Origin of the sequence: uncultured Chloroflexus sp. (assembly GCF_938091255.1) — a bacterium.
In the GTDB taxonomy this organism is placed as follows: Bacteria; Chloroflexota; Chloroflexia; order Chloroflexales; family Chloroflexaceae; genus Chloroflexus.
Genome location: NZ_CALLJH010000041.1, coordinates 1 through 44,564, shown reverse-complemented (window position 1 = coordinate 44,564; position 44,564 = coordinate 1). Strand labels below are relative to the sequence as shown.

Genomic DNA, 44,564 nt, shown 5'->3' with positions numbered 1-44,564 from the left:
ATGCGGCCCGCCAACTGAATGTCACGAACGAAGGCGGTGTGTATGGTACGATCCGCTTGCTCAAGAATGTGAGCGGGTTGTGGCTGTTACAAGAGTGCCAACGGCGCTGGCAGGAAGAGGGGTTGCTCCTGACGTGGGATGCGATTGTCGCGCAAGCCGCCGTTGCATCGCCGCGCCGCTCGCTAATCGATCCCGACGCACCCGAATTTCTCGCCGTCGGTGATATGCCGGCCCGCATTCGCGACTATTGCCGGCGTACCGGTCAACCGGTGCCGGAAACAGTTGGCGAGATTGTGCGCTGCTGTCTCGATAGTCTTGCCCTGCGCTACCAGCAGGTGATTGATGCACTGGCCGATCTGACTGGCCAGACCATCACTACCGTGCGGATCGTTGGCGGCGGTAGCCAAAATGCGCTGCTCTGCCAATTAACCGCCAATGCTTGCCGGCGTCCGGTGGTGGCCGGCCCTACCGAAGGTACGGCATTGGGCAATATTCTGGTGCAAGCGATTGCGATGGGCTATCTGCCCGATCTGGCGACCGCACGGCAAGTGGCCGCCGCTTCGGTCACGCAGCAACGCTACGAACCGCAGGCGGCAAATCTGTCGCCCTAGTCTCCATTGTGTGCTATCGGGTGTATGACGGACTGCGGCGGTTAAACAACTGCACACTAAGCAGCATTATCGCTTCCCAGTCTCTGTTCACCAGTAGGATGGGTTGCTAAGGTAAGGCGTGTGAACGTGCTTAACTAGCGATTGAGGCAGTTTGACTTCCGCACGCTAGGTATGGATGTTGCTGCCGAATTTCCCGACTACAACTCCGCCATCCGTTCCAATAGCTCGTGTGCCTGCGCCACAATCGCCTCGCGCTCGGTAACGCTGAGCCGGCTGAGACCTAACACTGCCGGGCCAAGCCGTGGATTAGCGCGCAGGCGCGCTTCGTGCGTGATGAGAAAGTTCCAGTAGAGCGTGTTGAACGGGCAGGCGCGCGGCCCGACCCGCGCTTTGCGGTCGTAGAAACATCCCTTGCAGTAGTCGCTCATCTTGTCGATGTAAGTGGCGCTGGCAATATACGGCTTCGTCGCCGTGCGTCCGCCGTCGGCGTTCAACCCCATCCCAATCACATTCGGTGTTACGACCCACTCATAAGCGTCAACATAACATTCGAGAAACCAGTTGTTGACCGCTTGCGGGCGAATACCGGCTAGCAGCGCAAAATTGCAGAGTACCATTAATCGTTCGATATGATGGCAGTACCCGCTGCGCAATACGCGACCGATCACGCAGTTCAGGCAACGCATGCGGGTTTGGCCCGTCCAGTACCATTCCGGCAATGGTCGCTCTGCCTCCCACGCATTGGCCTGCAATAGGTCGGGCATCAGTTCCCAATAACGGTAGTAGATATATTCGCGCCAGCCAATAATTTGGCGTACAAAGCCTTCAACGGAAGCAAGCGGTGCGTGGCCGCGTTGATAGGCGTCAACCGCTGCTTGCGCCGTTTCTAGCGGATCAAGCAGGCCAATGTTGAGCAAGGGCGAGAGGTGGGAATGGAAGAGCAGCTCGTGCTCGCTACTCATCGCATCTTCAAACGGGCCGAAGTCTGGTAACCGATGGGTTATGAAATCGTCGAGCGCGGCTAATGCCTGTGCCCGCGTTACCGGTAGATCAAACTCGTCAGCCGAGCCAATTGCGTTCGGGCAAGCAATCGCGAGATCAGCGATGGTTTGGCGCGTGATTGCATCGGGAGCGAAGCGCGCTGCTGGTGGCACTGGCCGACCGTCGTAGCGGCGGCGGTTTTCATGGTCGAGGTTCCATACGCCGCCGGTTGGTTCGCCGTCCGGTTCGATCAATAAGCCGGTCTGCCGGCGCATTGCCCGGTAAAACGGCTCCATCAGCCCCGGTGGGCGAGCGGGTGGATAGCGTTCGACCAAAAAGAGGGTGTTGGGCAAGATGGTGACGGCAATGCCGAGTTCGGCTGCCAGACTCTGTTGGAACTGGCGAGTGGTGTATTCAGCAGCAGCAACGCAGATGAGGTGGCGAATGCCAAACGTGGCGACGTGCTCGCGTAGACCACTGAGAAAATCCGATGCGGTGCGCAGATCGACCTCGTAGCCGGCGGCGCGCAATTCGGCGGCATAGTGGCGCATGGCGCTGATAATCAGCACGAGTTTGCGGCGGTGGTAAGGGCGTTGGTTAAGGCGGGCTAACGACTCGATCAGTACGACCCGGCGGCCTGTAGCTAAAGCGGGGTGATTTGGGCTGAGCTGATCGCCGAGAATCCAGACCGATTCAGAGAGAGGTGTCATAAGCGGTCGGTTGAGTGGGTAGCATCAAGACGAAGAGGTGGCAAAGGCGCAGAGGATGATAAATGCCAAGGGACAAAGGACGCCAAGTAGCGCAAGGGTTGGATCATAAACCTCTGTGTCCTCTGCAGTAAAAAGATGGCCACAGTCTTTTGTGCTACTGGCGGAAAAGCCGGTCGAGTGCAGCGTTCCACGCCTTCATCCGTTCCGGGTCGCCACCAACGTCGGGGTGATGGAGCCGGGCCATCGCTTTGCGGATCGCGTTCACTTCGTCTTCGCTAATGTGACCAGCCAACGAACTAATATCAATCGTCGCACTGGGGCGTGGTTCTTCGTGGAGCGAGGCTTCGAGCCGTTGGGCGCGGGCGCGCCACATATCGCGCTCGTGGCAGAGGAGCGTATTTTCGCGCATCGTCTCGGTGAGCGTTTCGACCATCTTGGCATGGGCGCGCTGCGCTTCTTGCGCGGCGGCCATAGTCTTTTCTAGTTGGCGGCGCAGCGAACGGATCAACGCTTGCGCTTCAGCTAATTCGCGGCGCAAGCGTTCTAGCTCGCGTTGGGTGCAGCCGTTGCTGGTTGGTGTCAACTCATCCGAGGTTAACACGCCCGACTCCTCATACCTGTTTGACTTCTCTGTCTCTAGTATAGCGCAATTTGCAATTGCGCTAGGGCAGCGTCGATGTAACTATTATACTGCATAAACCAATCGATAACTTTTGCTAGGGCCGGATTGTTGTCATTGCGCAGGTTCATCGCGATATGTCCCCCAAAAACGCGGTAAGGGTCGCGGGGCCTTGCCGCCGCGACCCTTCATACATGTGGCAACGGCCACTTGCCGGTGGCCGTAGGGGGATTATGGGGAGCAACAGTGAGGATTGGGAGGATACATGTCGAGCGATGTCTGTTGCTCCATCGCTCGACCTGTGAAAAGTATAGCAAGCAAGGTTACGGTTGGGTATCCGCCTTAAGACTGATTTGCGAACGTTCCTGCACGACGACGTATGCGTGCTCGATCTCGCGCCGGAACGAGTCTGGAATGCGCGCCCAATCCATTACGTCTACCCGAATAGGAAGATCGCTCTCGATAAATGCCTCGATCAGATCAGATATCCGCTCGCACGGTTGCAGAAGGTCGCGCGGGTTTCGCACCACGAGATCGAGATCGCTCGCAGCATACGCGCCGCCGGTCACCCGGCTGCCATATGCCCATACGTCGTAATCGGGCACATATTGGTGAAGAATGGCGCACACTTTGGTCAAATAACGCTCCGGCAAATCAAGATGATATTGCACACGTATCATTCTTCCTCTTCAAGCATTGTGCCGGTGCGCAATCGCTTGGCCAAGGCCCGCGCGTCACGAATGAAATCCGGCAAGATCGCGAGTGTTGCTTGGACGAAATCTTCGCCGTGGTTATGGGCGGTGTGGTTGCGGTTGGCGCGATAGGCAAACCAACGCTCGACTTCCGCGATTGAGAGCAGGCTGTGTTGAGCGGCGAAGCGCGACAGCTCTTTCACTGGTGTTGCGTCGAGTTTGCGGCTGCTATGACCAAAGTCGCGCAATCACCGCCGGAGCAGCTTGAACGAGACCTCTTGCGCTAGCTCGCAGCCTTTGATGATGGCGAGCCGGAAAATCTCTTCCTCAACTGCATCTCGTTCAGCTACTGCCTGTTGATAGTGAGCTAGCGCCGATTCGAGAGCGCGTAGCGTGTTGTCGAGATGTTCGGTGTTAATGGCCATGGTTAGCCTTTTTTGGCGCAGGCTGGTCTGTCGATCACTGTCACATATTTAGCGCTTAGCCAGCGTTGGTGGCGGCGCGATAGCTCTGTTTGCCAATACTATACCCCCTTGTATTCATTGGGCCGGTATGTTCCCAATACCTGCCTTGCGCCGCTATGCTACAATCGGATGTTGATGCCGTTGTTGTGAACTGTGAGGAGTCTGCCATGACGCAAGCCCCGGCGCGGGTGGGGTTGACTGACACCCGCTATTTTATGCCGCTGTCTCGCCTCGGAGCAGTGCAGCTCATTGAGCGCGGTGTGCTCGCGGCGCTCGACCACGAGTGGTTGCGGGTTGAGTTTATCCGTGATGATATTGTGCGGTTCAAGATCAGTCGCGGCGGCAGTTTTGACGAACATCCAACCTACGCGGTCTGCGCTGATTTGAACGCAGCGCCAGTGCCGTCTTTTACGGTGACGGAAACCGATGCCACTGTCGTGCTTCGACATGCGCGCCTTGAGGTGGTGATTGGGCGCAATCCGTTGACGCTGACGGTTCGTCGTAGCGATGGCAGTCTGGTGTTGGCGACTGCGCTCGGTCACGATGGGTTGCCGTGGGCGTATGCCACGCTGAATGATGCCTTCGCCTTTCACCGTGTCTGCGCGCGCGAAGATGCCTTCTTGGGGTTGGGTGAAAAGACGGGCCGGCTGAATCGCAAGGGACGCGATTTTATTCTGTGGAACAACGACGTGCTCAGTCCGCAAGGGGAGGCCGAATTCGCTGCCGGGCGCGATCCATCCGATCCGCGCACAAAAAATACCAGCACCGAGTTCGACCCCTATTACGTCTCGATCCCCTTCTTCTACCATCTTGACGAGCAGGGCAACGCGGCTGGCTTTTTCCTTGACAACAGCTATCGCCTGCACGTTGATTTTTCTCCTGCCGAAACCTACGGTATCTGCGCGTTGGGTGGCCAATACACCGAATACGTCTTCGCCGGGCCGCAGATGGCCGAGATTCTGGAAGGGTTTACGTGGTTGACCGGGCGGCTGGCGCCGCCGCCGATCTGGGCTTTGGGCTATCACCAGTGTCGCTGGCATCGCTACAGCCAAGCGGAGGTGCTTGCCTTGGCTGCGCGCTATCGCGAGCGCGGCATTCCCTGCGACGCGCTCTGGCTCGATATTGAACACATGGACGGCTACCGCGTCTTTACGTGGAACCGGGCGCTGTTTCCGGATCCGGCGGCGCTGGCGGCTCAGTTGGGCGAGCAGGGGTTTCGCTTGATCACTATCGTCGATCCGGGGGTGAAGGTCGATCCGCAGTTTGCGCTCTACGAAGAAGGGCGGGCCAACGATCTCTTTTGCCGCACGGCCAGCGGTGATCGCTACATCGGGCAGGTATGGCCGGGCCGTACCGCCTTCCCCGATTTCGTCAAGCCAGAGACGCGGGCGTGGTGGGGGAAGCTCACCGCCGAGCATGCGCGTTTGGGTATTGCCGGCATCTGGAACGACATGAACGAGCCGGCTACCGGTGATATTCCGCCCTACGCGATGCGCTTCAACGGCGGGCGCGAGCCACACGAGCGTTATCATAACCAATACGCGCTGTTGATGGCAATGGCGACGGTTGAGGGACTGGCGGAAGCGTTTCCTAATCAGCGCACATTCGTGTTATCGCGGGCCGGCTTCGCCGGTATCCAGCGCTATGCCGCTAACTGGATGGGTGACAACTGCGCGCGCTGGGATCATCTCTGGCTGAGTATGCCGATGGCGATGGGGATGGGGCTATCGGGGCAGGCATTTGTCGGCGCCGACATTGGCGGTTTTGCCGGTGATACCCAACCCGAACTGTTTGCCCGTTGGATGCAGTGCGCGGCGCTGACCGCTTTCTGCCGTAACCACAGCGCCTACGGCCACATTGACCAATACGCTTGGTCGTTTGGCCCGGCGATCGAGCGGATTGCCCGCGACGCGATCGTCTTGCGCTATCGCTTGCTGCCCTACCTCGCTACCGCCTTTATGCGCGCCGTTGAAATCGGCGAACCAGTGCAGCAGCCACTCGTGTTTGCCTACCAGACTGACCGGCTGACCCGCGAGATTGACGACCAATTTCTTGTGGGGCGCGATCTGCTGGTCGCGCCGGTCTACGCGCCACAGGCAACCGCGCGCCAGCTCTATTTGCCGGCGGGGGAGTGGTACGATTGGCAGAGCGACACATGGTATGTCGGCGAGCAATTTATTGTTACCGCAGCCCCGCTCGACCGCATCCCGCTGTTTGCCCGCGCCGGCGCGGTGATTCCGCTCTGGCCGGAAGCGCCGGTCTCGACGATGGGGTATTATCCGCCGACTATCGAACTGCACCTCTTTGTGCCGCAGCGCGATGGCGTCTACACGTCAGAGCTGCATGAAGACGATGGCCTCACCTTCGATTTCCGGCATGGCGCGTACTACCGCACCACCTTCTGGGTCGAACGGCGCGGACAGCAGCTCTTGCTGCGCGCTGCTGTGGACGGTCATGGTTTTGCCGCCTTTACCCGCGAGACGTTCACGCTGGTGATTCATGGTGCGCAGCCGGCAACGGTCACGATTGATGGTGTGGCCTACCCGCTGACCAATGGCCGGGTAACGTTTGCCAATCGTGGGCAGGGGTTTGTGGCGGTGTGCGCGATCTAAATTGATCTGCGGGTTGCCTACGCTAGAGTATAGCGGAGACAACCCGCAGGTGGGATAATTCTGTGTATGGTGTGTGCTACCATGGTGGGCAGATTGGCTAACGTTACAATGACCATAGTCTCCTGCGCGGTATGTTGCAGAATCGGCTTGGACTGCTGTCAACGTTACCGATTTGGTGTCGAGAGGATATTCCTTTACAATGGGTAGAAGCTTGGTGCTCTATGCTGGCTAAACCTATATTGGTATGCATTGCGATGTTTCGGCGCGTGCTCTAGGTTGACCTTATCGAACGCAAACCAGTTGCTGGTTCAGCAAAAAGCTGGCGAACTCTTTTCCCTGCTTTTGAGCTTAACCGGCAGCGTGTTTTGATGAATCTGCTAGTGGTAGTGCCGCATCCAGCAGCAATGTATCGGTGCGGCAAACAATACCTGCATATTATGAACGTGTATAGAGATGGGATCAGCGGGATGTTGACGCCGGATGCTATCGAGATCCAACTAGCAACGCACTATGGAAGTTAGCGTTGGCGAATCCTTTCTATTACTGGACACCACGAGGTAAACGACGAGCGCAGGGTGGGCAGTGGCAGCACTTGCTCGTCCAAACCGACAGCACGCTTGTTGCGCTGACAACGGCCATCCAAGCCGTCGACGACTCGGTTGATGAGACACGTCCCTTGATCGACACGCAGGCCAATGTTACTACGCGCGAATCGCGCACCATCACCTCTTCCCAGCCAGCGCTTCGTTCGGCGCAGGCCAGTTCACATCATTGATGCCACTTTGGTGGCCTTGATCTCGCTGCCACTCATCAAGCTATGCAGATACGATCGTTCACGATCCCGTAGCCGGTCACTAGCCGATTTTTTTCGTAGTCTTGATCCGATTGCCACCTCACTGGCCGTGATGGAGGAGTCCTTACTTGCGTCTTCAGTTGACCACCACTGGTGATGCAATTGATAAGATTGCTGGCGACATCACCGCTCTTCGCGGCAGCCTTGATCAGGCTTAGCAAGTGATTGGGCAATGCGAATACGTGGTCGCCACGCTGCATTCAGAAAGTGAAGTCTGCGTAACAAAGCCTTCCTGCGCTGCTTAATCAAATGGCATGGTTCTGTCCATGGCCTTAGCGTGGCTCGGCTTAACCCACATCGGCTGGCTCGTGCAAGGTCTTGAGATGCTTGGATCAGCGTTTGCCGGCTCGAAACGAGAGACGGCTACGCATTGCCGAGGATTTATACGTATAAGAAAGGTAACATACGGGATGTTGCACCATCGATGCTGAGCAATTGCGTGAACCTCTACCGGGTAGCGCGTGACTAACATATTCAGAGCGCTGCATAACCTCGTCTTAATCTTCGTTTGCTACGATAGCCAGCGCTAGGCAATCGCTCAACTACTACGAGGTGATCTATGGCGTTGTTTCTGCTTGTGGTGGGGTTTTTCATGCTCTTGTTCGCTGGTTTTGTCTTTTACCAAGGCAATCACTTGGGGCATTATATTGAAACTCAAGGCACCGTGATAGATCTAAAGGTCGACGAAGAAGGCGCGGCGGCGCCAGTGGTGCGCCTTATTACGCAGAACGGTCAGGAAGTGATCTTCACCGGGAAGACGGCTTCCAACCCTCCCGCCCATACCGTTGGTCAAATCGTCACTGTCCGCTACTCACCTAACCGCCCCGACCAAGCGAGTATCAAGGGCGAAGGCAACCTATTTCTGATCGTCTTTGGAGTGGTGGGCGCCATTCTGTTCGGGTTGGGAATGGTAGCGTTGGTGCTGGGCTGGTGAGGCGGCGGTGGTTGTGAGAGTTATTATCTTGCTCCTGCTGCTCGTTGCCGGTTGCGCGCCGTTACCGGTAACTGCACCCACCTCTACGCCGCCGGCGCGGTTGTCGCGGCAAGCACGTTGGCAAATTCAATACACCGGTACGTTGCAGATCGATGTGAATGTAGACGTGTTCAACGTCGATCTCTTTGACACGCCGTCCGAGACCATCGCCCTGCTGCGCCGGCGCGGCGTGTTTGTGATGTGTTATTTCAGCGCCGGCTCGTATGAAGATTGGCGGCCTGACGCCGCGCTCTTTCCGCCAGCAGTGTTGGGTAACGAGATGGCTGGCTGGCCCGGCGAGAAGTGGTTAGATATCCGACAGATCGATGTGTTGGCACCGATCATGCAGGCCCGGCTTGAGCTTGCGGTCAGTAAGGGGTGTGATGGCGTCGATCCCGATAATGTGAATGGGTATGCCAACGATACCGGCTTCCCGTTGACCGCCGCCGATCAGGAACACTACAACATCTTTCTCGCCGAAGCAGCCCATCAACGTGGCTTGTTGATCGGTTTGAAGAACGATCTCGATCAAATTCCTGTCTTAGTTTCCTATTTTGATTGGGCGCTCAATGAAGAGTGCTTTTCGTACCACGAGTGTGACTTGCTGTTGCCCTTCTTGCACGCTGGCAAGCCGGTGTTTGTGATTGAGTATGAGCTGGAACCGGCAGTGTTTTGCCCGCAGGCGCTGGCTATGAATGTCAATGCGTTACATAAGCATTGGCAACTCGATGCCTACCGGGTTGATTGCCGTGAGTGGCCGGTAAGGTCGTAACGTTTGCGCAGCTCTCGTGCTGGTTTTGTCTTGCGACATACGCATAGTTGATGTGGAATGCGGCAGTTTAACTGCCGCATTCCCTATTAAGGATGAAGGCAGTGTAACATCAGAGCGGCATTGCGCATCTTCCTTGGCAGAGGGTTGACCGGTACATGTTCTGCCGGTAACGATGAAGGAGCCTGTGATGAATCTTGCCGAATTTCAAACCCAATTGCGCGCGTATACCCAGCCGGTGGTGGTGGATTTTTGGGCGCCGTGGTGTATGCCGTGCCGGGTGACGCGGCCCATTTTGAAGCGGCTGGCGCAGGAATATCAGGGGAAGGTGGCACTCTGGGAGATTAACGCCGAAGATCATCCTGACCTGTTGCGCGAGTTGAAGATTTTTGGCATCCCGACCCTGATTGCGTTTCGCGATGGCCAAGAGATTTCGCGCCATATTGGCGCTAAGCCAGAGCGCGATCTGAACGAGATGTTTCGCCTGCTCTCGGAAGGCAAGACGCCGCCGCGCCTGAAGCCGGTTGAGCGCCTGCTGCGGATTGCGATCGCGTTAGTACTGGTGGCGCTGGCTTTTGCGACGGGTGGCGGTTGGCCGTTGTATGTGCTGGCCGGTCTCGTCTTCTTTAGCGCCGTCTATGATCGTTGTCCGGTGTGGAAAGCGATTACCGGGTGGGTGCAAGATATCGCCAGCAAGCAGAACTCGGGGAGGGCTTCGTGAAAATCGCCTTTGCCACCGATGACCATCAGACAATTAGCCCGCATCTTGGCCGAGCCCAATGGTATGAGGTGGTGACGATTGAGCAAGGGCAGGTGGTGAGCCGGGAGGCGCGCCCGAAAGGCCGGCACTATCATCAGGAAGGCGAAGTGCACGAGCATCACCGCCATTGTCACCACGGCTCGCACCACTGGTTGATGGAAGCCGTGCCTGATTGCCAGATGGTGGTGGCCCGCGGTATGGGCGAACCGGCCTTTCAGGGGGTGCAAGCTGCCGGCATTCAGGCGATCTGTACGCCTTTACGCACGATTGATGATGCGGTACAGGCGTATATCAACGGTACCCTGACCCACCATCCTGAGCGGGTGCATCGCCGGCATTGAGCGTGGCGCAGTGGCGCAGCATTGGATCATTACGCGGGCCTCCTCCTCGCTGGGGTGAGGGAGTTTGACGTAAAGCCGTAAAGGTCGTAAAGATCGCGCAGGGGTGGGAATGGGCGAGAGTGGGCGTAGCTTTCCTTACTCATATCTCCCCTTCCCCAGCGGAGAGGCCGGAGGGCCGCTCGATCGCGTACCCCGATGGTGCGATTGCGGGGCAGACCACCATCCCAACTATCGTTACGCTTTAGCGTTGTCCTCACAGCGGGGGTGAGGCATCTCATTTCCTCACACATTCATACCACACCCGCGTCCTTTCGCGGAACCCTGCGACCGGCGCGCAATGGGTTTGCAGCCACGCACTGATCTGATTGCTCTGTGCGCGCCCGCCGAAGAGTATGTAACGCAACCGACCTGCTGCGACTAGTTCCGCAAGCCCTTCAGCCTCAATCACCGGATCACTGCCGCTAAACCCTCCTCTGTACAATACCGGCCTGCCGGTCGCCAGCACCAGTGGCGCACCAATTTGCGCGCTAGGCACAGCGACGAGATAGTCAATGCCTTAAGTGTGGGCTTGCAAGAAGGCCAGCAATGTGCTGGGATTGGCGGCCTGATCGGGCGGGTGTTGGTTGGGGAAGGCCGGCGCCTCAGCCGGCGCCGAGAGATCCGTGCCGAACTGTGATCCGCCATACGCACCCGGCAGTGCCACATCCGGGTTTTGCTTGGCCACGGTGAGCACTGACCATGCTAGTGGGGTGATGAGCATGGCGACAACCAGAAAGGCATATGCTGCCACGAACGCCATCTGCCGCAGCCACCAGCGCCCCATTAGCAGAGCGATCAAACCGCTGGCCAGCCCAATTGCCGCGAGCCGCAGCCACCACGCATCTTATCCGTATTGCCTCGCCAGCCACCATTGGAAGGCGAGCGTGCCGGCAGCCGCTAACGCCAGTGTCCACTGCACCCAACCCTGTTCCCGTTTGCGCCACCAGACTGCTACCCCGCTGCCGATCACCGCTGCTAGCGGCGCAGCTAACATGATCAGGTAGTAATCGTGGAAGAAGTTGGCGACGCTGAAGAAGACCAGTCCAATTAAGAGCCAGCCGCCCCAGAGTATGACTGCCTGATGCTCGGCAGCTAATGGCCGTGACGGGTGCGCGGTAATGGTTAGTCCGATCAAGCAGACTAACCCAAAGGGCAATAGCCAGCTTAGCTCTTTGGCTAACGGCGGCACGAACAAGCGGATGGCTGACGGCGTGCCGATCTCTTGCGCGAATATGTCATCGCTTGGGCGACTTGCTGGTGGGAAGGGTGGCCCACCGCCTACACCCGGCGGCGGTTGGGCAAAAGGAGGATACGGAGGATTATCCGGCGATTGGTTTGGGTGGTAGCTACTGGAATCGGTGATGCCTGCCGGCGGTGCGCCCGACGCATTGCGCTGCATCCCCAGCAGACGGTTGATCCTGTTATAGCCGATCATCAACTCGACCACGCTATTGCGCTGGCTGCCGCCGACGTAAGGACGGGCGCTGGCCGGCGTTAGATCGACAATGATGGCCCACAATAGCGACGCCGTTAGCAGCAAGACGGTCGTGACGCCAAGCTGGAAGATCTTCTGCCGCTATGGTTTACTTGTGCCAAAGAAATAGAGGGCGTAGAGTGCAGGCAGCGGTAAAAACACTTGCAGCATCTTGATATTAAACCCCAATCCCATCAGCCCGCCGCCAAGCAACAGCCAGCGCAGCTTACCGTTCTCGGTGGCCGTGATGAATGACCACGTTGCCAACAGCAGCGTAAAAACCAGCTCCCATCCATCGTGTTATTGCGATCGGTACCGATCACCACTGGCGTGATCGCAAGAACGGTGGCGGCGACGAGACCGGCTAGCGTCCCCGTGTGGCGCTTGACCAGTGTATACAGCAGCGGAATGCCAAAGATACCGGCGAGGATGTTGGGCAAGCTGACTGCAAACCCGTTCACACCCAACGCCAGCGCAAAAGTAGCCTCAATCCACAAGCCAAGCGGCGGCTTATCAACCGTCACCGAACTACCCGGTTCGGCAGCGACAAAGAAGAAGTTATGCCACGATTGCAGCATCGACTTGACCGCCGCCGTATAGTACGCATTGGCGTCGCCAATTGCTTGGATATTGGAGAAGTGCAAGCTGGCGGAGAGCGCCATCAGCGCCAGCAGCACGGCGCGGTTGAAGGTCAGCCCGTGCTGGCGTGGCCGTTCCAGCCACGAAGCGGGTTCAGGCAACGGTTGGATGGCGGTTGAAGAGTTCATGAGGACATACCCTCTAATCTCTATGCACCAAACTCTGCTCGTTCTTGATGAGCGACGTGGTTCGGCATGTCATACCCATACTCGCTCGCTGCCGTTGCAATGTGGGGGTGTTTGGGAATTAAACGGTTGGATCAGCGACCTCAATCGTTATAGACCGCCAACGCGCGCTCCGTTCACCCCGCCAGCTCATGAGAGCGCTTGATCATCAGTCCCGAGGTCGGCTGGCTGGCGCGCATTTTGAATGACACCTTTGTCGATTCGCTCAGCACCATTGCCGGGCAGAATCAAATCGGGCTGCTCCTATTGGGAGCAGGATAGCGCCAAAATGCAGGAGTTCGTCACGTCAGCGCAGAAATGCCCCTCTGCGCAAGCTTGACACTGCTTATCACTAGCAGAACGAGGCTTGTTGGCGGTATTGAGCAACTTGTAGCATTGCCAGCAGCTTGGGCTGGTCTGGCATAAGCTGTCAGGCTTCGCGCCCGTCTGCCGATGCTCGTACCTGATGTCGAGATGATCATCAGTTTACGCAGAATCTCTGCCCTGCAACCACGCTACCACCTTTGCCCGTGCGATCACCGTCGCTTGAGCCTCGGTGCGTCGGCGCACTTCGACCTGCCCGGCGGCCAGCAGTTTTTCGCTCACCACCACCCGCCACGGCGCACCGATCAGATCGGCGTCGTTTAACTTCACCCCCGCCCGCTCGTCGCGGTCGTCGAGCAGCACTGCCAACCCGGCGGCGCGCAATTCGCCGGCTAGTTCTTGCCCTGCGGCTGCCACTGCTTCACCCCGGCCTAACGTGACCAGATGCGCATCCACCGGCGCGATGGCCGCTGGCCAAACGATGCCGCGTTCGTCGTGGTGCTGCTCGACGGCGAGGTGCAGCAGCGGTTCGAGGTCGAGTTCGATTCCAGCAAGGTGCAATGACCGGTTTTGACCATCAGCGTCTTGCACTAGTAGATCTGTAGGTTGCGGTTCGCTGATCGCGCCGATGACTGCGCCGCGCCCTTCGCTGCGCGTCGCGCCGCAGCGTGGACAAGCGTCGCCGGCGGCGGCTTGAGCGATGTCAGCGACAATCGTCGCTTGCCAGTCGCGCCCGTAAACCACGTCGCGCAGATGGTAGCCGGGCCGGTTCGCGCCGGCGACCAGTGGCGCGCCGTTGCTAACGCTCAGATCGGCCACCACCAGCACCTCGCGCAACCCTACTGGCGAAGCGTAACCGGGCGTCGCGCCGCAGGCTTGAATCTGCTCAGCGCTGGCCGGCACAAGGTCGCCGGCATCGATCGCCGCAGCTAGCTTGGTCAAACTCGCTTCGCGGTCGCCGCGCACTACGGCGAACACCAGCCGTTGCCTGCGCTGGTCGTAAAAGAAGAGGGCCTTGGCCGTGGCAGCTGTCGGGATGCCGAGATATTCGGCCAGCGCCGCGATCGTATTCGTGCCGGGCGTCTCGACCAGACTCATCGCTGGCGTTGGGCCGGTGTAGGGTGGCGGTGGCGCCAATGGGGCCAGTTCGAGCGGCGCACGCCAGCCGCATGTCGGGCAATCGAGGGTGGCTTGCGGTGCGGCTTGGCTGTCAACGATAAGCGTGGTTGCGCCGGTGGCAAGCAAGGCGTCAGCAATGTTGCCAAGCCCGCACTGGTGCAACGCTTCGCCAAGCTGCGCGCGGGCAGCAGTGAGCAAGCTCTGCGTCTGCGCTGCATCAAGCGCCAGCGCCGCCCAGCTCAGTGTAGCCGACACCGGCAAATCCAGCAAGGTGGAACGGCTGCGAGCCGGTCGCTTCCGCCGCCGCCAACTCCAGATCGTCTGCGGCAATTGCCGGTACGAGTCGATGTCACGCCGGGCCAGCGCAATAATCGTCTTTAGCCATGGTTCGACGGTGGTGGTTGGCAGCGTCACCTCTTGCGCGCCGCCAGCGTGCATTGCTGCGGTCAGATGCGTTGCCAAACGCCGCAGCGCCGCGCTGCCCAACGGCAACAACGCCGGCGCGCCGTCGTTCAGTGTGCGCAGGATGCCGGCTCGCCATAACAATTGTTCTGCTACTGAAGTGGCTTCGGCGGGCGCTTGGCGCAACGTGCGCCCAAACAAGCTGGTAAGATGCATCAGTGTCGCTCCATCCATTCAGTCAGTGCAGGTATTGCCCGCGCAGCGCTCGCCGGGGGAAGTCGACGCATACGTCGTCCCGATGTTATTACTGCGTCGCCTTGGAATGCGTCAACTTACCCAAACAACCCCAACTGCTCTGGTGCTTCAGGTGAACGATCCCCCGCTGCGGTCACTGGCGCTCCCAACCCACGTAGCCGGGCCGCGATCTGGCGGCACAGATGCGGCGATTGCGTTTCGTCAGGGCAGTGCATAAACAGGTAGATGTTGGAGTCGGTCGCGACCCATTCGGCGATCCGCGCTGCCCATTCATCTAAAAAGGGCGCATTGCGCGCCAGATCGGGATGGCCAATGTAGCGCACCAGTGTTGGCCCGCGGCTGCGCAGCGGGCGTAACGGCACGTCAGGCTTGCGCTCACGGGCATCATTTAGTAATACTCCGCCGGGATCGTTCGGGTTCCGGATCGGGCGCACGTCCATGATTACTCGCCCGATCCGGTATCGCTCCAGCAACTCCATTAGCGGCGCTTCCGCCACTGGTAAATACCAGTCGGGGTGGCGCACCTCGATTGCCAGTTCCACTTCGCGCGGCCAACCGGCCACAAACCGCTCGAGATCGGCGCGGCGAGCCGGGCTGTACCCCGGCGGCAATTGCAGAAAGAACGGGCCGCACCGTTCCCCCAACCCTTGCATCCGTTCGACAAAGGCGCGCGCCTGCGACAACTTCTCGGCCAGCGGCCCGGTATGGCTCACCTCGCGCGGCAATTTGCAGCAAAAGCGAAAGCTGGCCGGCGTCTCGGCGACCCACCGCGCTACGGTTGCCGGCGACGGCGTCGCGTAGAAGGTGGTGTTACCTTCCACGGTCGTCAACTGCCGGCTATACAGCTTGAGAAACTCGCTGCTGCGCGTTCCCGGCGGGAATAAGTCGCCTATCCAGCCGGGGTAGGCCCACACCGCGCAACCGATTCTGATCATGGTTGTGCCTTAATATGTTTGTAAACGCAAAGACGCAAAGCTGTTTTGAGAATCTTTCTGCCACACGTGTGCATAGCCCTTCGAGGTTAGCTCTTACCTTCTCAAATCACCCCCACCCCTGCCCCTTTGCGGCACCAGACAGCCGTCCGGCTTTACCGCACCTTTGCTTCGTCCTAGAACCGCTCACTGATTACCTTAGGTTGGGTAAACAACCGCAGATAATCGCTCCCGCCGGCCTTACTGTCGGTGCCCGACATATTGAAGCCGCCGAACGGTTGCACCCCCACCAGCGCGCCGGTACACTTGCGGTTGAAATAGAGATTGCCGACATGGAACTCCTCACGCGCCCGTTCGAGCCGTTCGAGCTTGCGGCTATAGAGGCCGCCGGTCAGACCGTATTCAGTATCGTTCGCGATGGCCAACGCCTCGTCGAAGTTAGCGGCGCGGATGAAGGCCAGCACCGGCCCAAAAATCTCTTCTTGCGCGATACGAGCGTGGGGAGGCACATCGGCAAACACGGTAGGATTGATAAAGAAACCACCGTCTTTCACCAATTCGTGGTCGATCACCTCACCGCCGGCCACCAACCGCCCCTCTTCTTGTCCAATCGCGATATACTGGCTGATCGAATCGAAGGCGCGCTGATCGATCACCGCACCCATATCTGTCTCTGGCTTGGTCGGATTGCCTAGCCGTAACGCTTTGGCTTTCTCAATCACCCGCTGCAACACCTGATCGTAGACCTGATCAACCACAATTGCCCGCGAACAGGCGCTGCATTTTTGGCCTTGGAACCCAAAGGCGCTCACAACAATCCCGGTTGCCGCCGCCTCAAGATCGGCTGTCTCATCGACGATAATGGCATCTTTCCCGCCCATCTCAAGGATCGGACGCTTAAGCCAATTTTGGCCGGGTTGGCGTATGGCGGCGCGCTGCTGGATGCGCAGGCCGACATTCTTTGAGCCGGTGAAGCCGATGAAGCGCACTAGCGGGTGGTCGACCAGAAAATCACCGATCACCGCATCTTCGCCGGTGACGAGATTGACGACTCCCGGCGGCAAGCCAGCCTCTTCCAAAATCTGCACCAGCAAGTTCGCCATTACCGGCGCACGCGGCGACGGCTTGAGCACCACCGTATTCCCAACCACAATCGGCGCCACCGTCAGCGTTGTTGCAATCGCGAGGGGGAAATTCCACGGCGGAATCGCTAACCCCGGCCCCAGCGGAATATAGCGCAACTCGTTAAATTCGCCGGGGTAGGGCACGAGCGGTTGTCGTTCACCTTGGAGTATCAACGCCTGCCGCGCGTACCACTCGCAAAAATCGATCGCCTCGGCTACATCAGCATCGGCTTCGACCCAATTCTTGCTCACCTCGTACATCATCCACGCCGCCAGTTCCTCTTTCCGTCGGCGCATAATCGCCGCTGCGCGTAACAAGACCTGCGCCCGCGCGCTCACCGGTGTGCGCGACCAAGTGCGGAAGGCGGCGTCAGCCGCGAGTACTGCCTGATGGGCCTGCTCTTGCGAGGCGCTGCTGGCGTAGCCGACCACCTTCTTCGGCTCAGCCGGGTTGATCGAAGCAAGCTTGCGCTCGGTCACGATGTGTTCGCCGCCGATCACCAGCGGATATGTCGCGCCCTGTTGTCCAGCGACGTGCCGGATCGCCCGCTGCATCGCCGCGCGCCGGTCGCCGCTGTCAAAATTGCCAAACGGTTCGTTTTGAAAAGGGGTCAGCATATTCTTCTCCTTGCCGCTGTAGGCCTGCCATCACTGCTCATTGTAGCAGGGAAACGGACGAGCCGCGCTAAACATCATTCCTTGCCTGCCGAGAGCTGGGGAAGGGCCGAAGGTGAAGGCCAATGACATAGCTGCAGAGGCGGCAAAGGCGTAGTAGAGCCGGACAGCCGTCTAGTTTCGCACAGGCGTGAAACACCAAGGCGTAAAGAGCGCAAAGGGTTGGGAATGAGGAGGCGGGAGCGAGGCCCTTTTCCTATTCCTCACACCCTTCTCCTGATCTCCCCTCCTCTAGCGGGGGAAGGGGCCGGGGGTGGAGGCATCTTCTCCCAGCGAGAGGGGGCAAGGGGGAAAGGGCCATCAGCCCGCGCAGCGGGCTTAGTACGGATAGCCCGGCCCTTGAGGGCCGGGTGCCGTAAAAAGACGCAAAATGCACAACAATAGTTTGTTTTTGAGAGTGTTCGTGGCTATCCAACCCAACCCCCTCTTCTGCCACGCGGGAGAGGGGGTTGGGATAACCCACTTTACGCAGTCGCCATCGCCGCCTTCTGTTTGGCCTTTTCTTCCTCGACCAGCACACGGCGCAACACCTTGCCGACCAGCGTCTTAGGCAGCTCGGTGCGGAACTCAACCTCGCGTGGTACCTTATACGGGGCAAGGTGCAACTTGCAGAACTCCTTAATCTCTTCAACGGTCGGCTGCTCACCCGGCTTTGGCACAACAAACGCCTTCACCGTATCATCGCCACGCTGTGGATGCGGAATGCCGACGACCACTGCTTCCATCACCTTGGGGTGCATAAAGAGCACTTCCTCGACATCGCGCGGCAGCACCTTCAAACCGCCGACGTTGATCATATCCTTCTTGCGGTCAACGATATAGAAGTAGCCGTCCTTATCCACGCGCGCAATATCGCCAGTGTGCAGCCAGCCATCGGCATCGATCGTCTGCGCCGTCTCCTCAGGCCGTTGCCAATAGCCCTTCATCACCTGCGGCCCACGCACGCACAGCTCGCCGGTTGCATCGCTGCCCGGTTCAATCTCCTTGCCAGTGTCAAGATCAATCACCTTTGCCTCGGTATCGGGCAGCGGGATGCCAATGCTACCGGCACGACGCTCGCCAAAGACCGGATTGCAATGCGTCACCGGGCTGGCCTCGGTCATGCCGAAGCCTTCGACGAGACGGCCACCGGTCAGTTGGCCGAACTTCTCTTGCACGTCCATCGGCAGCGGCGCCGATCCACTGATACATGCCTTTACGCTGCGCAGGTCGTACTCGTTGACCTTCGGGTGGTTAATAATGCCGATGTACATCGCCGGTACGCCGGGGAAGAGCGTGCAGCGCTCGCGCTGGATAACTTTCATTACATTGTCGATCGGGCGCGGGCTGGGCACGATCACAATCTCGGCCCCGATGTGGATGCTGTACATCATCGCCACGGTCATCCCGTAGACGTGGAAGAAGGGGATGGCTGCCATCATCTTCTCACCACCGGGCTCACCACGAGTCAACCACGCTGCTACTTGTACCGTGTTAGCAATGAGATTCCGGTGGGTCAGCATCGCCGCTTTGGGCAGGCCGGTGGTGCCGCCGGTGTATTGGAACAGGGCGACATCATCGGGCTTGATATTGACTTTGGGCGGCGTCGGGCCGTACTTCTCGAGCAGGTGCTGAAAGAAGAAGATGTCCTGCTCAGGCATGACATCAACCCATTCCGGTGTCTTCTTTTGCGCACTCTTCACCAGCAGATTCGAGGGGAAGCCGAGCGTATCAAAGATATGGGCCACGATCACCCGCTTGACCGGCGTTTCCGCGCGCACCTCACGCAAGCGCGGCCAGAACAGGTTCAGTAACACGATCGTTTCAGCGCCCGAGTCATGCAGTTGGTGCTGCAATTCGCGCCCGGTGTAGGTTGGATTGGTGTTGACCACGATCGCGCCGAGCCGCATACAGGCAAAGAAGGTGATAATGTAATGCGGCGAGTTGGGCAACATCACCGCCACCCGATCCCCTTTGCGCACACCGAGCTGGTAAAGCGCCGTCGCCATCCGGTCAACTTTTTCGTTCAACTGCCGATAGGTGAATTTGCCGCCAATGGTGAATCGCCCGCCCAGCAGATAGCGCAACACAAAATTGGTAGCAGTGTGATCGGCGTAGGTTTTGGCGCTGTTGTTTAACATGTCGCTGAGCGTAATGTCAGGATAAGTCAGCGACTGCGGCACGCTCGGCTCGTAGTACGACAACCAAATCTTGTCCAAATTGCACCTCCTTGTGCGACCTAACGTGATGAAGGGGAATACAATACATTGCTTACCGCTCAGCGGTGAAGGCGATCGCCTTCACCGCGCCGCCGGCCATTGCCTACACATCGTCGCGGAGCCAGCCCCGCTCGCGGGCGATGAACTTGATCGTTGCATCGTCGGGCGGGTACAGTCCGGCTGCTTGATAGGCGTATGCTAACAGTGCCGCGCCGCCGATCAAGCCAATAATCAGACCAAGCAGAAAGGTGAAGACACCGATCACCTGTTTCATACAACCTCCCCGTGTCTCTTCCCATGCACATTGGGGAAATACACTTCGATTGTACCATATTTTACCGGCGTTGGAAGTGAATCGAGTATAATAAAGGTGTTGCCACTCTGCTCCTTCCCAGTCTGTGTACGCAAGCTATTTCCCTTCTGCTAGACGATCACGCTGGTTGTTGCCCGATGATGGAAACAAGGAGTTGTCCAATGGCTAAAGTGAAAATGACGCGGGGCAAGTTTAATGGGATTCAAGCCTGTGCTGACGCCAATGGCATTATTGCAGCGGCGGCGATGGATCAGCGCGGTTCGCTAAAAAAGGCGATTGCAAAAGCGCGTGGTGCAGATGCATCGAACGAAGATCTGACAATGTTCAAGACCGCTGTCACGCGCATTCTCACTCGCTACGCGAGCGCCATTTTGATGGATCCGGAGTACGGCTTGCCGGCGATTGCCCAGCGCGCTCCCGGTACCGGTGTTTTGCTGGCCTACGAGAAGACCGGCTATGACGCTTCGGTTCGTGGTCGCTTGCCCGATCTGCTCGATGTCTGGAGTGTGCGTCGGCTGAAAGAAGCTGGTGCCGATGCGATCAAGATTCTGCTCTACTACAATCCTTTCGATGATCCGGCAATTAACGAGATCAAGCATGCCTTTATCGAGCGGATCGGCGCCGAGTGCGCGGCCAACGATATTCCTTTCTTCCTTGAGCCGATCGCCTACGATGACACGGTTGGCGATGAGAAGAGCTTTGAATTTGCGCTGGTGAAGCCCAAGTATGTCACCGCCTATATGGCCGAGTTCTCGAAGCCGCAGTATGGTGTTGATGTGCTCAAGGTCGAAGTGCCCGTGAATGTGAAGTTTGTTGAGGGGATGCGCGTGTTTAGCGGCCAAAAAGCCTATAGCCGTGAAGAGGCGAAGGAATACTTCCGGCAGGCTGCTGCTGCTGCGTGCAAACCCTTCATCTATCTCAGCGCTGGCGTCTCTGATGAGGTGTTCCGCGAGACGCTCGAGTTGGCTGCCGAAGCTGGAACGCCCTTCGCTGGTGTGTTGTGCGGCCGTGCAACATGGCAAGATGGTATTCCGGTCTATGCCCAGCAGGGGTTGGCGGCACTAGAAGCATGGCTTGAAGATCGCGGCGTGGCCAATATTACCGCGCTGAATGAGACGCTGGCCAAGGGTGCGAAACCGTGGTGGACGATCTACGGCGGTCTGGAGAATATTGAGATTGTTGATCTGCCAGTGGTGAGTTAGTTCCTGCCTCACTTAGCTCCCTTCTCCTCCTAGTGGGAGAAAGGGGTGGACAGAACGCATACGTGTATATGGTTTGCTCTCACCCCTCGCTCCCTCTCTCACCTCACGGTGGGAGAGGGGGCGTACCGTGTCACTGGCTCAGCTATGCACTCGACCGCAAGGAATGATCGCTCCTCGCTTGCAGAGTGGGAGAGGGGATGGGGGTGAGGGCCATCAGCCCGCGCAGCGGGCTTCGTAATGGTAGCCCGGCCCTTTAGAGCCGGGTTGTCTGGTGAATGCAGATGTTCTGTCTGCCCTTGAACCAGCAGGAGAAGGGGGTTACAGTCCCACAATCCCCATTCCACCCCTTCCGGCCCGGCGCAGCCGCTCGATGGTTGACCAGCGCGGCGTCTCAGGAACGCGCGTTGGTTGCAACCCCTGCACTATCAAGCGCATCGAATCGCGCCAGCGCGCCGGTGGTTCAGATGGCATTGCTACGGTCTGCGCCGCCTCTTCAGCCAGTAACAGGGTAATCGCTGCAACCGCCGCCGCAGCTTCTTCTTCGGTTGGCGTGCCAGTGGTCGTGATGAGCATGATGCCGTCTCCTCCAAAGAAACCTTATCGTTCTTCGGTGTAGCTTAACGACAATCCGTTTCCATCCGTCGCACCTGCGTTAATCCGTGCCCATTCCGTCTGCCGCCCTGCATAGCACGTGCCGAAAACGGGAACTTGTTTCGGCGCTACCCCCTCTCACAATAACACCAGCGAGCGGCATGCTACGCCTGATCCGTGTATATCCGTCTCCCATTTCACTAAGTCTGCCCTATTAACCGCTGTACCATCACGCGCTGTGCTGCTAATTCGCGTTCGGCAGGCAACGGCGCTAGTTCGACCTGCGCCCCGTAGCGCCGGCGCAGCGCCAGCCTGATCAAGTGATCGGTCAGTTGCGGATTTTTCGGCAACAACGCACCGTGCAGATAACACCCAAACGTATTGCGGTAGATTGCACCGCCCCAGCCGTCTTGGCCGTTGTCGCCATAGCCGGCTAGTACCTTGCCTAGTGGTTTGACACTTGCCCCGTGGAAGGTGCGCCCGCTGTGGTTCTCAAACCCCACCAATCGCCACGGCCCCCGTCCTAGATCAACCTCGATCACAATGTTGCCGATCATCCGCTGTTTGCCGGCGATGGTATGCACATCCAGCACCCCTAAACCGGGCAGCCGCTCGCCGGTGTGGGTAAGGAAGTAGTGACCGAGCAATTGGTAGCCGCCACAGATTGCCAGCATAACCAGATCGTTCTCCATCGCGGCCCGCAATCCCGGCCCCTGCCGCTCGATCAGATCGGTTGTGATCAGCGTCTGCCCGCTATCTTGACCGCCGCCGAAAAACGCCAGATCGACCGATCCCCAGTCAATCATATCACCGGGATTTACAGGAATAACCTCTAGCTCAATGCCGCGTCGCAGGCAACGTTGGCGCAGGGCGATCACGTTGCCGCGATCGCCATAGACATTCATGTGATCCGGGTAGAGGTGGGCCAAGCGCAATCTGATCATGCTCGCACCAAATAATCTCCCTCGCCGATCCACGTATACGTCGTCAATTCCCGCAATCCCATCGGCCCGCGTGCGTGCAGCCGGTTGGTTGAGATCGCCACTTCAGCCCCCAAGCCGAACTGACCGCCATCGTTGAAGCGGGTACTCGCATTAACAAACACTGCGGTCGCATCGACTTCGCGCGTAAATCGAGCTGCGCTGATCGGATCGCCGGTTAGGATAGCCTCAGAATGACCACCGTACTGGGCGATATGATCGAGCGCCTCGTCAATATCACCCACCACCTTAATCGCCACAATCAGAGCAAGAAACTCGCGCCCAAAATCGGCTGGCTCAGCCGGTTTGATGTTCCATGCTTCATGACCGGGCGCATCCGACAGGATTGCCAGCGCCTCAAGATCACAACGCATCTCGACGCCATGCTGGGCCAATGCCGCAGCGACCATCGGCAAGAAGGCTGTCGCCGCGTCACGATGCACTAGCAGCGTGTCGAGTGCATTGCATGCTCCCGGTCGCTGCACCTTGGCATTCACAATCACCGGCACCGAACGGGCAAAGTCAGCACTCGGCTCGACATAAATATGGCTTACGCCCATCCCGCCGACAATCACCGGCACCGTCGCATTTTCAACGCAGAAGCGGTGCAGGCTAGCGCCACCGCGCGGGATTATCATATCCACATAGCGATCCAGCCGCAGTAACTGCCGCACTAACTCGCGGTCGGGATCGGTAATGCTCTGGACTGCAAACACTGGCAGACCGGCCTCCTTCAAGGCGTCGGCAATAACAGTGGTGGTCGCGGCGACGCTACGCCCAATATCGCTGCCACCGCGTAAGATTACCGCATTACCGGCTTTGAGGCACAACGCAGCAATGTCAACCGTTACATTCGGGCGCGCCTCGTAAATCGCGCCAATCACACCGATCGGTACCCGCCGCTTATACAAGCGCAACCCCGACGGCAACTCGCGCTGATCGAAGATTTCACCTACTGGATCGGGTAACTCCGCTACCTTCCGGCAATCGTCAGCAATCGCTTTCAGCCGCGCTTCGGTCAACAGCATCCGATCGACAATCGCCGGCGGCGTGCCAGCCCGTTCGGCATCAGCCACATCAGCCGCATTCGCGGCCAATATCTCGTTTTGCCGCGCCAGCAGGCCATCGGCAAGCGCATGGAGCGCAGCATTCTTTTGCTCAGTCGCCAGATTTGCCAGCGCACGCGCCGCCTTCTTCGCTCGCCGGCCAATCATCTCTAGATCAATCATCGCGCGAACCTCCCCGCTTGTGTTCATCATAGCGGCGCCGTTCCGATTCCAAGTAGCGCCGGGCGCGATCAAAGCGATCCTCTAACTCGCCGCGCTGGTATGCCTGCCAGAGCAACCATACCGCCGCTAGTGCCAATCCGCCACCCACTACCATGAGCGGTAAGAGCGCTGTCGTAACCATATTTGACGTGGCAATCACCACCATCGCTGCTGCTCCTAACCCAAACGCGAGCCGCCGCCGCGAACCGGCAGCGCTGCGCTGAAATTGTGCTAGGAGCAACACCGCAATGATCAGCGCTACAATGATACGGATGATGTCAGGATTCATGATCGTATTCCTGTGGTATGTGTCTTGGCGGCATTGTACCACGGTCTGCTGGCGTAAGTTGCGCTGTGGTTGGCGAGGGGGGATGCGCATAGTGAATGACTATTCTGCGAGTGGTGGCTGCGAATGGAACACCCGCAGCAATCACATAGAATCAGGATGCGCTGTTGCTGAAAAAGCTAGCGAACGGAAGAATTCATTTATCCGCTCGCCTCTCCCTCTCCAAACGCCGCCCAGATCAACAAGCCAAAACTCACGTAGTTGATCGGCGTCCGGATCGCATTCAATTGATTCCATGCTTCTCGCACTTGTGCCCAATCTGCCGGCGGCGCTGCTTGATCCCACGCCAAGACAGCATTGTTGATCGGCACGTTTAACACGATCGTAAAGACGCCAACCCCAAAAAAGAACAGCGCCCATCCCAATGCTGTGAGTCGCCAATAGGTCGTGTGACGCTGCGACCATAGCCGGATGAGCGGGTACAATGGTAGCCACATCGCTAGATTCGCCACGACGATGACACCTGTTGGAAAGGCGTCGAGCGCCCGAATCAGACCCTGTTCGATATGCGCGTACTCGGTGGCGTTCAGCGTAGCTAGCGTTGGGATCACGCCTTGCTCGAAGGTGTAGAGCAGGCCGGCAAAAAGTCCAACCGCGAAGGTATAAATGAGATGGACGATCCGGATGCTTACCATACAATTGCTCCTGTGGTGTGCTTACCAGAACGGCGGTTCAAAGATTTTGAGCGCCGGAATAATGATCACCAGTATGCCCATTGCGACGCCGACCTGATTGGAACGGCGCGCTAGTGTCTGATACTCGTTGCCTCGAGCATCTTGATTTGCCGGCTGAGCAAGGGGGTGTAGAGGCCATACGCCATTGTCCTCGCCACAAGGGAGAGTGCGATCGCTATCCACAACAATGGTACGACGCTCTTGCCCCTGCAATCATGAGTGTGCTGGTGACGGCCCCAATGAGGTAGCAGGGATTAGCCACGTAGTCATCAATAAACTTGACGCCGTGCGGCGCAAATGGCAAGCTAGCAGGATTGCGCGTACCGCGGGCAATCCAAATGGCATAACTGGCGTTTAAGCCAACCGCTGTCATCGCGGCCAAGATGTGTAGTAAAACCAGCAGGGTGTAGATGAAGGGCTGCGCCCCTTTCGGTGGTGGATGCATCGGCATTTCTCCCCTTAGCAGACGGCTTATACCGAGACTATAATGGAACAATACTGGATGATCTATGTTGATCTATCCGTATATTTTTGCCGATCGTCCACCCATCATGGATACACTCACCTACATCCTCGATACGTTACGCCTCAGCAGCAGTGTCTACTGCCGTTCTGAGCTTGGTTCGCCGTGGGGCTTGCACTTTGCGCCGCACCCATGCGCAGTCTTTCATGTGCTGCATCGCGGTAACGGCTATGTGCGGTTAGCCGGCGATGATACCTTGCTGCCGGTGGGTGAGGGTGATGTGCTGCTCTTACCCGGTGGCGACGAGCATACCCTCTGCGAAACGCCGACCGCGCCCCTTTTCCGTAATCTTGAACTGGATCAGTGGGGAAGCTGCGCATTGATGCGCTGGAGCGATCAACCAACTGCGATCGTGCTGTGCGGGACGTTCGATATTGAGCGACGCGATCTGTTGCCGCTGCTGCAACAGATGCCCCGGATCGTCTATATTCCACATCGCGAAGCAGGCACGTTTGCCAGTGTACTGGCATTGATGGCTGCCGAAGCCGAAGCCGACCGCCCCGGCAAAGAGGTGGTTTTGCGCCGGCTGGCTGATATTCTGTTTATTCAGATCATCCAGCGCTGGGTTGAGTTGCAAGGAGTCGAGCGTTGTGGTTGGCTTGGCGCGCTGCACGATCCGCTGATTGGCAAGGCGCTTGGCCTCATCCATAGCCAGCCCCAGCAGCCATGGACTGTTACTGCGCTAGCGCAGGCCGTGGCTTGTTCGCGATCGGCTTTTGCCGCTCGTTTTTCTGCTCTGACTGGCGAGGGGCCAATCGCTTATCTCACCCGCTGGCGCATGCAACTAGCTGCTCGGTTACTTACCGAACATCCCCATATGCGGGTGAGCGAGATTGCCGAGCGGGTCGGCTATCATTCCGAAGCGGCGTTTAGCAAGGCGTTCAAGCGTGAGGTCGGTGTCGCGCCGCGTCAGTATCGGCGATAAAAGCTGTGAATAGCCACAAAAGGACACAAAAGACGCGAAAATGAGAGTACAAGTTGTGCCTTTTGTGGCTCTCTACAGCTATTCCGCTGGTGCTTCTTGTGTCTCTTGGGGGCTGTTCCAACTCGGCCCGCGCAGCGGGCTTCCCAATCCTATCTCCGTTCCCTGCCGGGCTTGCAGCACCTGCTCACCACATTTGTTACTTGTGGTACTATACAAGAATAAGGCAGTGATGCCCGTCAACGTGACGGGCATTTTTGTGTGTTACAGCCAGAAAACGAGGTGAAGGGTATGTCCGTTGGGGTGGCTTATACGCTGACCTTGCGCTGCCAAATTGAGAATCGGCCCGGTATGTTAGGCCGGCTCACAACCCTAATTGGCGAGGTCGGCGGCGACATCGGCGCGATCGATATTGTCCGCGTCGAACGCAACATTCTCGTGCGCGACATCACCGTGCGCGTACAAGATGAACAGCACGGCGAGCGACTGGTAGCCGCAATCAACACGCTCCCGAACATTAAAGTGCTTCAGGTGAGTGACCGTGTCTTTCTGGCCCACCTCGGCGGCAAGCTTGCTACCCAGAGCCGCGTATCGCTAAAGACCCGTGATGACCTCTCACTGGCCTATACGCCGGGGGTGGCCCGCGTCTGCCGCGCTATCGCCGACGATCCCGAAAAGGTTTATTCGTTGACGTGGAAAGGGAACAGTGTGGCGGTAGTCAGCGATGGTTCGGCCATTCTCGGTTTGGGCAATCTTGGCCCCGAAGCGGCCATGCCGGTGATGGAGGGCAAGGCGATCCTGTTTAAAGAGCTGGCCAATATTGACGCAGTGCCGATTTGTTTGCGTTCGCAGGATCCTGACGTGATCGTGCAGACGGTTGAGCAGATTGCGCCCAGTTTCGGCGGCATCAATCTCGAAGACATTTCCGCCCCTAATTGCTTTATTGTCGAGGGCCGGCTCGAAGAAAGCCTCGATCTGCCCGTGATGCACGATGACCAGCATGGCACTGCTGTGGTAGTGTTGGCCGCCCTCCGCAACGCCTTGCGTCTGGTGAGCAAGACGCTGGCCGATGTGCGCGTGGTGGTGAATGGTATCGGCGCTGCGGGTACTGCGATTATTCGCACGCTGCTCGAAGCCGGTGTCGGTGAGATTACAGCAGTGGATCGGTTTGGCATCTTGGTTGAAGGGGATCATGCCCGCCAGACGCCAATGCAACGCATTATCGCTTCGTTGACCAACCGCGAGCGCCGGCGCGGCGATCTAGCTGTCGCTCTGCGCGGGGCCGATGTGTTTATCGGCGTGTCAAAGGGTAATATCCTCACCCCTGATCATGTGCGGTCAATGAGCGCCGATCCGATTGTCTTTGCGTTGGCCAACCCCATTCCCGAAGGCGATCCCGATATGCTGCGCCAGTATGCTCGGGTGGTCGCGACCGGGCGCAGCGATCAGCCAAACCAGATCAATAATGTGCTGAGCTTCCCCGGGATCTTCCGCGGCGCGCTCGATGTCAATGCCCGTAAAATCACTTCGGCGATGCGGCTCGCCGCTGCTAATGCGCTGGCCGATGCCATTCCGGCTGAAGAGATGAACGAAGACTATATCGTGCCGAGTGTTTTTAATCGCCAGATTGTGCCGGCCATCGCTGCTGCGGTGGCGCGGGCCGCAATCGAAGATGGCGTTGCTCGCCGCACCCACATGCCGGGTGATTGACATTGAAGCGGGGCAAGGTATGACGTGCCCCGCTTGTCGCTACCGTAACCACTCCTGCCAAGCGGCTTCAAGGGTTGCTAAATCAACCCCATAGACGCCTTGATAATCGGCGCTGCCGGGTGTGCTATTGCCGCTGCGGTAAAGCCGGTCGAAGGCCTCGCGGCCATACGTGACCAGCAGATATTCGACGAAGCTGGCCCACTGGTAGTAGAGGGTGTTCATTTCGGCGACGGGCCGGCCGAGATGGTTGGCTGCCAATGGCAGCGGCGCTTCCCCGCCAAGGAAGTCGCGGAAGGTGGCGTGCCGGCTCAGCCAGTAGTGTCCTGCGCCCCACGTTGCCCAGCCTTCGAGTACGATCGGGTCACTGTTGAGATGTGCATCACCGTAGTAGTCGTGGGCTAATTGGTGGACAAGTTCGTGCGCTAGAATGGCAACGACGCGGTCAGATGGAATGGCGGCACAGGTAAAGACTTGTACTTCGCGATTCTGCGTGTAGGCTACGCCGTGCAACGTGCAATTCGCTTCGGTGTTAATCGTGATCGTTATTGGCTCGGAAAGGGTCGTGGCAGTGCGTGCGCTGACGTAGGCGAGTGCAGTGGATAGCTCGGCAGTGATTGCGTCGAGGCTGGCGCTGGCCGGCAGCGCCAGCGGCGCAACGCTGATCCGCAGCATATCAGTCTGTGCTGGCAGCAGCGCCCTTCTGAGCGCCAGCGTCGCGCCGCCCCCGCTGAACTCAGCGACCAGAGGGGCAAGGCGGCGTGGCTGATGGGCACGGCTAACAATGATCACCGCCGCTGCGACGATCAAGACGATGGCGGCTAGCAGCCAGCGCATGCTAAGTGGAAATCTCACCTGTAGCCTCTCGGAAAGGCATAGCACGCTATGCCCCGGTGTCGCTGCAGATCACCTCGTACCGCGCCCGTTCACCGGTATGCGGTGTGACCGCAATCACGACCAATACCCCCCGCTCGCCGTTGTTCAACGTTGCCGTCGCGACGCCATCAGCATTGACTTCCAACGCCTCGACGGTGATCTGGCCATTGGCCGCCGTGCGCACCAGCCGTAATTCCCACTGCTGCGGCAGATCGCCGTCAATCCGCACAAAGCCAGCAGCTTCCCAATCGCCCGTCCCGCTTTCTACATCATCGCGGAAGCCGATTTCAGGAATGGCGATGTTGTCAATCATAATCCCCGGCGCATGCACCCCTTGATCATTGATCGACCAAAAGCGCAGCAATACCTCTTGCCCGGCAAATGGCGTCAGATCCATCTGCTCGCTCACCCAGCGCCCGCGCAGGCCATCTTCTATGTTTGCCTCTGGTCTACCCGACACCCCGGTTAACCCGTGGCCGTAATTCACCCCCTGTGGGTCATAGTCGGTTGTCCATTTGCCGGGTAGAGTCTCCCATGTTCGACCACCATCGGTTGAGACGGTGACGAAAGCGTAGTCATAATCGTCTTCGATCTCGAACCACGTGTCGAAGATGAGTGTGGCCGAACTGACGCCGCGCAGATCGATCTTGCGCGTGAGCGTTGCAATGCTATCGTCGCTGCGGTTGCTCCACCATGCATAGCGTCCGCGTGGCATCTGTCCGGCGATCCGCACGGTGGTGTCGCCGCGGAAGGTGACGGTGCGTGTATTGCGTGGCAACGATAGATAATCAACCCCAAACTGCACGATGTCGTCGCTGTGGCGGTTGTCTATTACGTCTGGGCGTACAGTGCGCGGCAACAAATTGCTCAATTCGGTGCCGGTATCGTAGGTGTAACGTCCATCACCTACCTTGGGGTTATTGATCAGATTGGCAACCGCCCAATCGGCCATAATCTGGCGAAAATGGGTAATGTCAGGTCGGGTGCGCGCGGCAAGTTCGACGAATGCTTCGAGGTTGTTCCCCGCGTTTGCGCGGATGAGTGGCCGCAGTTGGTCTTTGCCGGCGTATTGGGCGTAGATGTAGCGCATAAAAAGATGGGCTGCACCGTAATGCACTCCTGATTGGCCCGGCGCAAAGCCCCATCCCGTCAGTTGAATGTCGGTATTGCGTAGGTACAGTGGAATGAAACCATCACTCTGAAAGCCGTTGAGATCTTCGGCTAATTGCGACATGCCTTCGTTCAGCCAGAGCGCGCTGCTCGCTTGTTCGTTCTGGTGAATCATGTGCTGAAATTCGTGAGCCAGCACGTCAAGGTAGGTATCACTGTCGAACGGCATGAGTTCGATGTTCATAAAGAACATCTCGCGCTCATTGCTGTAGCGATTGACTTGGCGTGTTAGCGAGTCGCTCGACGAGTAGTAGCCGAGGATTTGGCGGCTGCGCTCGACAGCATTGAGAATTGTGATCCGGTTATCGCCATCAACACCGGGTTGCGCTTCACTGCCAAAAATTTCGCGAGTGCGCGGGTAAATCTCTTGCTCAAAGATACGCGCTGCGCGCTCTAAATCTCGTTGATTGTAAGGAACGCCGGTTTCCACATACATGAGCACTACCGGCCCGGCATAGCGCAGCTCGGCCGTGATTTCATACTGTGTATTGGTGCCAAAGTCGGTCACAAAGAAGGTTTGCTGCTCGCCAACTTGCACCTCAAGCGGTGTAGTACGGGCAACGTCAGGGCATTCGTCTGGCGCTGGGCGGCATGTGCCTAGTTGGCGAGCGAGTTCGATCTGATCACGCGGCAGGCGAGCAGCGGCATCAATCAGCGCGATCTCATCAATCTCACTGTTCGATTCGGGTATCTCTGTCGTGATTGGTGTTGGTGATCGGGGTGGGGCATTGGTTGAGCCTGAGCTGGCGAGTGGCGTAGCTGTGGGCAAAACGTACTCTGGCGGCTTCTCGACCGGCAGCATGCAGCCGGCTAGTACGGCAAACATGCTGATGATAAGGAGGAGTTGTTTCATAAGAAGTCTGCTATGTTTGGTTAGAGATAATCGCACTGTGCTAATGTTGATCATCGTTGGTTGGTGAAACACGACTGTCTAACGCCTATTGCCAGCATTGTACCGCAAAACAGGCGCCGCTCACCATTGAGCGACGCCTGCTGAAAGGGGGAAGGAGGAAATCTATAGTAACGCGCTGCGTGAGAGCTGATTAGGCCATAAGCGCAGGGTTGCCACTACGATTGGCCATCGCGCGCAGACGCGAGATCCGTTTGTGCGTCTCTGGGTGGGTACGGAAGAGACCGGCCAGCCCGCCCAGTATCGGATTGACGATGTACAGGTGTGCAGTCGCTGGGCGAGCTTCCTCCATCGGCATCCGGCTAGCCGCCCACTCGATCTTCTCAAGCGCGCTTGCTAGCGGTAACGGATTGCCAAGGATTTGCGCGCCGCCAGCATCAGCCATGTACTCACGCGAGCGCGAGATTGCCATCTGAATAATCAGAGCCATGATTGGGGCTAGCATCGCAGTGAGCACACCTCCCACCAAGCCCGCGATGCCACCACCTTCTTCCTCATCACCACCGCCAAGACCGGCAAAAATCATTCCCCACATCACCATATCGGCCAACATGCCAATTGCGCCAGCGATCGTCGCCGCAATTGATGAGATCAGCGTGTCGCGATGCTTGATGTGCGCCAGCTCGTGTGCAATCACGCCGGCAAGCTCTTCGCGAGTGAGCAGGCGGGCAATGCCAGTGGTCACTGCCACTGCGCCGTGCTCAGGGTCGCGTCCGGTAGCAAAAGCGTTGGGTGCATCAGTGTCGATGATGTATACCCGCGGCTTGGGAATGCCCGCCCGGCGCGACAATTCTTCAACCATTGCATGCAATTCGGGCGCTTCACTTGGTGAGACCTCTTGCGCGCCGCTCATCTTCAGCGCAAGTTTGTCGGAAAACCACCACGCGCCCATATTCATCACAATGGCCAAAACGAAGGCGATGATCATGCCGAGCTGGCCGCCAACTGCGCCGCCGATCACAATAAAGAGGCCAGTGAGCAGGCCAAGCAGACCAACCGTTTTCAAGCTATTTACAAATATCGTCATGTGGCATCCTCCACAATGATGAGCAAAATGCTTGCGATTGCATCGTTAGTATACCGATAAGCAAAAAGGCGGCCAAGGGGCCGTCTTCCCATCGTGATGGGGAGAAGTTCCCAGTTGTGGCGTTTATCAGTTTGCGACCAATGGTTTTAATCCAGCTTCAATCGCTGGCCGGTGCGGTTCGAGGAATGGCGGCAATGCTAACCGTTCACCGAGCGCTGCTACTGGTTCATCAACCGCAAAGCCCGGTTCGTCGGTGGCCAGCTCAAAGAGGATGCCGTTCGATTCGCGAACATACAGGCTGCGGAAGTAGTAGCGATCGACGATGCCGCTGTTGGGAATGCCCAATTCGCGCAGCCGCTGCGCCCACGCCGTATGCTCAGCAAAGGTCGGTACCCGAAAAGCGACGTGATGAACGCCGCCGGCTCCTGCTTGTGCAGGTGGCAAGTGAGGTTGGGCGACGACGTGAACTTCTGCCGCTGGCCCGCCGTTGCCCATTGTATAGACATGCACCGCGTCGTCGGGGAAGTCGGGATGCGGATAGGTGCGCTGCGGTTGCATGCTCAGCACCATGCGCAGCATAGTGTCAGTGAGGTCGAGGCTCGCCACGCTGAGTATCACCGGCCCTAACCCGCGAATCTGATATTCAGGCGGCACCGAACTCTGCTCCCACGGCACAAACGTACCCGTTCCGCCGTCATCGACGAGCGATAGCCGTTGCCCTTCCGGGTCTTCCAGATCGAGCGTTAATCTGCCATTGCGCTCGATAATATCACCGGTTTTCACCCCTTCGGCGCGCAATCGCTCAGTCCACCATACCAAACTCGCTGCGCCGTTGACGCGCAGCATCGTGCGGGTGATACTGTTTGTCCCCCGCCGCTCACGCGGCAGCGGCCAGTCGAAGAAGGTCAAGTCACTGCCGGGTGTGCCGGCCCCATCGGCGTAGAACAAATGATAGGCGCGCGTGTCATCTTGGTTAACGGTGCGCTTCACCAGCCGCATCCCCAGCACACGGGTATAAAAGTCATAGTTGCGCCGGATATCGGCAGAAATGGCAGTCACGTGGTGTATGCCGGTAAGTGTCAGCACGATTCCTCAATCTAGTGTGAAATCCAACCAGTCTATGAAATGAAATCCTCGCCGATAGATAACTTCGGGAAGCGCGGGTACATTCTCGCCCCTATCCCCAGCCCGCGCAGCGGGCTTCGTAACCTTAGCCCGGCCCTGTAGGGTCGGGAGACACGGCAGATTGCACCCTCACCCCCTCCCGCTTGTGCAAAAGCAGCGCGTTGCTGCGTTCCGCTCCTGCAATCTGAGGGTCGAAGCAGCAGGGAATGCAACGCGGCTAGCGATTGATGCGTCACTTTTTGCCGTGCCGCCTGCAATCTGAGGGCCGAAGGCGGGGAATGCAACCCTACCGCAACTCCGGCGGCGGTACCAGCCCGCGTTGCACCGCCACGATCGCCGCTTGGGTGCGATTACTCACCCCCAACTTCTGGAAGATTTCGCTCAGGCGATTGCCAACCGTCTTTTCAGCCAAGCTCAACTTAAGCGCGATGGCGCGGTTATCGTCGCCTTGAGCCACAAGCGCGAGAATATCGCGTTCGCGCGGCGTCAACACTTCGTTGAGCGCCGGCGCGTTGTCATTGCGCCGCAGCAGATCAAGCACGCGCGCGGCGGCGCTGCCGGCCAAGGCTGCTTCTCCGCGGTAGACAACATGAATGGCTTCGATCAATTCGTTGGCATCCGCGTCTTTCAGCAGATACGCGTTGGCTCCGGCGCGCAACGCTTCGAGTACGGTCTGCTCATCGCGGTGCATCGTCAGGACGACACAGCGGGTATTTGGGCTTACCTGTGCGATCTGGCGTGCCGCTTCGATCCCCGTCATCACTGGCATCGAAACATCGAGCAAGGCAATATCGGGTTTGGTCGTTTTGGCTGCCTCGACCGCGGCTACGCCATCGCGCACTTCGGCTACCACTTGAAAGCCGCCTTTACGCTCAAGGATTTCGCGCAGCCCTTGCCGGAACATCGTATGATCATCAGCAATTAGAATCGTGATCGGATTACTCATAGCCCCTCCAACTGGTAGCTATAGGTGTGTCACGTGTAGGTTCGCTACGAGCATCTTACCATGAAACATTTTTCCAACACCGTGAGACGAGACGATAGGTACGGTGGTTTTGACCGAGAAAACGTGACGCCGCTGCAAACCAGCGGCGTCGTTCATGCTCTCGTAGTATCGCAGGGTTTACTGGTTACTCCGTCTCCAAAATGCCTTCTAACCGTGATGGTTGTGGTGCTGCTTGGGCCTGTCGGCCAAAATCGTCACGGCGGAAGACAATCTTACCGGCGGCCATCGTTAACATCACTTGTCCTTTGAGCCGCTGGCCACGCAATGGCGTGTTCCGTCCATACGAAACAAAGTGATCGGGATCGACAACCCAACTACGTTCAGGATCGAAGATAACAATATCGGCAGTTGCGCCGGGGCGTAAATTGGCAGGTGATCGATTAAGGACCTGCGCTGGCCCTTCGGTCAATTTGGCAATCAGATTGACAATGTCCATCTCGCCACGATGCACAAGAGTTAACGCCAACGCCAACGCCGTCTCAAGCCCGCTGATACCGGGTGGCGCAATACCGTATTCGCAGTCGCGATCGACCAGCGCGTGCGGCGCGTGGTCAACGGCAATGGCATCAATGACACCGTCGCGCAACCCTTCAATCAACGCCTCGACGTGTTCGATATTGCGCAGCGGCGGGTCAACGCGGGTCGAACTATCGTATGGCGGCAGCAAAGCTGGATTGAGCCACGACGGCAGGCTGAGATCGGGATGCGCGCCGGGCCGGCCCATCTCGATTTCGTGGCGCTCTTCCAGCCAGCCGAGCAGCCAGCGGTCGGTGAGGGTCAGGTGGTGTGGCGTCACTTCGGCGGTCACCCGCACGCCACGCGCGCGGGCAGTGCGGATGAGCGCCACGCTGCCGGTAGTGCTAACCCGGCTGATGTGCAGATGCGCGCCAGTTGCTTCAGCCAGTGCAATATCGCGGGCGACAATCGCCTCTTCAGCGGCAGCGGGGATGCCGGGCAGCCCCAGCCGGATGCTCACCGCACCCTCGTGAGCGACGCCGCCAGCAGCGAGATGCGGATCTTGGCAGCTCACCATCACTGGCAATCCCAAGGCCGCCGCGTAAGCCATCGCATTGCGCATCAGCGCCGCATCGGTAATCGTGCGCCCGCCATCACTGAAGGCGATGCAGCCGGCTTCCGCCAGTTCACGCATCTCGCTCAATGCGCGCCCCTCGTTGCCCAGCGTCAACGCGCCGATCAGATCGATCCGCACGCTGCCATAACTGTCAGCCAATTCGCGCAACTGCCGGATCGCGGCGGCATTGTCGGGTATGGGGCGCGTCGTTGGGCGCGCGCAGAGAGTGGTGAACCCCCCGACCGCTGCCGCGGCGCTGGCGCTGGCAATCGTCTCTTTGTGCTCTTCACCCGGTTGGCGCAGATGGGTGTGGAGGTCGGTAAACCCCGGTGCCACTACGCAGCCGCGCGCATTAATCACTTCCACATCAGGCCCGAGCGGCTCGCGTTCGCTATGTAAGTCGGCGAGATCGTACAAACGCTCCACTTTGCCGTTTGCAACCAGAATATCGCCGATCGTCGCCACCCGGTTAGCCGGATCGATAATCGTGCCATTTTTGATCAGATACCGCATTGTATCCCCCTTAACCGGCCATTCGGTAGAGCAGCGCCATCCGCACGGCGACGCCGTTGGTGACTTGTTCTTCAATCGCTGCCGACGATGCCGTTGCGACTTCAGGAAAGATCTCGATGCCTTCGTTCATCGGGCCGGGATGCATCACAATCGCGTGCTTGGGCAGGCGGGCCAATCGTTCGACGGTGAGCCCGTAGACTCGGGTATATTCGCGCAGTGCCGGCAGCAATCCGCTCTGCATGCGCTCTTTTTGCAATCGTAACGCCATAACCACGTCTGCTTCGGGCAAAAGCGGGTCAAGCTCGTGAACAATGCGGATCGTTGGCCATGTTGCCGTCCAGAACGCAGCCGGCCCGATCAGAGTCGGTGGGCCGCAGAGCGTTACTCGCGCGCCAAGCCGAGTCAAGCCCCACAAGTTCGAGCGAGCCACCCGGCTGTGCAAAATGTCGCCGACAATCACCACATGGAGATCACGAATCTGGCCGAGCCGGCTGCGCATTGTGTACAGGTCAAGCAATGCCTGTGTCGGATGGGCGTGGCGTCCGTCGCCAGCATTGATCAGCGAGCCGCGAAAATGGCGCGCCACTAAATAGGGTGCGCCCGATTGGCTGTGCCGCATGACGATCATGTCAGCGCCGAGCGCCTGTAACGTGCGCACGGTGTCAACTAGCGACTCGCCCTTTTCGACGCTGCTGCCGCGAGCAGTGAATGCGACGACGTTGGCCGATAATGCGCGGGCGGCTAGCTCGAACGAGATGCGGGTGCGGGTGCTCTCTTCAAAGAACATATTGACAACGGTTTTGCCGCGCAGCACCGGCACTTGCTTGATCTCGCGCCCAAGCACTTCGCGCATGCTTTCGGCAGTCTCTAAAATCTCTTCGATCTCGGCGGCGCTAAAGTCATCGAGATCGATCGCGTGGCGGCGCAGTTCACTCATTGCTTGCACCTCGCTGAATCACAACTTCATCAACCCCGTCGGTTTCGCGCAGGCGCACCATGACCCGCTCTGACAGCGAGGTTGGTACATTTTTGCCGACGAAGTCGGCCCGGATTGGCAATTCGCGGTGGCCGCGGTCGATCAATACGGCCAGTTGAATCCGGGCTGGACGGCCCAGATCGGCAATTGCATCGAGTGCGGCCCGTACAGTTCGTCCGGTGAAGAGGACATCATCCACCAGCACCACCGTCTTGCCGGTAATGTCAATCGGCAGATCGGTCTTACGCACGCGCGCTGCCGGGCCGCGCAGCTTCAAATCGTCGCGGTAGAGCGTAATGTCAAGTTGGCCGACTGGCACGCGCGTGCCATCAAAATCGGCGATCGCAGCGGCGATCCGCTCGGCAAGCGGGACCCCGCGACTGCGAATACCCACGATCACCACGTCGCGCAGACCACCGTTGCGCTCGTCAATCTCGTGGGCGATTCGTACTAGCGCTCTCCGAATCTCGTCGGCTGACAGAATCTGTTTCTCGTTGCTCATGCCTTCCTCCGCACTGCCGCATACGGCGGGCTGCGCAAACAAAAAAACCCTTGCCCACCGCGGCGGGGCAAAGGGATAACGGCATTTCAGGCCGGGTCGCGTTCTGGTTCATCAATACATGCTCCTTTACAGCCTCACAGGGCTGTATTAAAGGTAGTGGCATCGTACCACACCCCGACGGGGGTGTCAACTAACGGTGTGGCTCCTCGCCACACATAGCGGCGAAACATGGTACCATACCGTTAAGTGAGCAACTACCTGCGCGCCGAGATGGCGCCTCGCCGGAGATACTGTTATGCCGCGAGTCTTGATTTTGCACGCATCGGTGGGCACAGGCCACAAACGCGCAGCCGAAGCATTGGCCGCTGCGTTTAGCCGTCGCCAGCCGGGAGAGGTGCGGGTTGAGGATGTGCTTGATCATACCTCGCGCCTGTTCCGTCTCGCTTATGCGCGCTCGTACCTTGAATTGACCGACCGGGCGCCGCTGATATGGGGGTATTTTTATACCCAGACCAACGCCGATCCGAATTTATCTGAAATTACGAACAATATTCGTAAACTGGTTGAAAGCATCGGCACCAATGGTCTCAAAGAGGTGCTGCGCGCGTTTCAACCAGAAGTGATTATCTGTACTCACTTCTTGCCGATGGAGCTGCTTGTCGGCTATAAACGTAGCGCACGCCTGACCGAGCCGGTCTATTGCGTGATTACCGATTATGCGGCTCATACCTTCTGGACGTACACCGAGATTGATGGGTATTTTGTCGGTGATGATCAGACCCGTGCGCAACTGATTGAACGCGGGATCAGTCCGCAACAGATCGTGGTGAGCGGGATTCCGATCGATCCCCAATTTGCCCAGCCAAACGACTGCTGCGAGGCGCGCAGTCGGCGTGATTTGCCGCTTGATACGACCGTTATAACTTTGTTTGGCGGTGGGGTTGATGACGATCACGTGCGTCAAATCGTCAGCGGCTTAATGCAAAGTGAACTCAAGGCGACCCTTGTGGTGGTGGCTGGCCGCAATACCACGCTGGTTGAGTCACTGAGCGATTTTATTTCGACCCCGAATGTCGATCTGCGTGTGCTTGGTTTTATCGATTACGTCGATGATCTGATTACGGCGAGCGATGTGGTGATTACCAAAGCGGGTGGCTTGATTGTCAGCGAGGTGATGGCGCGGGGGACGCCGATGGTGATTATTGACCCCATCCCCGGCCACGAGGAATGGAATGCCGATTATGTGGTCAGCACCGGCAGCGGCATCCAATTGCGGATGTGCGAATCGACGCCGCGGGCCGTGCTCAATCTGCTCAACCATCCAACCATGTTGTTGGAAATGCGCCAGTGCGCGCAGGCGGCGGCTCGGCCACGGGCAGCTCTTGAGATTGCTGAGAAAGTGATTGCCGATCTTGATCAACATCGCCATGATTGAGAAACCTATGAACCGGCAACCGATTGATGTGCTATTTGCGATTTCTGATACCGGCGGCGGCCATCGCAGCGCAGCAGTGGCGATTAGCGCGGCGCTTGAACAGTTGTCGGGCGGGAGTATGACGTGGGCTATTGAAGATCTGTTGCAGGCCACGAATGTGCCCGGTGTGCGCAGCGCTCCCGGTCTTTATGACCAGCTCTCGACTCGCTGGCTGAAACTGTACAATTTCTCGTTTCAATTGACCAATTCGCGCTCAACCGTTGGCTTTCTCTCGCGGGTGGTTTATCTGATTGCCCGCCAGAATCTCGAACGCCTGCTGGCCGAACGTCGCCCACGGCTGGTGGTTGTCACCCATCCGTTAGTGCATCGCCTCGTCTGCGCAGCCCGTCGGCGCCGGCAGAATGCGTTTCGGGTCGTGACCGTCGTGACTGATCTCGTTACGCTCCACGCGGCATGGAGCTATCCCGGCGTTGATCTTGCTCTGACCCCAACCGATGAGGCCTACCGTCTGATGCACAAGCGCGGTATGAAGCCGAGCCAGTTGCAGCGTTGCGGCTTTCCAGTGCATCCCAAGTTTGCCGCCGAGAATCGTGATGCGCCTACGGTGCGTCGCGCGTTGGGGTTTGATCCCGATCGCTTCACTGTCTTGCTGACTGCCGGCGGCGTGGGGTCGGGCCGGCTCGGTGAGTTGGTGCAGACGTTCGAGCAGCAGATGCCTGATAAGCAGTTGCTCGTTGTCACTGGGAAGAATCGTGCATTGTACGAAGAGCTGCGTCATGGGCCGCGCTTGCCGCATACCCATCTGTTTGGTTTTGTAAACAATATGGAAGAGCTGATGGCGGCGAGTGATGTGGTGGTCACGAAGGCTGGTCCCGGTACGTTGATGGAAGCCTTGGTAATGCGTAAGCCGGTGATCGTGACCGAAGCGGTTGGGATTCAAGAGCACGGTAATATTGATTTTGTGCTAAATTACGAGCTGGGTTTCTTTTGTCCTACCAACGAGCGGATTATCGCCGCAGTCAGCAGTCTCGAAGACCCGGCCCGTTATGCCGCAACGGTTGAGCGTCTCAAACACGCTGTCCCACGCGATGGGGCCATGCAGATTGCACGAGTGATCCATCAGCAGTTGAGTTTGCAGCTGAAAACGCTAAGCCGGCCCGGGTAGGGGGCGCGTATGCCTGCCCTTTACCCATGGTGTTGCCATAACCGTGCCAGCAATGCTTGCACCAATTCCTGCCCGCGCAGTTGTTGTCGCCAGCCTTCAGGGATGCCGCTGAGGCCGTAGCGGATACCGGCAATCCCGCCCGCGACGCAAGCGGTGGTGTCAGTGTCGTAGCCAAGCCCGATTGCTGCCCGTACCACCGCTTCGAAGCTGGTACCTTGCATAACTGCCCACCGTGCCGAGCGGAGTGTATCGACTACGTATCCCTTGCCTTCACCCGGCAAGGGATCATCAGGCCGCACATACGTCTCAAGCTCGATTCGCGCTTGCCCGTTGCCGTAGATGTCGCGCAATCGATCACTCGCCGTTGACCACGCTGCCTCGTCGCCAGCTAGCTCGTACCGTGCCCACAAGCAGTACAATGCGCAACAGATTTGTGCCCGTAGGTGACCGTGGGTTGGCAACGATTGCATGTGTGCATCGGCTACCAGTGCCCGATCATCGCCGGTATGCCAGAGCGCCAATGGCAATACGCGCATAAGTGAACCGTTGCCATTGTCGTGTTCGCCTGCCGGCCCTGACCGGTATGGCGGAATGCCGCTTTGCAATGCCTGAATTGCTTTGACGGTCTGAATGCCGGCATCGAAGACGATGCCGTCGGGGGTATACGCGCCCTGTTCATACCACTTTCGTAGTTTGAGCGCAAAGTCTTCGAGATCGAGCCGGTCACACGTGAGCAATGAGTCAAGCAAGGCCAAGGCTAAGGCCCCGTCATCCGACCACGTTCCCGGCGGGACGTTGGGGTGGCTGCGTGGGAAGCCAACCGGCGGTTGCATGTCAATTTGTTTGGGTGGCGGGAGAGCTGTGGGTGGGTGGAATTCGTAAGGTACCCCTAGCGCATCGCCGATCAAGAGACCGTACAACCCGCCCGCGATGCGGTCATGTCTGTCCATTGTCCCTCTCCTAGAAGCCGGCTTTTTTGGCAATGAATGTTAGTATTGTACTGCATTGGTGAGACAGCGAGGGACAGTCGTTGGGGTAGCGTGAACCGTCACTAGAGGGTACAGCAGAGTAACTACCGCCGCGACGATGGAATGCGGCAGTTGCCCTGCCGCATTCCATAACGCATGCTTAGGTTGCACCTTACCCGCGCGTCTGCTCGAAGGTGGTAGGGGTGGCGCTTTGTGCATCAAGCGCGGCTGCCACCCGCTCGCCAGCTTGCACGCCGGTGGCCCATGTCTTGGGTACGCCGACGCCACCGCGGTAGCTGCCGGTCAACTGCAAGGTTGGCCAGCGTTGCTCAAGCCGCTCGATCGCCGCCATTCGTTCGCGATGGCCGAAGGTGTACTGTGGGATCGCATAGCGCCAGCGCGTGACGTGGGTCAGTAGCGGTTGGCCACTGATGCCTAGCACCTGCTGATTGTCACGGATCGCCGCTTCAATCAGAGCTTCTTCACTTTGCTCGGCCAATTCAGGCCGGATCGCACCTCCGGCCAGCGTAATCGTCAGCGCCCGATCAGCCGGCGCGACGTGCGGGAAGAGGCTGGAAGCCCATAGAATGCCGAGGAACTGTCGCCGTTCGCTGGAAGGAGCGAGTACGCCAAACCCGTGTAGCTCGCGTGAGAGTTGCTCACGGCGGAAGCCAAGATGCACCACGGCTACCGGTGCATACGGGATACTGCGCAGCGCGCTAGCAGCGTTCGAGTCGAGCGACTCGATTAGCTCGGCGGCGGCGTAGGCGGGGGTGGCAATGATTACACTGCGGGCAGTGATCGTTTCGATCGCACCGGTTCCGTCAACTGTTACCTCCCAAAAACCGTCACGCTCGCGCAGGCCTACTGCTTTTCGCCCGGTGAGCACGGTACCAGTACCAAGTGCGCGGGCTAACCCACGTGGCCACTCGGCCAAACCGGCCCGGAAGCTGAAGGTGCGACTACGCATCTTGGGTTCACTCACCGCCGGTTTCTGCTTCGGGCGCTTGAGCATCCCACGCACGATACTGCCGCCACGCTGAGCCGCTTCCCATAACGAGGGGAAGACGGCCGCTACTGACAGTTGATTCGGATCGCCAGCGTAGACTCCGGCCACAAATGGATCGATCAGCCGTGCAGTGGCTTCTTGGCCGATCCGACGGCTGAAAAAGGCGGCTACGCTCTCGTCGGCGCTGGTCGGTGCGTTCTTGACGAATGGTTCGGCGAGCACGCGCAACTTGCCTTGCCACGAGAGGAGCGGCGTTGTCACCAAACTGACTGGTGAACTGGGGATTTCAACCGGCTTGCCGTTGATCAAGATGAACCGTCGCTTGCCATAGCGCGTTGCCGGTGTGATGCGCTCGTGTAAGCCAAGATCGATCAACTCTTGCCACAACCGCACATCTTTCGTGCCCAGCGTGTTTGGCCCGCAATCGAGCGTAAACCCTTCTGGAGTAGTGACACTGTGGATCACGCCGCCAACCCGGTTGGCCGCTTCGATCACCAGCACTCGGTACCCTCGTTTATACAGGGTGTAGGCTGCCGCCAACCCGCCGATGCCGCCCCCGATCACGACACTGTCGTATGCTGCCATCATACCCGCTACTCCTCATACCGTGCTCGAAAAGATCGGCCGTTCCGTCGCCTGTTGTAGATAGCGATCCAACTCCATCGCTAGATTCCGCACAAAGAACCTGCCGCGCTCGGTGACGCGCAAGCGGCGCGATTCTACCTCAACCAACCCATCGTCAGCGAAGGCCGCGATCCGTTCGATCTCGGCGGCCAATGCCTCGCCGAGCCGTTGCCCGTGCGGCGGCAATTCCAGATCAAACGGCACCTCAAGATTGCACATTAGATGCATAATCGCCTTCCGCCGCATCAGATCATCGTCACTGAGCCGCATACCGCGCGTAATTGGCAAATGGCCAGCGTCAATTGCCCGCTGATAATGACCAAGATGAGCGTCGTTCTGCGCGTAGCGTCCGGCCAAATCACCGATTGCGCTCATGCCGAAGCCGATCTGGTGCGGCGCCGGCAGCACCGTGTAGCCCATAAAGTTGCGCTGCAACCGCCGCTCGCGCGCTGCTACCGCCAATTCGTCATCGGCCAGCGCAAAGTGATCCATCCCGATCCATTCATATCCTACCGCAGTGAAAGCGTCAATAGCTTGCCGGAAGAGCTGGAACTTGTCGTAGCCGGTTGGCAACTGGCGCGCATCGACCCACTTCTGGTTTGGCCGCGCCTGCGGCAGGTGCGCATAGCTAAAACAGGCAATCCGGTCAGGCCGCAGATCAATCATCGCCTGCAACGTCGCTGCAAAGCTGGCCGGCGTCTGGTAGGGCAAGCCGTAGACCAGATCGATATTCACGCTGGCAAAGCCGGCATCGCGCGCCGCCAGCACTACCGTCTCGGTCTGGCTGAGCGGCTGGATCCGCCCGATCGCTACTTGTACATCGTGGGCAATATCTTGCACTCCGAAACTGATTCGGTTGAAACCAAGCTCGCGGAAGAGGAAAACCTGCTCGCGGCTGCTGATACGCGGATCAACCTCTAGCGCTACTTCCGCCTCAGAGTCAATGGTAAAGGCGGCGCGCAGCAGACCCATCAAACGGCGTGCTTGTGCTTCATTCAAGAAATTGGGCGTGCCACCGCCCCAATGCAATTGTACTACCCGGTGCCCCGTACCGAGCGTGGTTGTTACCATCGCCAGCTCACGTTCGAGCCGGTCAAGATAGTGATCCACCACTTCGGCCCGTTTGGTTGATGTCGCATTGCACCCGCAGTAGGCACACCGTTCGGCGCAGAAGGGCAGATGGACGTACACACTGATCGGATCAGGGGTAGCGGCGACATCGCGCAGTGCTGCAAGATAGTCATCGGCGGTAAAATTGGCATTCCAGTGCGGAACAGTGGGGTAGCTGGTGTAACGCGGGCCGGGACGGTTGTAGCGGTCGATCGTTGCGCGGGTGATCTCAACAGTCATAACAACCCCTCTTGCCGGCTGATCTGTAGTTCCGTTTGCAAACTACGTGGACAAGAAAACTAAACCCAGAGCTTGCCCAAAGACGCATGATCGACTCTGATTGTAGCATGATAGTCAATCATTTGATTGTTTGAGCAATTTGCCGGCAAGGTATGCTCAAAGCGGTTTTGGCTGTTGGGAATGAGGTATTTGCTTCCTTGGAAATGAAGTTGCGTTGCGAAAGCATAACCATGGTAAGAAACTTTTTCTCTGCAAGAGTTGCCAACCCATCTCAGAGAACTGCGGAGAGAATACTCGTCGCGTCTAACCGGTTGACCGGGGGCAGAATACATTCCGCCCTACCTAGACCATCCCCCCTCTCCCCTCGTGGGAGAGGGGCGATGGACATCGCACGGCAGCGGCGCGTAACCATCCCCCCTCTCCCCTCGTGGGAGAGGGATTCGTTCGCGACTAATGCGATGAGATTGGGCTATCCCCCCTCTCCCCTCGTGGGAGAGGGATTCGTTCGCGACTGATGCGATGAGATTGGGCTATCCCCCCTCTCCCCTCGTGGGAGATGGGGCAAGGGGGTGAGGGGGTC

General features: G+C 58.4%; 43 protein-coding genes and 1 CRISPR repeat array. Of the genes, 12 read left to right on the top strand and 31 right to left on the bottom strand.

Features of this window, described 5'->3' with window-relative positions; all coding sequences use genetic code 11:
* Positions 1-611, top strand: a 611-nt coding sequence (locus tag Q1A00_RS14515) for an FGGY-family carbohydrate kinase (RefSeq protein ID WP_299757494.1), incomplete at its 5' end; no start/stop codon positions are given.
* Positions 612-808: 197 nt separating this feature from the next.
* Here the strand turns inward: Q1A00_RS14515 and Q1A00_RS14510 are convergent.
* The 5 genes from Q1A00_RS14510 to Q1A00_RS14490 all read right to left on the bottom strand — a co-directional run bounded on the left by Q1A00_RS14510 (position 809) and on the right by Q1A00_RS14490 (position 4,038).
* A complete protein-coding gene (locus tag Q1A00_RS14510; RefSeq protein WP_298406862.1) occupies positions 809-2,302 on the bottom strand; it encodes a cryptochrome/photolyase family protein in 1,494 nt (497 codons plus the stop codon).
* Between the two features lie 154 nt (positions 2,303-2,456).
* Positions 2,457-2,903: a hypothetical protein gene (locus tag Q1A00_RS14505; RefSeq protein ID WP_299645299.1), complete on the bottom strand. Its 447-nt coding sequence runs from the start codon at positions 2,901-2,903 to the stop codon at positions 2,457-2,459.
* Between the two features lie 341 nt (positions 2,904-3,244).
* Positions 3,245-3,601 (bottom strand): nucleotidyltransferase domain-containing protein, encoded by a 357-nt coding sequence (locus Q1A00_RS14500; protein WP_299645298.1) that lies wholly within the window; start codon positions 3,599-3,601, stop codon positions 3,245-3,247.
* Positions 3,598-3,816, bottom strand: a complete 219-nt coding sequence (locus Q1A00_RS14495; RefSeq protein ID WP_366144825.1) for a hypothetical protein — start codon at positions 3,814-3,816, stop codon at positions 3,598-3,600. Before Q1A00_RS14495 ends, Q1A00_RS14500 begins: the two co-directional genes overlap by 4 nt.
* Before the next feature lie 45 nt (positions 3,817-3,861).
* Entirely contained in the window at positions 3,862-4,038 is a 177-nt protein-coding gene (locus Q1A00_RS14490) for a hypothetical protein (RefSeq protein ID WP_298482063.1), read from the bottom strand.
* Positions 4,039-4,244: 206 nt separating this feature from the next.
* Between Q1A00_RS14490 and Q1A00_RS14485 the strand changes: the two genes are divergently transcribed.
* The 6 genes from Q1A00_RS14485 (at position 4,245) to Q1A00_RS14460 (ending at position 10,385) form a co-directional block, all read left to right on the top strand.
* The gene (locus Q1A00_RS14485) at positions 4,245-6,689 is read left to right on the top strand and encodes a glycoside hydrolase family 31 protein (RefSeq protein ID WP_299757488.1); all 2,445 of its coding nucleotides are present in this window, start codon (positions 4,245-4,247) and stop codon (positions 6,687-6,689) included.
* A gap of 523 nt (positions 6,690-7,212) precedes the next feature.
* Entirely contained in the window at positions 7,213-7,464 is a 252-nt protein-coding gene (locus Q1A00_RS14480; protein ID WP_298489969.1) for a hypothetical protein, read from the top strand.
* A gap of 637 nt (positions 7,465-8,101) precedes the next feature.
* On the top strand, positions 8,102-8,476 hold the full coding sequence (locus tag Q1A00_RS14475) for a DUF3592 domain-containing protein (RefSeq protein WP_298406880.1): 375 nt from the start codon (positions 8,102-8,104) through the stop codon (positions 8,474-8,476).
* A 13-nt stretch (positions 8,477-8,489) separates the two neighbouring features.
* Complete coding sequence (locus Q1A00_RS14470) at positions 8,490-9,287, top strand: endo alpha-1,4 polygalactosaminidase (RefSeq protein WP_298406883.1); 798 nt, start codon at positions 8,490-8,492, stop codon at positions 9,285-9,287.
* 187 nt (positions 9,288-9,474) lie between these two features.
* Positions 9,475-10,005 (top strand): thioredoxin, encoded by a 531-nt coding sequence (gene trxA, locus Q1A00_RS14465; protein ID WP_298406885.1) that lies wholly within the window; start codon positions 9,475-9,477, stop codon positions 10,003-10,005.
* Complete coding sequence (locus Q1A00_RS14460) at positions 10,002-10,385, top strand: NifB/NifX family molybdenum-iron cluster-binding protein (protein WP_298406888.1); 384 nt, start codon at positions 10,002-10,004, stop codon at positions 10,383-10,385. Before trxA ends, Q1A00_RS14460 begins: the two co-directional genes overlap by 4 nt.
* A gap of 556 nt (positions 10,386-10,941) precedes the next feature.
* Here the strand turns inward: Q1A00_RS14460 and Q1A00_RS14455 are convergent.
* The 9 genes from Q1A00_RS14455 to Q1A00_RS14420 form a co-directional block, all read right to left on the bottom strand.
* Positions 10,942-11,223, bottom strand: coding sequence for a hypothetical protein (locus tag Q1A00_RS14455; RefSeq protein ID WP_298482059.1), 282 nt, complete (start codon positions 11,221-11,223; stop codon positions 10,942-10,944).
* 45 nt (positions 11,224-11,268) lie between these two features.
* The gene (locus Q1A00_RS14450) at positions 11,269-11,943 is read right to left on the bottom strand and encodes a hypothetical protein (RefSeq protein ID WP_298482057.1); all 675 of its coding nucleotides are present in this window, start codon (positions 11,941-11,943) and stop codon (positions 11,269-11,271) included.
* 57 nt (positions 11,944-12,000) lie between these two features.
* Complete coding sequence (locus Q1A00_RS18490; RefSeq protein ID WP_366144827.1) at positions 12,001-12,165, bottom strand: glycosyltransferase family 39 protein; 165 nt, start codon at positions 12,163-12,165, stop codon at positions 12,001-12,003.
* On the bottom strand, positions 12,093-12,665 hold the full coding sequence (locus tag Q1A00_RS14445) for a glycosyltransferase family 39 protein (RefSeq protein WP_298489971.1): 573 nt from the start codon (positions 12,663-12,665) through the stop codon (positions 12,093-12,095). Before Q1A00_RS14445 ends, Q1A00_RS18490 begins: the two co-directional genes overlap by 73 nt.
* A gap of 522 nt (positions 12,666-13,187) precedes the next feature.
* Entirely contained in the window at positions 13,188-14,762 is a 1,575-nt protein-coding gene (locus Q1A00_RS14440) for a YbaK/EbsC family protein (protein WP_299757480.1), read from the bottom strand.
* 116 nt (positions 14,763-14,878) lie between these two features.
* Entirely contained in the window at positions 14,879-15,736 is an 858-nt protein-coding gene (locus Q1A00_RS14435) for a DUF72 domain-containing protein (protein ID WP_298482052.1), read from the bottom strand.
* A 173-nt stretch (positions 15,737-15,909) separates the two neighbouring features.
* Complete coding sequence (gene pruA, locus Q1A00_RS14430; protein ID WP_299757477.1) at positions 15,910-17,475, bottom strand: L-glutamate gamma-semialdehyde dehydrogenase; 1,566 nt, start codon at positions 17,473-17,475, stop codon at positions 15,910-15,912.
* Positions 17,476-17,996: 521 nt separating this feature from the next.
* On the bottom strand, positions 17,997-19,730 hold the full coding sequence (locus Q1A00_RS14425) for a long-chain fatty acid--CoA ligase (RefSeq protein WP_298408563.1): 1,734 nt from the start codon (positions 19,728-19,730) through the stop codon (positions 17,997-17,999).
* Between the two features lie 103 nt (positions 19,731-19,833).
* Complete coding sequence (locus Q1A00_RS14420) at positions 19,834-20,004, bottom strand: hypothetical protein (RefSeq protein ID WP_156525280.1); 171 nt, start codon at positions 20,002-20,004, stop codon at positions 19,834-19,836.
* A 200-nt stretch (positions 20,005-20,204) separates the two neighbouring features.
* On the opposite strand from Q1A00_RS14420, the gene Q1A00_RS14415 reads away from it, so the two are divergent.
* Positions 20,205-21,245 (top strand): tagatose 1,6-diphosphate aldolase, encoded by a 1,041-nt coding sequence (locus Q1A00_RS14415; protein WP_298408554.1) that lies wholly within the window; start codon positions 20,205-20,207, stop codon positions 21,243-21,245.
* 318 nt (positions 21,246-21,563) lie between these two features.
* On the opposite strand, the gene Q1A00_RS14410 is transcribed toward Q1A00_RS14415, so the two are convergent.
* The 6 genes from Q1A00_RS14410 to Q1A00_RS14385 form a co-directional block, all read right to left on the bottom strand.
* Positions 21,564-21,818, bottom strand: coding sequence for a hypothetical protein (locus Q1A00_RS14410; protein ID WP_299757473.1), 255 nt, complete (start codon positions 21,816-21,818; stop codon positions 21,564-21,566).
* A gap of 218 nt (positions 21,819-22,036) precedes the next feature.
* The gene (locus tag Q1A00_RS14405) at positions 22,037-22,780 is read right to left on the bottom strand and encodes a glutamine amidotransferase (protein ID WP_298408531.1); all 744 of its coding nucleotides are present in this window, start codon (positions 22,778-22,780) and stop codon (positions 22,037-22,039) included.
* Positions 22,777-24,045 carry a glutamate-5-semialdehyde dehydrogenase gene (locus Q1A00_RS14400; RefSeq protein WP_298408529.1) on the bottom strand — a complete coding sequence of 423 codons (1,269 nt, stop codon included), beginning with the start codon at positions 24,043-24,045 and terminating at the stop codon, positions 22,777-22,779. The genes Q1A00_RS14405 and Q1A00_RS14400 overlap by 4 nt, the downstream gene beginning before the upstream one ends.
* Positions 24,038-24,373: a hypothetical protein gene (locus Q1A00_RS14395; protein ID WP_298408521.1), complete on the bottom strand. Its 336-nt coding sequence runs from the start codon at positions 24,371-24,373 to the stop codon at positions 24,038-24,040. Before Q1A00_RS14395 ends, Q1A00_RS14400 begins: the two co-directional genes overlap by 8 nt.
* A 197-nt stretch (positions 24,374-24,570) precedes the next feature.
* A complete protein-coding gene (locus Q1A00_RS14390) occupies positions 24,571-25,065 on the bottom strand; it encodes a DUF1772 domain-containing protein (protein WP_298408518.1) in 495 nt (164 codons plus the stop codon).
* Between the two features lie 214 nt (positions 25,066-25,279).
* On the bottom strand, positions 25,280-25,549 hold the full coding sequence (locus Q1A00_RS14385; protein WP_299645289.1) for a hypothetical protein: 270 nt from the start codon (positions 25,547-25,549) through the stop codon (positions 25,280-25,282).
* Positions 25,550-25,613: 64 nt separating this feature from the next.
* Here Q1A00_RS14385 and Q1A00_RS14380 point away from each other — a divergent pair, with 64 nt between their 5' ends.
* Both Q1A00_RS14380 and Q1A00_RS14375 read left to right on the top strand, forming a co-directional pair.
* The gene (locus tag Q1A00_RS14380) at positions 25,614-26,552 is read left to right on the top strand and encodes an AraC family transcriptional regulator (protein ID WP_298408513.1); all 939 of its coding nucleotides are present in this window, start codon (positions 25,614-25,616) and stop codon (positions 26,550-26,552) included.
* Positions 26,553-26,840: 288 nt separating this feature from the next.
* Complete coding sequence (locus Q1A00_RS14375) at positions 26,841-28,259, top strand: malic enzyme-like NAD(P)-binding protein (RefSeq protein WP_298408505.1); 1,419 nt, start codon at positions 26,841-26,843, stop codon at positions 28,257-28,259.
* Between the two features lie 39 nt (positions 28,260-28,298).
* Here Q1A00_RS14375 and Q1A00_RS14370 read toward each other — a convergent pair whose 3' ends face one another.
* From Q1A00_RS14370 to pyrR, 8 genes are all read right to left on the bottom strand, one after another.
* Positions 28,299-29,111 (bottom strand): hypothetical protein, encoded by an 813-nt coding sequence (locus tag Q1A00_RS14370; RefSeq protein ID WP_298408494.1) that lies wholly within the window; start codon positions 29,109-29,111, stop codon positions 28,299-28,301.
* Between the two features lie 28 nt (positions 29,112-29,139).
* Complete coding sequence (locus Q1A00_RS14365; protein ID WP_299757466.1) at positions 29,140-31,155, bottom strand: immune inhibitor A domain-containing protein; 2,016 nt, start codon at positions 31,153-31,155, stop codon at positions 29,140-29,142.
* Between the two features lie 190 nt (positions 31,156-31,345).
* Complete coding sequence (gene htpX, locus Q1A00_RS14360; RefSeq protein WP_299757463.1) at positions 31,346-32,239, bottom strand: zinc metalloprotease HtpX; 894 nt, start codon at positions 32,237-32,239, stop codon at positions 31,346-31,348.
* Positions 32,240-32,365: 126 nt separating this feature from the next.
* The gene (locus tag Q1A00_RS14355) at positions 32,366-33,325 is read right to left on the bottom strand and encodes a ring-cleaving dioxygenase (protein WP_298408487.1); all 960 of its coding nucleotides are present in this window, start codon (positions 33,323-33,325) and stop codon (positions 32,366-32,368) included.
* 325 nt (positions 33,326-33,650) lie between these two features.
* A complete protein-coding gene (locus tag Q1A00_RS14350) occupies positions 33,651-34,310 on the bottom strand; it encodes a response regulator transcription factor (RefSeq protein ID WP_298408484.1) in 660 nt (219 codons plus the stop codon).
* Between the two features lie 184 nt (positions 34,311-34,494).
* Entirely contained in the window at positions 34,495-35,955 is a 1,461-nt protein-coding gene (locus Q1A00_RS14345) for a dihydroorotase (RefSeq protein ID WP_298408481.1), read from the bottom strand.
* A gap of 10 nt (positions 35,956-35,965) precedes the next feature.
* Positions 35,966-36,892, bottom strand: a complete 927-nt coding sequence (locus Q1A00_RS14340; RefSeq protein WP_298408478.1) for an aspartate carbamoyltransferase catalytic subunit — start codon at positions 36,890-36,892, stop codon at positions 35,966-35,968.
* Complete coding sequence (pyrR, locus tag Q1A00_RS14335) at positions 36,885-37,433, bottom strand: bifunctional pyr operon transcriptional regulator/uracil phosphoribosyltransferase PyrR (protein ID WP_066784946.1); 549 nt, start codon at positions 37,431-37,433, stop codon at positions 36,885-36,887. The genes Q1A00_RS14340 and pyrR overlap by 8 nt, the downstream gene beginning before the upstream one ends.
* 295 nt (positions 37,434-37,728) lie before the next feature.
* Between pyrR and Q1A00_RS14330 the strand changes: the two genes are divergently transcribed.
* Both Q1A00_RS14330 and Q1A00_RS14325 read left to right on the top strand, forming a co-directional pair.
* Entirely contained in the window at positions 37,729-38,868 is a 1,140-nt protein-coding gene (locus Q1A00_RS14330) for a glycosyltransferase (RefSeq protein WP_298408471.1), read from the top strand.
* 7 nt (positions 38,869-38,875) lie between these two features.
* On the top strand, positions 38,876-40,033 hold the full coding sequence (locus Q1A00_RS14325; protein WP_298408469.1) for a glycosyltransferase: 1,158 nt from the start codon (positions 38,876-38,878) through the stop codon (positions 40,031-40,033).
* Between the two features lie 20 nt (positions 40,034-40,053).
* Here Q1A00_RS14325 and Q1A00_RS14320 read toward each other — a convergent pair whose 3' ends face one another.
* The 3 genes from Q1A00_RS14320 to hemN form a co-directional block, all read right to left on the bottom strand.
* Positions 40,054-40,983 carry an ADP-ribosylglycohydrolase family protein gene (locus Q1A00_RS14320; protein WP_298408465.1) on the bottom strand — a complete coding sequence of 310 codons (930 nt, stop codon included), beginning with the start codon at positions 40,981-40,983 and terminating at the stop codon, positions 40,054-40,056.
* Between the two features lie 190 nt (positions 40,984-41,173).
* The gene (gene hemG / locus Q1A00_RS14315; RefSeq protein WP_299757455.1) at positions 41,174-42,598 is read right to left on the bottom strand and encodes a protoporphyrinogen oxidase; all 1,425 of its coding nucleotides are present in this window, start codon (positions 42,596-42,598) and stop codon (positions 41,174-41,176) included.
* Between the two features lie 12 nt (positions 42,599-42,610).
* On the bottom strand, positions 42,611-43,984 hold the full coding sequence (hemN, locus tag Q1A00_RS14310; protein WP_298408460.1) for an oxygen-independent coproporphyrinogen III oxidase: 1,374 nt from the start codon (positions 43,982-43,984) through the stop codon (positions 42,611-42,613).
* Positions 43,985-44,331: 347 nt separating this feature from the next.
* Positions 44,332-44,544: direct repeats of the CRISPR family, unit length 28 nt; unit sequence ATCCCCCCTCTCCCCTCGTGGGAGAGGG.
* Between the last annotated feature and the right edge of the window lie 20 nt (positions 44,545-44,564).

Coding starts and splice junctions, on each gene's coding strand:
- Q1A00_RS14330 (WP_298408471.1), top strand. CDS start 37,729: ATGCCGCGAGTCTTGATTTTGCACGCATCGGTGGGCACAGGCCACAAA.
- Q1A00_RS14510 (WP_298406862.1), bottom strand. CDS start 2,302: ATGACACCTCTCTCTGAATCGGTCTGGATTCTCGGCGATCAGCTCAGC.
- Q1A00_RS14390 (WP_298408518.1), bottom strand. CDS start 25,065: ATGGTAAGCATCCGGATCGTCCATCTCATTTATACCTTCGCGGTTGGA.
- Q1A00_RS14350 (WP_298408484.1), bottom strand. CDS start 34,310: ATGAGTAATCCGATCACGATTCTAATTGCTGATGATCATACGATGTTC.
- Q1A00_RS14340 (WP_298408478.1), bottom strand. CDS start 36,892: ATGAGTGAACTGCGCCGCCACGCGATCGATCTCGATGACTTTAGCGCC.
- Q1A00_RS14445 (WP_298489971.1), bottom strand. CDS start 12,665: ATGAACTCTTCAACCGCCATCCAACCGTTGCCTGAACCCGCTTCGTGG.
- Q1A00_RS14325 (WP_298408469.1), top strand. CDS start 38,876: ATGAACCGGCAACCGATTGATGTGCTATTTGCGATTTCTGATACCGGC.
- Q1A00_RS14345 (WP_298408481.1), bottom strand. CDS start 35,955: ATGCGGTATCTGATCAAAAATGGCACGATTATCGATCCGGCTAACCGG.
- Q1A00_RS14500 (WP_299645298.1), bottom strand. CDS start 3,601: ATGATACGTGTGCAATATCATCTTGATTTGCCGGAGCGTTATTTGACC.
- Q1A00_RS14375 (WP_298408505.1), top strand. CDS start 26,841: ATGTCCGTTGGGGTGGCTTATACGCTGACCTTGCGCTGCCAAATTGAG.
- Q1A00_RS14440 (WP_299757480.1), bottom strand. CDS start 14,762: ATGCATCTTACCAGCTTGTTTGGGCGCACGTTGCGCCAAGCGCCCGCC.
- Q1A00_RS14420 (WP_156525280.1), bottom strand. CDS start 20,004: ATGAAACAGGTGATCGGTGTCTTCACCTTTCTGCTTGGTCTGATTATT.
- Q1A00_RS14385 (WP_299645289.1), bottom strand. CDS start 25,549: ATGCATCCACCACCGAAAGGGGCGCAGCCCTTCATCTACACCCTGCTG.
- Q1A00_RS14410 (WP_299757473.1), bottom strand. CDS start 21,818: ATGCTCATCACGACCACTGGCACGCCAACCGAAGAAGAAGCTGCGGCG.
- Q1A00_RS14415 (WP_298408554.1), top strand. CDS start 20,205: ATGGCTAAAGTGAAAATGACGCGGGGCAAGTTTAATGGGATTCAAGCC.
- pruA (WP_299757477.1), bottom strand. CDS start 17,475: ATGCTGACCCCTTTTCAAAACGAACCGTTTGGCAATTTTGACAGCGGC.
- Q1A00_RS14400 (WP_298408529.1), bottom strand. CDS start 24,045: ATGATTGATCTAGAGATGATTGGCCGGCGAGCGAAGAAGGCGGCGCGT.
- hemG (WP_299757455.1), bottom strand. CDS start 42,598: ATGATGGCAGCATACGACAGTGTCGTGATCGGGGGCGGCATCGGCGGG.
- hemN (WP_298408460.1), bottom strand. CDS start 43,984: ATGACTGTTGAGATCACCCGCGCAACGATCGACCGCTACAACCGTCCC.
- Q1A00_RS14395 (WP_298408521.1), bottom strand. CDS start 24,373: ATGAATCCTGACATCATCCGTATCATTGTAGCGCTGATCATTGCGGTG.
- Q1A00_RS14485 (WP_299757488.1), top strand. CDS start 4,245: ATGACGCAAGCCCCGGCGCGGGTGGGGTTGACTGACACCCGCTATTTT.
- pyrR (WP_066784946.1), bottom strand. CDS start 37,433: ATGAGCAACGAGAAACAGATTCTGTCAGCCGACGAGATTCGGAGAGCG.
- Q1A00_RS14405 (WP_298408531.1), bottom strand. CDS start 22,780: ATGATCAGATTGCGCTTGGCCCACCTCTACCCGGATCACATGAATGTC.
- Q1A00_RS14475 (WP_298406880.1), top strand. CDS start 8,102: ATGGCGTTGTTTCTGCTTGTGGTGGGGTTTTTCATGCTCTTGTTCGCT.
- Q1A00_RS14320 (WP_298408465.1), bottom strand. CDS start 40,983: ATGGACAGACATGACCGCATCGCGGGCGGGTTGTACGGTCTCTTGATC.
- Q1A00_RS14380 (WP_298408513.1), top strand. CDS start 25,614: ATGTTGATCTATCCGTATATTTTTGCCGATCGTCCACCCATCATGGAT.
- Q1A00_RS14490 (WP_298482063.1), bottom strand. CDS start 4,038: ATGGCCATTAACACCGAACATCTCGACAACACGCTACGCGCTCTCGAA.
- Q1A00_RS14435 (WP_298482052.1), bottom strand. CDS start 15,736: ATGATCAGAATCGGTTGCGCGGTGTGGGCCTACCCCGGCTGGATAGGC.
- htpX (WP_299757463.1), bottom strand. CDS start 32,239: ATGACGATATTTGTAAATAGCTTGAAAACGGTTGGTCTGCTTGGCCTG.
- trxA (WP_298406885.1), top strand. CDS start 9,475: ATGAATCTTGCCGAATTTCAAACCCAATTGCGCGCGTATACCCAGCCG.
- Q1A00_RS14365 (WP_299757466.1), bottom strand. CDS start 31,155: ATGAAACAACTCCTCCTTATCATCAGCATGTTTGCCGTACTAGCCGGC.